Genomic DNA, 57,671 nt, shown 5'->3' on the forward strand with positions numbered 1-57,671 from the left:
GATTGCCCGCGATTTCGATGAGCTTGTGAAGGACTTCAGCGGATTGGTCGCGGATTACGAGTCGCACCTTCAGGCTCAGGCGTTGAAACAAAGCTCCTTGCAACCTCTCGAGGGCTTCCAGCGATACTTGGCACGCAGAGACAGGCTTCGGAGACGCTTTTAGAGTCGCTATGGCGCGTAACCTCTGCGTGCAGCGGACGCGCGTGTGCTCAGAATGTCCTCCTGAATCTCCGGTGCTAGCAGTAGCAGATTGGCCATCTGCGTCGTCCTCGCCCTCGTGATACCGATCAACCGCGCCGCCTCCGCCCAGTCCTTCAGTTCCCCAGAACGAATCAGCCCGTCGATACGGTTGGCAAGGGCAGGCGGCTCATCATAGCCGACCTCGCACCTATTTGCTCCGCTTGACAATTGAGACTGGTAATACTACAATGCAATCTATGGCTTACCTGAGGATATTGCATAAGAGTGGCACTACGTACTACTACATTATCCGCAGCGAACGGAGAGGCAACAAGGTGCGGAGTCGGATCCTCGAGTACCTGGGCCGCGAACCGGACCCGAAGCGGCTCAAAAGGGCCATGGAGTACTGGGGCGTGAAGGAAAAGGTTCGAAAAGGGTGATGGGAAGGAAGCAGATGAAGTATCGGAGCGCGAAAAGCGGTTGGGACTTGAGGTGAGCCGGCAGATTGCCGGAGAAAAGGATGGTATGAAGCATGGCACTTTATCGGCCCGCATGGCGAACACCTGACGGAAAGCAGAGGAAGTCACCGTTCTGGCATTATGACTTCATCTACAACGGTCAGAGACATAAGGGGAGCACAGAGGAGAAGAACAAGCCGAAGGCAAGGGAAGTAGAGAGTCAGAAGCGGCAGGAGGCGAGATCAGGCGGTCTGGAACGGCAAGTCAAGCCCATCGGGTTCTCAGACTTCGCTGACAAGTACCTTGAGCTCCACGGCAACGCGAAGAGGTCTGCAGCCTTTTTCGATTTCACGCTGAGAATCCTAAAGCGTCATTTCGAGCCACGCCCGCTTACCGGGATCACACCCTTGGATTGTGCTGACTTCATGGCGAAACGCCGGACGGCGGTGAAGCCCTCGACCGCGAACGCGAGCCTGACTGTGCTCAAGCACATGTTCCGGATGGCAGAAGAATGGGGCTATCTGGCCGAAGGCGCGAACCCTGCCCGGAAACTGAAGCGGGAAAAGGTCCGGAACTCCCGGGACCGGTACGCCTCGCGCGTCGAGGCGGAAGCTCTCCTGACAAAGTGTTCGGAATGGCTCCGCCCGGTAGTGCTTGCGGCCCTACACACCGGTGGACGTCGGGGCGAGATTCTGGGGCTCTCCTGGAACGCCGTAGACTTCACGACCGGCACGCTCCGATTCCCAGACACCAAGAACGGGGACGCAAGAAAGATCCCAATGAGTTCCGTCCTGGCGGCAGTCCTTCGGTCCATGCCAAACCGGCTCAAGGGAGGACCAGTTTTTCTGTGCGGAGCCCATCCAGTTACCCAGAAAATGGTGCGCACCGCGTTCGAGGCAGCATGCAGGAAGGCGGGACTCTCTGACCCCTGCGAAACATGCGGGGGCTCGGGGAAGCTCAAGGCGGAGACTCGGGAGAAGAACTGCGGCCGATGTAACGGGGCTGGACAGGTTCCGAACTTCCGGTTCCATGACCTCCGGCACACTTGGGCTACTCACCTGGCGATGGACGGGCTACCGCTGCGAACCTTGCAGGAATTGGGGGGATGGCGCCGGCCGGAGATGGTTCAGAGATATGCTGCAGTGAGTCCTGCCAGCAAGGAACAGGCGGCCCAGGCCCTCGATCGAATCTTCCCAGTACCCCCACAAGATCCCCACCAGAAGCAGGGTCAGCAGGAGTCCGGCTCTACGGTGTAAGTTATTGGTGCCGAAGCGGGGACTCGAACCCCGAAGCCCTTGCGGGCACTAGACCCTGAATCTAGCGTGTTTGCCAATTTCACCACTTCGGCCTATCGGTCGCCGGGGCCAGTCAACCTCGGCTTGGCAAAGAGTGGCGAGCTTTTTACCCTAAACGGGCGGCGCGTGCAAGTCAGGCGCCTCCCGACTCAGAGGCGGGCCCGCTGCTCGCACGCTGACCTCCGAGACCAAGCCACGGAGCTGGGTGGCGTTCCTCATCGGATCGAATCGTTTCCCAAGGTGATGCTCAGACGAGATTCTGCATGAAAGGCGCGGGAGCTTCTCACTCGGCCTATCGAACGGCCTCTTGAAGTAGACTTAAAAGAAGAAGATTATCGAGTTGGAGTCGGAGTTCGAACGAGCGAGAACCTTTCAAAGGCATTCCCGAGGATGGCCGCGAGTCGAATCCGGAGTCCTTCTTGTCCAAAACGCGCCGGGTGAATCAGGCCGAGGATGTGCCGCCGAGCCGGCAGGAGTTGCTGGAGGCGATGGGGAAGCCCGATTTCCCGCCGGCCAGCCTGCGCGACATCGCCCGGAGGCTGAAAATCGGCAAGCAGCATCACATGGCGTTCAAGCGCCTCGTCCGGGATCTGATTTCCGAAGGGCGCCTCGAAAAAGTCGGAAAGACGCGCTACGCCGTCTCGCGTCAGGAGGAGACGGTGGAAGGGCGCGTCCAGCGCCATCCCGACGGCTTCGCCTTCGTCGTCCCCGATTCGGGGAAAGGGGATCTCTACATCCATCCGCGCAACCTCGACTCCATCTTCCACGGCGATCGCGTCAAGGCGCGCATCCTTAGAAGGCACGGTGCCGGCCGGGATGAAGGGATCATCGTGCAGGTCGTGGAGCCGGCCCGGCGCCGCGTCATGGGAGTCCTCCGGCGGGGCGCGCACGGCGACAGCGTCGAGGCCTACGATCGCGGCTATCCCGCCGGCATCCTCATCGGACCGGGCGAGCGGGGAGGCGCGCGCGACGGGCAGGTGGTCGGGGTGCAGCTGACCGATCCCCCCTCCTCCCGCCATCCCGCGCAGGGGCGCGTCGTCGAGGTCCTGGGATTTCCGGACGAGCCGGGCATGGACATCCGGACGGTCGTTCGAAAATACGACCTGCGTGAGGATTTTCCCCCGGAGGCCCTCGCCGAGGCGGAAAGCTTTCCCGAGCAGCTCTCCGAAGACGATCTGAGCCGGCGCGAGGACTTCCGCTCCCTGCCCATCGTCACGATCGACGGCGAGACGGCGATGGACTTCGACGATGCCGTCCGGGCCGAGCGCCTCGCCGGAGGGGGATACCGCCTCGAGGTCCACATCGCCGACGTCGCCCATTACGTGCGCCAGGGATCGGCTCTGGATCGGGAAGCGGCCCTGCGGGGGACCAGCGTCTATTTCCCGGGCTCGGCCATCCCGATGCTGCCGCCGCGGCTCTCCAGCGGCCTGTGCTCCCTGAATCCGGGCGTCGACCGCCTCACCTTCTCGGTGCTTCTCGACTTCGATCCGGGCGGCCAGGTCGTCGCGAGCCGCTTCGCGGAAGGGGTCATCCGAAGCGTCGAGCGCATGACCTACACCAGCGTCGCGAAGATCCTGGAGGAGGACGACCCGATCATCGCCCGGAGGTACCGGCCGCTCCTCGAGACCTTCCGCGTCATGCAGGAGCTCGCCGCGGTGCTGAACGCCCGGCGGAGGCGGCGCGGGACGATCGACTTCGACCTCCCCGAGCCGGAGATCCTCCTCGACGTCCAGGGTCAGACCCAGGGGATCGTGCCGCTGCGGCGCAACGTGGCGCACCGCCTGATCGAGGAATTCATGCTGGCGGCCAACGAAGCGGTCGCGGGCCATCTCTTCCGGCTCCGCGTTCCATCGCTCTACCGGGTCCATGAGAGGCCGGATCCCCTCAAGATCGCGCGACTCAACGAGCTGCTCTCGGCGTTCGGCCTGGCGCTGCCGGAGCCGTACGAGGCGCTGCGGCCGTCGCACTTCCAGGAGGTCCTCGAGCGTCTGGAGGGAAAGCCCGAGTTCCGCTTCCTCTCCCGATCGATGCTCCGGGCGATGAAGCTGGCGCGCTATGCCGCCGAGAACGGCATCCACTTCGGGCTCGGCACCTCCACCTACAGCCACTTCACCTCCCCGATTCGGCGTTACCCCGACCTGGTGGTTCACCGGATCCTGCGGGAGGTCCTGGGCCGCGGGCGCCCCGCGGAGGATCGGCTGGCGCGGCTGCGCGCCGAGCTGCCCGGCGTCGCGCTCCATTCCTCGCGGACCGAGAGGACGGCCGACGAGGCGGAATCGGAGGTCGTGGACCGGAAGAAGCTGGCTTACATGGCCGAGCGGCTGGGAGAAGTCTTCGACGGCTTCATCTCCTCCATCACCCCCTTCGGGTTCTTCGTCGAGATCTCGAACCTCTTCGTCGAAGGGCTGGTCCACGTCTCGTCGCTGCCGGAGGATCGCTACCACTTCGTGGAGCGCAAGCAGATCCTCAAAGGAGAGGGGACGGGCCGCACTTTCAAGATCGGAGCGCCCTTCAGGGTGCGGCTGGATCGCGTCGACGAGCCCCAGCGCCGGATCGACTTCTCGCCGGCGGAAGGAGGAGACCCGGCGCGCCGGGGCGGACGGAAGAGACGGCGATGAAGGCGAGGCGCTCGCCGCCGGCCGCCTACGAGATGCTGGACCACACGGCCGATCTGGGGATCGAGGTCCAGGGGGAGAGCCTCTCGGATCTGTTCGCGGCGGCCGGAGCGGCGCTGGCGGATTTGATGTTCGACCCCGCGAAGGTCCGCGAGAGAGGGGCCAGGACGATCCGCCTGGAGGCGCGCTCGAAGGAGGAGCTGATGGTGCGTTGGCTGAACGAGCTCCTCTATGTGCGCGAAGTGGAAGAGTTCCTCTGGCGCAGCCTGGAGGTCGAGGCGGCCGGAGAGACGCGCCTGGAAGCCGAGCTCCTCGGCGAGCCGCACGACCCGGAGGCCCACGTCTTCCGGGAAGGGTTGAAGGCGGCCACGTACCATCAGCTGCGCGTGGCGCGGGACGGTCCGCAGTGGTCGGCCCGCATCATCATCGACGTCTAAGGAGCCATGCCATGGAAGATCCGCAAGCTCTCCCCCTCCGCCGCCTCGACGAATGCCGCGTCCAGGTCGGCCCCGTCCCCGGGATGCGCGTCCCGGGAATCGTCTACGCCGACGAGGCCTTGATGGCGGACATGGTCGACGCCATGAGCCTCCAGCAGGTGGCCAACGTCGCCCACCTTCCCGGAATCGTCCAGGCGTCGCTGGCGATGCCGGACATCCATTGGGGTTACGGCTTTCCGATCGGCGGCGTGGCGGCGTTCGATCCCGACGACGGCGTCGTCTCCCCCGGCGGCGTCGGCTACGACATCAATTGAGGGGTCCGCCTGCTGCGCTCAGGTCTGAGCCGCGAATCCCTCAAGCCGAAAATCAAGGACCTCGTGCTCGAGCTCTTCCGGCGGATCCCGGCGGGAGTCGGCTCCCACCGGCACGATCTCCGCTTGGGCGAGAAGGACCTCCGGCAGGTCCTGGCCCGCGGGGCCGAATGGGCGGCCGGGCGGGGCCTCGGCTCGGCCGCCGATCTGGATCGGATCGAGGAGGGCGGGTGCCTGCCGGGCGCCCGGCCGGAGCTTTTGTCGGAGCGGGCGCTGGAGAGAGGGCGCGGGCAGCTCGGCACGCTGGGCTCGGGCAACCATTTCGTCGAAATCGGCTACGTCGCCGACGTCTACGACGAGGCGGCGGCGCGCATCCTGGGGCTCGAAGCCGATTCGGTCACGGTCATCATTCACACCGGCTCACGGGGATTGGGCTATCAGGTCTGCGATGATTTCATCTCTCTGATGATCCAGGCCTCCGCCAAGTACGGCATCGAGCTTCCCGACCGCCAGCTCTGCTGCGCCCCTCTGAAGTCGCCGGAAGGGGAGCGCTACCTCGCCGCCATGGCGGCCGCCGCGAACTTCGCGTTCGCGAACCGCCAGGTCGTCAGCGCGACGATTCGCGACGTGTTCCAGGAGGTCCTCCAGAAGAGCCCGAGGGAGACGGGACTCTCCGTCGTCTACGACGTCTGCCACAACATCGCGAAGCTCGAGGACCACGAGGTCGGGGGGCGGAAGCGGCGGCTCTGCGTCCACCGGAAGGGCGCGACCCGCGCCTTTCCTCCGGGCCATCCGGAGACCCCCGCCGCCTACCGATCGATCGGCCAGCCGGTCCTCATCCCCGGGGACATGGGCCGCTACTCCTACGTGCTGGTGGGGACCTCGAGGGCGTTCGAGGAGACTTTCGGATCGACCTGCCACGGCGCGGGCCGGATGATGAGCCGCTCCGCCGCCCGCAAAGCGGCGCGCGGCCGGCCCCTCGTCCGCGAGATGGAGGATCGGGGGATCGTGGTCCGCTCGGAGGGGAGGATGACGCTGATGGAGGAGATTCCCGAAGCCTACAAGGACGTCGCGCGGGTGGTCGACGTCTGCCGGCGGGCCGGCATCTCGAAACCGGTGGCGCGCCTGGTGCCGATGGGGGTCATCAAAGGCTAGCGTCGCGCCGGTCGGCCGCCGGATGACGCGGGCGTCAGGCGGGCGATTCGCCGAGACCGCGCACCGAGCGCGTCAGGCGGGACTTGTACCGGGCGGCGGTGTTCTTGTGCAGGACGCCTTTGCGAATCGAACGGTCGATCGCGGAGATCGTCTTGAGCAGCTCTTTCGAGGCCGCCGCGGCGTCCTTCGCTTTGAGCGTGGCTCGCAACTTCTTGATCTGGCTCCGCAGCGCGCTCGAGCGCGCCTTGTTGATGTTCCGGCGGCGCTCGTTCTTGCGGATGTTCTTCGCGGCGCTCTTCGTGTTGGCCAACTTACCTTCTCCTCTTGGATCGGTCGCGCTTCAGGGTTTGACGCCGAGCTTCTCGAGCCGATCCCTTGCCAGGGCCGCCTCTTCGCTCTTGGGATAGGACTGGACGAGGTGCTGCAGCTGGACTACGCCTTCCGGGGTGCGGTTCATCTCGAGCATGCTGAGCGCTTTCTTCAGATAAGCCGCCGGCACGCGGTCTCCCTTGGGATATTTCTGAATGACCCGGTCGTACTCCGTGATGGCCGCGTCGAAATCGCCCTGCGAGAAATAGGATTCGGCGATCCAGAACTGCGCGTTGTCGGAAAGCTCGCTGTTCGGGTAGCGCCGCAGGAAATCCTGGAACCCGGCGATGGCCAGCGGATAATTTCCCTTGGTGAAGTCGGCGTAGGCGGCGCCGAACGTGTCCTCGACCGTCCCCGCCGGCTTGGCGTCCTCCAGGCCGGTCGCCGAGCCTTCCCGCACCGGCGACGGCGCTTCCAAGTCCCCGTCGGGAGGCTGCGACGGGGCGATGCGCGGCGGCTGCGCCCGCAGCGCGAGCTCCCGCGCCGCCTGCAGATCGACGGAAAAGACGTTCATCCGCTCCTGCGCGTCATCGAGGCGCTGGCGCAGCGCCGCGAGCTGGCCTTCCAAGGAGTTGATCCTGGAATCGACGTCCGCCAGGTCGGCCGAGGCCGCTCCGGGCGCCGACCGCTTCTCCTCGAGCGCCTTGACCTCGGCCGCCAGCTGCTGGTTGCTTTTCTGAAGCTGGGCGAACTCGGCCCGCAGCGCGTCCAGATCCTGGCGCAGCTTCGGAGCTCCGGTGGCCATGCAGGCCGCCGCCGAGAGCGCCAGGATCCCCGCCAGGACGATGGGCAGCCGGAGCGCCGCCGCGCCGCCGGGCGGGCGGGCGTCGCGCCGTCGCCCGGCCGGGAAATCGCTAGCGGATGACGACAAAATCGTCCCGCCGGTTCTTCAGCCAGGCCTCTTCATTGTGGCCGGGATCGACCGGATGCTCCTCGCCGTAGCTGATCGTCTCGATGCGAGACCCGTCGATGCCGGCCTTGACCAGATAGCTCTTGGCGGCGGTGGCCCGGCGCTCGCCCAGCGCCAGGTTGTATTCGACCGTGCCGCGATCGTCGCAGTTCCCTTCGATCCGGACGCGGTACTTCGAGTTGGTCTTGAGCCACTGGGCGTTCTTGCGGAGCTGCTCGAGCGCTTCCGAGCTGAGATCCGACTTGTTGAATTCGAAATAGATCGTGCCGAGGACTTTCTGCGCGTTCAGTTTCCTGAGGGCCTCGTCCTGCTCGTCGAGGGAGGAGGGAGTCTCCGCCGTCTCCTGGAACCCGCTCTCGCTCGGAACGTCCGTGGCGGGGGCGGGCTTCTCGCCGACGCCCGGCGCCGTGGTCTGCGCGGGTTCCGGCGGCGGCTTCTTCGGGCAGCCGACCACGAGCACCATGAGGGGGAGGATCAGCAGGCTGACGAGCAGTCTGGATATCCGATTCGGCATCATTTCCCTCCACCAGAACCCATTAGTCAGATGAGCATTCCAGAAGAACCGGGACTCCTCCGGAAAGCCGCTACGGGACCTGCCGACGAATCCGAGCACTTCGAAGGGGCGGAATTATAGCACAGGGAAATCCTCGGACCTGCACCGCCCGCCCGGCGCGCTTCAGCGGGACCAATCCGGGTTGAAGCTGTTCCCGCCCCGCGTGATCCGGCGCTGGTTCTGGCCGTCGGAATCCATCTCGTAGATGTCGTAATTGCCGGCGCGATCCGACGAGAAGACGAGATGCCGGCCGTCGGGGGACCAGCGGGGATCTTCGTTGTTCCCGGGGCCGGAAGTGAGGCGGGTGCTCTTCTGGCTCGCCAGATCTCGGACGAAGATGTCGAAGTGCCCCTCGACCCGGGAGGCGTAGGCGATCCTGTCTCCCTTCGACGACCATGACGGCAGATCGTTCCAGTTCCCCTCGTAGGTCAGGCGCCGGACGTTCGTACCCTCGGCATCCATCAGATAGAGTTGCGGGGAGCCGCTGCGATCCGACACGAACACGATCTCCCGTCCGTTGGGCGACCAGCAGGGGGAGGTGTCCAAGGCGGGGTTGTTCGTCAGGCGGACGAGGCTGCCGCTGGAGACGGTGAGGATGAATATCTCGGCGTTGCCGTTCCGGCTTCCCGAGAAGGCGAGCCGCGTTCCGTCCGGCGACCAGTCGGGAGCCAGGTTCAGCTCCCCTTGTTGCGGGAAAGCCTTGCGCAGATCCCCCTTCGCGGAAAGGATGACGAGTTCGGGCCTGCCCGAGCGGTAGGAGAGAAAGGCGATCTGATTCCCGTCGGGGGACCAGGCGGGATTCAGATTCAAGCTGCCGTTGCCGGTGAGCTTCTTGATCCGATCCCCGTCATAGTCCATGACGAAGATCTCCTTCCCCTTTCCGACCTGCGAGACGAAGACGATCCGGGTATGGAAGACTCCCACCTGCCCCGTGTACTGCTTGACGATCTCGTCGGCGAGACGGTGGGCGATGTTGCTGGCCTGCTCCATATCGCCGCGGAACCGCCGGCCCATCATGAGCTGCTCCTGGCGGTTGTCGTAGAGGCGCCCGTCGACGACGAGCTTGGCGCCCTCGGAGGAGACCTTGCCGAGGACGAGAGACTCCGCGCCGACTCCGAGCCAGTCCTTGTGCATGACGCGCTTTTCCGAATACCCCGAGACGTAGGAAAGGGACTTCTTGTTCACCAGCTCGAAGTAGCCGGAGAATTCGAGATCATCCCAGAGCGTGTCCGAGACGAGCCGCGCCGCCTTTTCCAGCGGCGGCGAGGCATCGGCCCGAAAAGACGGCACGGCGATGGGAATCTTGCGGGCCGCCGATTCGGAGATCTTAATGGTCACATCGTTTTTTTGCGGAACCGCCGGGCCCGACGACGTAAGAAAAACGAAAAGCACGATGGCGCCGATCTGAAATCGTTTCAACCGAAATTCCTCCGCTGAGTGCCGCGCTTCAATCGGGCGTCACTTCGAATACGAAAACCAACCCCAAGTCGTCCTTAGTCCACTGGAACGGGAGCGGGGGCAGGGGATTGGAGGCCTGGACCGCCCGGAGCGCGGTTCGGTCCACGGCAGCATCGCCGCTGGGTTCCACGATTTCGATGTCGGCGAGGGTGCCATCTTTCAGGACGCGGAAATGGATCTTGGTGGCGAGCGTTCGATCCAGGTCGGGTCTCACCGGGCGGGCCCAATTCCGCCTCAGGATCGCGGTCATGTTCGACAGATACCAGCCGTACTGGAAGCTCGGGTCGTCCAGCATTCCCGTGCCCCCCGCCCCCCCCGGCCCCGTCGCGCCGGGAATCCCGGGGCCGCCGCCGGCGGATGCCGAGCCGCCGGTGGGAGCGGTTCCCGCCGACTTCTCATCCCCCGTTCCCTCCCGGGCCGAGCCGGTGGACTTGGCCGGCTTGGCGAGCTCGGGCGCCGTGGCCCGCGGGGTGGGCGCGGGCTTTTCCTTCTTTTCGACTTTCTCGATCTTTGGCTTGGGTGGCTCCTTCTTGGGGGCCGGCTTCGGCTTGGGAAGAGCGGCTTGCGGCTTTTCGGGGATCTTCACGGCCGGCTCCGGCCGCGCGGGGGCCCGGGCGGGGGCCGCGGCCGGGGCGCTGGACCGGGGCCCTTCCGCTGGCGGGCCCGGATCGCCCGCCGGCAGGGACACCAGGTCGACCGTGTAGACCTCGGGGAACTTGATCTTCGGCTGGAAGAACCGCGGGGCGAAAAGGATCGCCGCGAACGTCGCGGCGTGCAGGACCACCGAGAATCCACTCATCGTGATCCAGTGGCCGAGCTCGCTCCGGGGAGCGCGGACCGTCACGCGGATGGCGCTCATTTCCGGCTCCGCGGCGGCGCGGTGCCCTCGGTGACCATGCCGACCTTCTCGATGCCGGCCTTCTTGATCACGTCCATCACCGTCATGACGCGCCCGTAGGGAACCTCACGGTCCGCCCGCAGGAAGACGAAGTCGACTCCGCTCGCCTTGGAGAGCTTCTCGAGGCGCTCGCCGATCAAGTTGAGGTTGACCACCTGGTCGTTCAGGTAGATGCGCTGGTCCCGCGCGACCGTGACGACCAGGCGCTGCTCCTGCGTGTCGGTGGACGATTCGACGCGGGGGAGGCGCACGTCGACCCCGCGCTGCATCATCGGCGCGGTCACCATGAAGATGATCAGCAGGACCAGGATGACGTCGACCAGGGGGGTGACGTTGATTTCGGAAAGCGCCCCAGCGCGGCGCCGCCGGCCTCCCGAGGGGGCGCCGGAAGAAAAAGCCACGCTAGAGCCTCCTCTTGCCCGTTTCGACCGCGCCGGGGGAGGCCGCCCCTTCGAGATGCTGCTCCGCGATGGCGGTGAACCGCATGGTGAAGTCCTCCATGGCCGCGTCGATCTTCCTCAGGCGTCCCAAGAAGTAGTTGTAGCCGATCACCGCGGGAATGGCCGCGGCGAGGCCGGCGGCCGTGGTGATCAGCGCCTCGGAGATGCCGGGAGCGACCGCGCCCAGACTGGCGGAGCCCTGGATGCCGATCTTCTGGAACGCGTTCATGATTCCCCAGACGGTGCCGAAGAGGCCGACGAACGGGGTGACGCTTCCGGTCGTCGCCAGCACGGGCAGCATGGCTTCGAACCGCTCGTTCTCGGCGAGGGCGGCACGATCGAGCACGCGCCGGATCCTCTCCAGCTTCCGCGTCGTCTGAAACTCGCTGATCGGCGGGGGAGATCCGGCGTAACGGCGGTCCTCGGAGCCCAGGACCTGGGCGGTCAGCTCGCGGAACCCCGTCTTGAAAAGGGAAACCAGCGGGCTCGCCTGGTAGCGATCGCATCGATCCCGCAGATCGGCGAGACGGGAAGCCTCCATGGCCTCCAGGAACGACCGGCTCTGGGCCAGAGCCTTTCGATAGACGCGATAGCGCTCGATCATCACCGCCCAGGACAGGAAGGAGAAGCCGAGCAGGACGACGAGGACCGCCTTGGCGACCAGGCCCGAAGCCGCAATCATGTGGAGCATGTCGCCCTGGAAGCCTTGGAGGACGACCGACGCGGGCAACGCGAGGCTCGATGCGATCAAGGGTTCCCTCCGTGAAGGCGCAGGGCGAAGAATGAAGTCTTGCGGGGCGGGCGCCGACCGGGAGGAGCCCGCGCGAGGAATTTCTCGTCGACCTCCGAAAAAGTACCATAGGGGGATCCCCAAGTCAAACTCCGTGTATCTTAACGGGATAGAGGCGGCAAGGCCCTTGACTTTCGCGCCGGCCGGGTGCTACCATTCGCCCGCGATAGCCGATCCCTCCCCTGCCGCCGCGTGATGGATGATCAGATACCTCAGGATTCGTAACCTGGCCATCATCCGCGAAATCTCATTCGAAATCTCTCCGGGCTTCACGGTCATCACCGGCGAGACCGGAGCGGGCAAATCGATTCTCGTCGACTCGCTCGCCCTGCTGATGGGGGAGCGCTGCGGCGCCGATCGCATCCGCGCCGGCGAAGAATCGGCCTCGGCGGAGGCCGTGTTCGACGTTTCCCGGCAGGAAGCGCTCCGCCCCTTCCTGGAGGAGCGCGGCTGGGAGCCGGAGGAGGGGGAGATGATCCTGCGCCGCGAGATTCAATCAGGGGGCAAGAGCCGCTCCTTCGTCGGCTCGCGCCTGGCATCGCTCGCCGATCTGAAGAGTCTCGGCGAGCGCCTCGTCGACCTTCACGGTCAGCACGATCACCAGACGCTGCTCCGGACGGCGGAGCAGCTGCCGCTGCTGGACCGCTTCTGCGATCATGGCGCCGCGCTCGGGGAGATTCGGGCGCCGTGGGAGGAGATCCGACGCCTGCGGGCGCGACTCGAGACCCTCCGGCAGGATCGGCTGGAGCTCGCCCGGCGCGTGGAGATGCTGAGGTTCCAGGCGGAGGAGATCGATCGGGCGGCGGTCGTGCCCGGCGAGATCGAAAGGCTCAAGCGCGAGAGAGGGCTCGTCCGGAACCAGGAAAAGATCCGGCAGCTGGCGCTGACGGCGCTCGACCGGCTCTACGAGGGGGAAGGCGCCGCCCTGCCAGGCCTGGACGGGGCGCTTTCCTCGGCGCGGGAGCTGGCCCGGCTCGATCCGGAGATGGCGGGCGCGCTGGGGCGGGCCGAGGAGGCCCGCCCGGCGCTTGCGGAGCTCGCCCAGGCCCTGCGGGAGGCGGGGCGGGAGCGCGAGTCGGATCCCTCACGGCTGGAAGCGATTGAATCCCGCCTCGCATCGCTCGAGTCCCTCGCCCGCAAGTACGGATCGGACGAAGCCGCGATTCTCGAATTCGGAAAACGCGCCAAGGATGAGCTCGAGGAGCTGCTCTCCCCGGAAGGCTCGGAGGAGGGACTCGAAAGGAAGCTGGCGGAGGCCGCGGCCGATTTCGCGGCCCGCGCCGCCGCCCTCTCGAGCGGCCGGCGGCGCGGCGGGCGCCTCCTGGAAAAGGAGGTGAAGCGCCAGCTTTCCGAGCTGGGGATGGAGGGGACGGAGTTTCGGGTCGACTCGGAGATCACCCCCGATCCCGGCAGCCCGGTGCTGCGGGACGGCGAAGCCGTGAGATTCGATTCCGCCGGCTACGACCGCGTCGATTTCCGGATCAGCACCAACCCCGGCGAGCCGCCGCGGCCGCTGGCGCGCGTCGCCTCGGGCGGGGAGCTCTCGAGGATCATGCTCGCCGTGCATCTGGTGCTGCGCGGCGCCGCGGACGAGACGGTGCGGGTCTTCGACGAGGTGGATGCCGGAATCGGGGGACGCGTCGCCGAGGCGGTGGGGCGCAAGCTCCGGAAGCTGTCGCAGGGCGGGCAGGTCCTGTGCGTCACTCATCTTCCGCAGATTGCCTCCATGGCCGATCATCACCTCGTGGTCAGCAAGAAGGTGATTCAGGGCCGGACCGAGGTGCGTGTGGACGAGCTGGACCGGAAAGGGTCGGTGCGCGAGGTGGCCAGGATGCTCGGGGGGGAGCGCATATCGGATCTGACCCTTCGGCACGCGGAGGAGATGGTCGCCCGCGGCCGATGAAGGCGCGATTCCGGAAGGAGAGAAGGCGTTGAAGATCCTGGCGGTCTATCCCGGCTCCTTCGATCCGCTCACCAACGGCCACCTCGACATCATCATGAGGGGGAGCCGTCTTTTCCACGAGATCGTCGTGGCCATCCTGCGGAACCCGGAGAAGAAAGCGATGTTCAGCCTTCAGGAGCGGCAGCGCGTCCTGTCGCACGCCACCGCCGGCCTCGCCAACGTCAAGGTCGACAGCTTCCAGGGTCTCCTGGTTGATTACGCGCGCCGCCGGGGCGCCCGCGTCATCGTCCGGGGCCTGCGCGCCCTCTCCGATTTCGAATACGAGTATCAGATGGCGCTCATGAACCGGCGGCTCGACTCGGAAATCGAGACGGTCTTCATGATGCCGAACGAAGCCTATTCCTACCTCTCCTCCCGTCTCGTGAAGGAGGTGGTGGGGCTCGGAGGAAGCGTCTCGGGGCTCGTGCCCCCCGACGTCGAGCGCCGGCTGGGGTTAAGATTCGGCAACGGCCCCAGGACCTCCGGGAAGCGGGCGCGGCGGCCGCGGCGGGGAGGAAGACGATGAAGCTGTCCCGGCGGGTGCTCGAGCTGACTTCTTCCGCCACGTTGCAGGCGAAGGCCGATGCGGAGAAGGTGCGCCGCGAGGGAATCGACGTGGTCGACTTCGGGCCGGGCGAGCCCGACTTCCACACGCCCGAGATCATCAAGGAGGCGGCCAAGCGCGCGCTGGACGAGGACTTCACCCACTACACCGAAACCGCCGGGATCGCCGGCCTGCGGGAGGCGCTGGCGGGGCGCTACCGGCGCGACTACGGGACCGACTACCGCGCCGAAGAGGTCTTCGTGGGGTGCGGCGCGAAGAACGTCCTGTATCTGATCGCCCAGGCGGCCTTCAACCCGGGGGACCGCGTCGCCATGTTCGCGCCTCACTGGGTCTCCTTCCCGGACCAGGTCCGTCTCGCCGGGGCCGAGCCGGTGGTCCTCTCCACGCGGGAAGAGGACGACTTCATTCCCCGGTGCGCGGCGCTGGAGGCGGAGTTGAGGAAGGCCCCGATCCGGGCGCTGATTCTGAATTCTCCCTGCAATCCCACCGGGGCGGCGCTTCCCGCCGACGAGCTGGCCCGGTTCGCGGCGCTGGCGGCGCGGCACGACTTCCTCCTGATCTCGGATGAAACGTATGAATTCTTCTATTATGGGGCCGGCCGGTTCGGCTCCTTCGCCGCCCTGGCGTCCGAGGTGCGCGGCCAGCTCGTCCTGGTGAGCTCCTTCTCGAAGAGCTACGCGATGACAGGATGGCGCGTGGGCTACGCGCTCGGCCCGCAGCCGCTGATTGCCGCGATCACCAAAATCCAGTCCCACGACGCGACCCACACCGCCTCTTTCTCCATGAAGGGCGCCCTGGCGGCGCTCGACGCGCCCCGGTCGATTCTCGATTCGATGCGGGAGGAGTATCGGCGCCGGCGGGATCTCATGGTGCGGGGGCTGCGGGAAGTGGAGGGGATTGCCTGCCGGGAGCCGGCGGGGGCGTTCTACGTCTTCCCGAACGTCACCGGATTGATGTCGCGATTCGGATGCCGCGATTCCTCCCGGCTCGCCCGCGGACTGCTGCTGGGCCCCGGGATCGCGACCGTCGCCGGCTCGGCGTTCGGGTGCGACGGTCATCTGAGACTCTCCTACGCCACGTCGCCCGAGCGGATCCGCGAAGGGCTCAGGCGCCTGCGGGAGTGCCGGGAACTGCCGGCGGCGGCGACATCGGAATGAGAGCGACGCGCCGGACATCGCGCCGAGGGCCGGGAAGCGCGCGGCGCTTCGTCCTGGCATGCGCGGTCCTGGGGCTCGCCGCCCTCGGCTTCGCCGCCGCGGCACCGCGCCCCGGCCGGAACCTGGTTCTTTCGCTCGACATCTCCGACGCCATCCAGCCGATCACCGCCCAGTACGTCGTCGAGTCGCTGCGCCAGGGGGAGCGGCAGTCTTGCAGCCTCGTGATCCTGAACCTCGAGACTCCCGGTGGTTACCTCTCCAGCACCGAAGTCATCGTCAAGGCGATCACCTCCTCGAAAGTTCCAGTGGCCGTCTTCGTCTCGGGGAGCCAGGCCGCCTCGGCGGGCTTCTTCATCACGATCGCCTCCGACGTGGCGGCGATGGCGCCCGGGACCCGCTTCGGCGCCTCCCACCCCGTGACCGCCCTCGGCTCCGGCAAGGACAAGGGAAAGGAGGCCGACACGCTGAGCCAGAAGGCCGAGAACGACGCAGCGGCCTGGGTTCGCTCGCTGGCGGAGAACCGCGGACGGAACGTGTCGGCCGCAGAAGACGCCGTGAGGCTCAGCCGCTCCTTCACCGAGAAGGAGGCGCTGAAGAGCGGCCTGATCGATCTGGTGGTTCCCGACGAGGAGGCGCTCCTTCGGGCCCTTGACGGCCGGATCGTGCGCCGGTTCGACGGACGCCGCGAGACGCTCCGTCTCGAGGGCGCGAAGGTCAAGCGTCTCTCGATGTCCGGCAGGGAGAAGTTCCTCTCCTGGATCGCCAATCCCGCCATCCTGTTTTTCCTGCTCGCCCTGGGGGCCGTGGGCCTCTACGTCGAGTTCACCCATCCCGGAATGATCTTCCCCGGCGTCGTGGGGGCGGTGGCGCTCCTGTGTTTCGCCTACGCGACTTCAATCATCCCGATCAATTACGCGGGCCTTCTCCTTATCGTCCTCGGCATCGTCCTGTTCCTCCTCGAGATCAAGGTGACGAGCTACGGGATGCTCACGATCGGCGGGGCCGCCTGTCTCCTCCTCGGGGGGCTCATGCTCTTCCGGACCCGCGGCGCGGAGGGGATCGACCTGCCGCTGTGGACGGTCGGGTCCCTCAGCCTCTCGGCGGCCGTGATCATCGCGTTCCTGACCCATCGGGTGATCTGGGCCCACGGGCAGAAGGTGACCACCGGGGAGGAGGGGCTGGTGGGGGAGGAAGGGGAGGCCCTCACCGACCTCGATCCGGAAGGACGCGTGTTCGTCCACGGAGAATACTGGAGCGCGCGCAGTCGGTCGCCGATCCGCAAAGGATCCCGGGTGAAGGTCTTGGGCGTTCAGGGTATGATGCTCGACGTCGAGGAGCGTCGGGGCTGATCGCCGGCACAATAGGAGGAAGCATGGGGGGGCCGGGTTCGTTTCCGTTTCTCGTGGTGTTCGTGATCATCGCCCTTTACGTGGCGAGCTCCATCAAGATACTCAACGAATACGAGCGGGCCGTGGTGTTCCGGCTGGGGAGGCTCCATCCCACGCCGAAGGGGCCGGGGATCATCCTGGTCTTCACCTTCATCGACAAGATGATGCGCGTCTCGCTCCGGACGATCGTCCACGACGTTCCGCCGCAGGACGTGATCACCCGGGACAACGTCTCGGTCAAGGTGAACGCCGTCATCTACTACCGCGTGATCGATCCGCGGCGAGCGGTCGTGGAGGTGGAGCAATACCACTACGCCACCTCGCAGCTCGCCCAGACCACCTTGCGATCGGTGCTCGGCCAGGTCGAGCTGGACGACCTCCTCAGCCAGCGCGAAAAGCTGAACCACGAGCTGCAGACGATCCTCGACAAGCACACCGATCCCTGGGGCGTCAAGGTCTCCATGGTGGAGGTGAAGCACGTCGATCTTCCCACCGAGATGCAGCGCGCCATCGCCAAGCAGGCGGAGGCCGAGCGCGAGAAGCGCGCCAAGGTGATCCACGCCGACGGCGAGCTGGCGGCTTCCAGAGCCTTGGCGGAGGCGGCTCAGATCATCTCCGAGAATCCGACGACGCTCCAGCTCCGGTATCTGCAGACGCTCACCGAGATCGCCACGGAAAAGAACTCCACCATCGTCTTCCCGATTCCGATCGACACGCTGACCGCCCTGATGAAGCGTTGATGGACGACGCGCGCGCCGGCGAGGACAAGCGGGACCTGGAGCTCCGGCTGCTCAAGGCGGCGCTGGAGGTGAGCCGTTTCGTCGAGCCCGTGCAGACCGCCGGGGCCATCGTCACCGGCGCCATGTCGCTGGTGGGCGGCTCGGGGGGCTTCATCTACATAAGGACGCCGGAGGGAGGGGACTACCGGCTCCTGGGGTGCCACGCCGGGACCGACGACCCGCGCCGCAAGGGGCTTCTCCGCCTGCCGCTCGAAGTGGCGATGGCCGAGGCGGGGTACGCGAACGCCGATCTCGAGACGGGCCCCTGTCCCGAGGCGTTCAGCGGGTTCGATTTCGGGGAGATGATCTCGGCCTACGGAGAGGTCGCCGATTGCCGCTGCCGGCTTCTGGTGGGATGCGCCGACCGGCGCGATCCGGCCGCCCTGCGCCGGGCCTCCCACGAGGTCGCCCTGCTCCTGGGGGAGTGTCTTCCGGCCCTGGCGAACTCGCTGCGGATGGAGCGCGTGCGCGAGCTGGTGATCAAGGACGATCAGACCGACAGCTTCAACCGGCGGTACCTCGACGCCTTCCTGGTGGAAGAGGTGGAGCGCGCCCGCCGTTACGGAACGGCGCTTTCCATCATCTTCCTCGACCTCGACAATCTGAAGGAAGTCAACAGTCTCCACGGCCACGCCGCCGGCAGCCGGGCGCTCCGTCTGCTCTCGCGGCGCGTCATCGAGGCGATCCGGGGAAGCGACAAGCTGTTCCGCTACGGGGGAGACGAGTTCTGCGTCGTCCTCCCCGAGACCGACGCCGTGGGCGCGCTGGAGCTGGCCGAGCGGCTGCGGCAGACGATCGCCTCGCGCCCGTTCGAGGTGGAGGTCCGGACCGAGCTTCCCCTGACCGCGAGCTTCGGCGTCGCCTGCTTTCCGCTGCACGCCGAGTCGGCCGCCGCCCTGCTCGACGTGGCGGATCAGGCCATGGCCCGCGTCAAGATCACCGGCAAGAACTCCATCGGCGTGGGGCGCGATCGGCGCAAGGAGTCGGGAATCGGATAGGTTTTTTCTTCAACCATCGGGAGAAGAAGGACCATGCAGGATCACGAGGAGCGGGACGAGAAGCCGGATCGTGACGACAAGCAGGTGGAGTTCCAGTTGGGAGGGCGGCACCTGACCCTGGCGGTCCTGGGGCTGGCCGTTTTCGGAGCGGTTCTCTTTCTGTTGGGCCGGTGGAGCGAGCGCGTGGGCCGCCCAGCGCCGGCCGAGGCCGGCGGCGGAATCGAGGCTCCCCTCGAACCGGCCGAAGGCGAGCCGGCTCCGCGGGAGCTGACCTTCTACGAAACCCTCGGGAAGAAGGCGAGCCCCGGCTTCCAGGAGGGCGCGCGTCCCGCCGCCGGGGGGGAGCAGCCGGCGGTCCTCCCGGAATCCACCCCCGCCGCGCCGCCCGTCGCGAAGAGCTCCCGGCCGTCGCCGAAACCCGCGGAAGCGGCCCCGCCGGCGCCCGCCGGCGCGAACGAGCGCTTCCGGATCCAGGTCGCCTCGACGCGCGACGCGGCCGCCGCCCGGCAGCTGGTGGATCGGCTTCGCAAGAAGGGCTTCGCGGCGAGCCTGGAATCGGTCCAAGGAGCGGACGGCAAGACCCAGTACAAGGTGCGCATCGGCAACTACTCGGAGCGCGAGCCCGCGGAGGCGATGGCGAGCCGGATCCGGACCGAGGAGAAGGTCGGAGCCTGGATCGTCAGGGTCCAGGGCTGAGGCGCCGTCGTTGGTCGATCGGCGGATGATCGGAGAGCTCCTGGTCGAGGCGGGACTCGTGCGCCGGAGCGATCTCGAAGCCGCGCTGGAAGAGCAGCGGCTGCGCGGCGGCCGGATCTGCTACCACCTGATGCGTCTCGGAAAGGTCACGCCGGGAGCGCTCTTCCTGTTCCTTCAGGAGAACTTCGGGATCATCGCCCCCGATCTCCTGGAGATCCTGCGCAACTCGCCGGAGACCGGCCTCCTGCCGGGGCGCCTGGCCCACTTCTACCAGATGGTGCCGCTCCGCCGCGACGGCGGCGTGCTGCTTCTGGCGATGGCCCACGTGGACAATGCGAACCTCATTCCGGCCGTGGAGGAGCTGACCGGGCTCAAGGTCGAGCCGGTGATCTGTCCGCCCGGCCTCATCCGCGAGAGCCTGGCCCGCTTCTTTGAGTCCGAGGACGAACCTGGAGTCGTGCGCAGCGCGCTGGAGGACAGCGTCCTGGTGCTTTCCGATCCGGCGGACGAGATCGCCCCGGCGCCGCCCGAAACGCTGACGGAGAGCGCCTCGGGAGTGGTGTGGCTCCGGGCCTTGATCGGAGAGGCGATCCGCCGGCGAGCCCGTGAAATCCTCCTCGAGCCGCTCGAGGAGGAGTCGCGCCTCACCTTCCGCCAGCCGGAAGGCGAGGATTCGACGCGGGCCGTCTCGCGCCAGGTCCACCTGGTGCTCGCCATGGCCCTGGAAGATCTCTCCAAGATGTCGGCGCGGGGCAGGATCGTGCCCCGCGAAGGCCGTTTTCGCGTGCGGCATGGAGATCGGCACGTGGCGGTCCTGCTCACCTGGCTGCCCGGCATCCACGGAGATGCCTACCATCTGCGCATGGTCGAGGAGCGCTTGCGCAAGCAGGGTCTCGAAGAGATGCTGGAGGACTATCCGGAGGCGCGCAATGCGCTCGACCGGGCTCTGGCGGAGCGGCGCGGCCTCCTCCTCGTGGCGGCGCCCGAAGGTCATTTCCGCGAGCGCGTCGTCTCGGCCTTGGTCCAATGGATTCGCTGGCAGGCGGGAAGGACGATCTTCCTGGGCGGCCCGGACGGCTCCTCGTTTCCGGGAATCGAAGTCCGGGATCCGGGCGGGCCCGGGGCGGCGCCGCTCGTCGAGACGATCGCCTCCGCGGCGCGCGAAGGTCCCGATTTTCTCGCCGTGCTGCGAATCCAGTCGATCGAGGAAGCCGCGGCCCTGATGGACGCCGCCCGGAGCCGGATGGCGGTGGCGGGCGTGGGAGGACAGGACGCGCTCGACGTCTTCCAATGGCTTCTGCGGGGGGGACTCCTCCCGCAGATCCGCTCGGGCGGGCTTTGCGGCATCCTCGGCATGCGCATGGCCGAGCGGATCTGCGAGCATTGCCGCAGGCGTTACGACCTGCTCGAGGAATTTCCGAACTTGGTCGCGAGTCCGGCCGACGGCGGGTTCTATTTCGCCAACACCGGCTGCCGGGCCTGCCGCGGCGCCGGAGTCCTCGATCTGGAGGCGGCCTTCGAGTTCTTCCCGATGAGCGCCGCGCTCGCCGAGAGGGTCGAGGCGTCGAGTGCTCCGGAGGCGATGCGGAGGGAATGGGCCAGATCGGGGATGAAGAGTCTGTACAGATCCCTGCTGGCGCGCGCCGCGGCGGGCGAGATCGACGTTCGGGAACCGCTGAGGCTACTGATGGTCGAGGGCCGAGGCGCCGCCTGATGAGGCGGTTGTCCTGCATCCTGCTGGCCGCCGCCTCGGGAATCGTCTTCGGCCTCGCCTATCCGAAAACCGGTCTCTGGCCCCTGGCTTTCGTCGGACTCCTGCCGTTGCTCGCGGCCATGTCCCGGCCCGCGCCGCTGCCGGCCTGGGCGGCCGGGCTCGCCTGGGGCTCCGGGTTCTTCGGGTTCCTGCTTCGCTGGCTCTACGGATTCTTTCGACAATACGGACAGCTCGATCCATGGCTGAGCGTCGCGACGCTGGCGCTGCTCGTCTCCTATCTGGCTCTCTTTCCGGCGCTCTTCGCCACGCTCGGAGCTCTCCTTCTGAGGCGCCAAGGGAACTCGGCCCTGGCTCTCCTTCCGGCGCTCTGGGTGGCGCTCGAGTGGGTTCGAGGCCACGCCCTGAGCGGCTTTCCCTGGGGACTCGCGGGCTACGCCCTCGTGCCCGCTCTGCCGCTCGTTCAGATCAGCGCGCTGACGGGAGTGTACGGCCTCTCCTTCCTGGTGGTGCTGGTCAACGCGTCGATCGCCGCGTGGCTCGGACCCGCGCCGAAGCACGACGGCGCCGGCCGGCTCGCCGCCGCGACCCTGCTGATCCTGGCGGGGGTAGGGGCGTTCGGGGCGCGCGCCATGAGACTTCCGGCGGACAGCGGTCCTGAAGTGAGGGTCGGCCTGATTCAGGCCAACATCCCGCAGGATCAGAAATGGAGCTCCGGGCAGGCCGAGACGATTCTGGAGAAGCACGAGCGGCTCACCGAGGCAGCGGCCGCGCAAGGCGCCCGAATCATCCTATGGCCGGAGTCCTCCTCGCCGTTTCCTCTTTCCCGGCCGGTTTCCGAGCAGTCCGGGGTGAAGGCGGACGAGGGATACCGCCGGCGCCTCGAGTCGCTGGCGCGCCGGACCGGCGCATCGATCCTCTTCGGAACCGTCGACTACCGCGTGATCGGGGGCGAGACGAGGGCCCTGAACGCGGCGGCGCTGGTGCGGCCGGACGCGACCTGGAGCGAGACTTACGCGAAGATGCACCTCGTCCCTTTCGGGGAATACGTTCCGCTGGCGCCCGTCCTGTCCTTCGTCAACCGGCTCGCGCAGGGGGCCATCGGCGAGTTCGCGCCCGGCTCGAAGCCGGTGGTGACGCCCGCCGGCGCCCTTTCCATCGGCACCCTCATCTGCTACGAGATGATCTTTCCGGAGCTGGTTCGCCGGTTCCCGCGGCGCGGCGCGGATCTCCTGGCCAATCTCACCAACGACGCCTGGTTCGGGAAATCCTCCGGGCCCCCTCAACACCTCCAGATGAGCATCCTGCGGGCCGTGGAAAACCGGCGCTATCTCATCCGCGCCGCCAATACGGGGATCAGCGCCATCGTCGATCCCCGCGGCAAGGTGATCGCCCGCAGCCGCCTCCAGGAAACGCGGGTGATTCTCGGCGCCGTCCGCGCCGTCCGCGGCCAGACTCTCTACACCCGGGTCGGGGATCTCTTTGCGTACCTGTGTGTTATACTCGCGAGCGCCGCGCTGGTCGCGGCTTTCGCGGCAGGACGGCGGGCCCGCAAGGAGGGAAGGCTTGGCGATTGACGAGATGGTGCTCGAGGAACAGGCGCGGCGCGTCGAGGAGTTGGGCGCGCGCATGGCGGACCTTCGGAGGCATCTTTGAGCTGGAGCGCAAAGCCGGCGAGCTGAAGAAGCTGGAGGAGGAGTCGGGCTCCGCCGATTTCTGGAAGGATCAAGCGGCCGCGCAATCGGCGCTGCAGCGGCGGACGCGCCTTCAAGAGGAGATCGAGGAGGGGAAAAAGCTGATCGGCCGGATGGAGGACGCGCAGGTCCTGCTCGACCTGGCCCGCGAAGGGGAGGAGGTGGAGCAGGAGCTCCGGAGGTCGGTGGCCGATCTGGAAACGGAGATCCAGCGATCCGAAATCTCCATGATGCTCTCGGGGGAGAACGACGTCCGCAACGCCATCCTGACGATCCATCCCGGCGCGGGAGGCACCGAGTCCCAGGATTGGGCCGAGATGCTCTACCGGATGTACCTCCGGTGGGCCGAGCGCCGCGGATACCGGCTCAGGACCTTGGAATATCAGGAGGGGGAGGAGGCCGGAATCAAATCGGCCACCCTTTTCATCGAGGGGACCAACGCCTACGGCTACCTCAAGGCGGAAAGCGGCGTCCATCGCCTGGTCCGCATCTCCCCTTTCGACGCCGCCGCCCGGCGGCACACCTCCTTCGCCTCCGTCTATGTCAGCCCGGAGATCGATGACCGGATCGAGATCAAGGTGGAGGACAAGGATCTGCGCGTCGACACCTACCGCTCGAGCGGGGCGGGCGGCCAGCACGTCAACGTGACCGACTCCGCCGTGCGTCTCACCCATCTGCCCACCGGCATCGTCGTCTCCTGCCAGAACGAGCGATCCCAGCATCGCAACCGCGACGTGGCCATGAAGATCCTGCGTTCCCGGCTGTACGAGATGGAGGAGCGGGCGCGCGAGGAGAAGCGGGCGGCGGTGGAAGGCGCCAAGAAGGACATCGCCTGGGGAAGCCAAATCCGGTCCTACGTTCTCCAGCCGTACCGTCTGATCAAGGATCATCGGACCAACATCGAGATCGGCAACGTCGACCGGGTTCTCGACGGCGATCTCGACGAGCTGATCCGCGGCTACCTCTTGAAGAAAAGGGATGCCAAGGCCCCCGAGGCTTCCGCGCCGGGGACCCGCTAAGGCTGGAGCGGCGCGCCGCGCCCGCGGGCAAGGGAGTTTCAGTGCCGGAAACGGAGCTGGACCGGAGGGATCGGGAGATCCTCCGGGAGATCATCCGGAACTTCATCGAGACCGGAGAGCCGGTGGGCTCCCGGACGATCGCCAAGGTCCATCCGGAAGGTCTCTCCCCCGCCTCGATCCGGAACATCATGGCCGATCTGGAGGAGGCCGGTTACTTGATGCAGCCCCACACTTCCGCCGGCAGGGTGCCCACCGATCGGGGCTATCGGTATTACGTCGACAGCCTCCTCACCGGTATCGAGCTTCCGAGATCGGACCGCGAGAAGATCGCGGAGGTGATCCGCAAGCCGGGCAGCCTGCCCGAGGCCCTCGAGGAGATTTCCCGCCTGATTTCGCGGCTCACCCATCAGGTGGGCTTCGTCGTGTCGCCCGATCATACCCGCGCGATCCTGCGCCACCTGGAGTTCGTCTCGCTCGGACCGCACCGGATCCTGGCCATCCTCGTCGACCGGGCCGGCGTGATCCACAACCGGATCGCCCGGACTTCGGAGGACTTTTCCCAGGAAGATCTCGATCGGATCGGCCGCTATCTGGTCGCCGAATATCAGGGGAAGACCCTTCCCGAGATCCGGGAGGCTCTGCTGGCCAAGATGAAGGAGGAAAAGGCCGCGTTCGACACGCTGCTGGCCCAGGCGATCAGCCTGGGCACCCAAATCATGGAGCCCACGGACGAGGCCGGCAAACAGGTGTACATGAAGGGGACCTCCAACATCCTCAACGAGGGGAACTTTACCGATATCGACGAGATGCGGAAGATCTTCGAGACCTTCGAGGCCCGGGGCAAGATGGTCAAGATTCTCGACGAAGTCACCGATTCCGAAGGCCTTCGCATCGTCATCGGATCGGAGCATCCCGATCCCAGCCTGGCCCATCTCTCCCTCGTCGCCTCGCCTTACAAGATGGGCGATCGCCCCGCCGGCGTGCTCGGGGTTCTGGGCCCGACCCGCATGGAGTACGCCCGCGCCATCGCGCTGGTCGACTATATCTCCAAACTGCTGAGCAAAATATTGACCGCCCCTCCCTCCTGACCTATATTACGCGCGGGTTAAACGATGACTGAAAAAAGAGCGAAACGGGAGGCCAAAAACATCCCGCCGCCGCCGAACGACGACCTCCCGACGGATGAGGACGACTCCATCGAGATCCTCGAAGTCGTCGGCATGGACGAGGGGAAGGCGGAAGCGCCACCCCGCGAGGAACCGGATCCTTCCGACTCCATCCCGTACACGCGGCAGCAGCTCTACGACATGCTTCTCCGGAAGCAGGCGGAGTTCGAGAACGCGCGGAAGCGCGCCGAGCGCGACAAAGAGGAGTCCCAGCGGTGGATCTGGAAGGACCTCTTGACGCGTCTTCTCCCTATCCTCGACAATTTCCAGCGCGCGCTGGCCGAGCCGGCGGCTGACCCTCGGGACCCGTTCCGCCAGGGCGTCTCCCTCACGTTTCAGCAGATGATGGACATCCTGGGCCGCGAAGGGCTCGAGGAGATCCGCTCGGTGGGTGAGCCCTTCGACCCGCACGTCCACGAGGCGGTGGAGACCAGAGCGGTGCAAGGATTCGAGGAAGGGATCGTGCTGGAGGAGCTGCGCAAGGGGTACCGGTTCCGGGGTCAACTTCTCCGGCCCGCTCTCGTCAAAGTCTCGTCCAAGGTCGGTGGTTCGGAGGGGGGATAGCCCGGAAGAGGAGGCCGCTGAAAACCATGGGAAAAACGATCGGCATCGACCTGGGCACGACGAACTGCTGCGTGGCGGTCATGGAGGGGGGGACTCCGCAGGTCGTCCCGAACAAGGACGGCGGCCGCACCACTCCTTCGATCGTGGGATTCACCGAAAAAGGGGAGCGCCTGGTCGGTCAGATCGCCAAACGGCAGTCGATGACCAATCCGCGCAATACGATCTACGCCGTCAAGCGGCTCATCGGCAGGAAGTTCAACGCCCCGGAAGTCCAGCAGGCCCTCCGTTTCCTGCCCTACGAGATGACCGAAGCGCCGAACGGGGACGTGCGGCTGCGGGTCCGCGACCGGGACTATTCCCCGCCCGAGATCTCCGCGATGGTTCTCGCCAAGCTCAAGGATATGGCCGAAGAGTACCTCCAGGACGACATCTCCGAGGCGATCATCACCGTCCCGGCCTACTTCGACGACAGTCAGCGCCAGGCGACCAAGGATGCCGGGCGGATCGCGGGCCTGAAGGTGTCCCGCATCATCAACGAGCCCACGGCGGCCTCGCTCGCCTACCGGCTGAACGAGCAGTCCGAGAAAAAGATCGCCGTCTACGACCTCGGAGGAGGGACGTTCGACGTGTCGATCCTGCAGCTCGGAGACGGAGTCTTCGAGGTGAAGGCCACGAGCGGCGACACGTTTCTGGGCGGCGAGGACTTCGATCAGCGCATCGTTGACTGGCTGCTTTCCGAGTTCCAGAAGAAGGAGGACATCGATCTCCGCGCCGATCGTCTCGCCCTCCAGCGCCTCAAGGAGGCCGCCGAGAAGAGCAAGTGCGAGCTGTCGGTGGAGACGCGCTCCGAGATCAGCCTCCCGTTCATCGCCGCGGACGCGAAGGGCCCCAAACACCTCAATGCGGTCCTCACGCGCGAGCAATTCGAGGAGATCGTCGCCGATCTGGTGGAGCGGACCCGGAAACCCTGCCTGGAGGCGCTGAACTTGGCGGGGCTGAAGCCGGAGAACATCGACGAAGTGCTTCTCGTCGGCGGCCAGACGAGAACCCCGAAGGTGATGGAGGTGGTCCGGTCGATCTTCGGCAGGGAGCCGAGCCGCGACCGGAACCCCGAGGAGGTCGTGGGGATCGGGGCGGCCATCCAGGCCGGCATCCTCCAGGGGGAAGTGAAGGACATGGTGCTCCTGGACGTCACCCCCCTGTCGCTGGGGATCGAGACCCGCGGGGGGATGTTCACGAAGCTGATCGATCGGAACACCACCATCCCGACGAAGAAGACGAAGATCTTCACGACGGTGGTCGACAACCAGGCGAAGGTGGAGGTGAATGTCCTGCAAGGAGAGCGTGAAATCGCCTCCTACAACAAATCGCTCGGCCGGTTCGAGCTCGTCGGCATCCCTCCGGCTCCGAAGGGAGTTCCACAGGTCGAAGTGACTTTCGACATCGACTCGAACGGCATCGTGCACGTCTCGGCCCGGGACCAGGCGACGGCGCGGGAGCAGAAGATCGTCGTGACTCCCTCCGGCGGGCTTTCGGAGAAGGAGATCAGCGACATCATCGAGGACGCGAAGAAGCACTCCGAATCGGACCGGCGGAAAGCCGAGCTGAACCGCATCCAGGCACGGCTCGAGGGCCTGCTGGAATCCAATTTGAAGAGCTTCACGGAATTCGGCAGCCTGCTTGACGCCGAGAAGCAGGGGACGGTGAAGCGCATCCTGGAGAACGCCAAGAAGGCGCTCCACGGATCCTCCATCTCCGAGAGCACCAAGTGCCTGGAGAAGCTCGGGGAGGCGTCCGCGATCCTCACCGAAGTCATTCTCTACAGCCCGCCCTCGGGCGCCGCGGCGGCGGGCGGCGGAGAAAGCGAATCCGGAGGTCCGCAGCAAGGTTCTTGAAATCGGTTCACCGCCCTCCGATCCGGACGAAGCGATCGGCGGGCGAGGCATCGCAAGGCCCGGTCGCGGGGGCGGCCGGGGGGTCGGGTCGTTGGGGAGCTGCCTTCCTTGAGCAAGCGTGATTACTACGAGGTTCTCGGTGTGTCCCGGAGCGCCGGAGTCGCCGAGATCAAGAAAGCCTATCGCCAGCTGGCGATGCGCTACCATCCCGACAAGAACCCCGGGAACAAGGAAGCCGAGGACAAGTTCAAGGAGGCCGCGGAAGCCTACTCCGTCCTCTCCGATCCCGAGAAGCGCCAGAGCTACGATCGGTTCGGGCATCGGGGCGTCGCCGCCGGGGGGTTCAGCGGGTTCGACCCGGAGATCTTCGCCGATTTCGGGGACATCCTCGGGGACATGTTCGGCCTCGGCGACCTGTTCGGCGCCGGGCGCCGCGGAGGGGGCGGCTCCCGCCGCGGCGCGAATCTTCGCTACGACGCCGAGATCAGCCTGGAGGAGGCCAACCAGGGATCCGAGCAGACGATCGAGGTGCCGCGGCTGGAAACCTGCGCGGCCTGCCGGGGAAGCGGCGCGGCCGATCCGTCGTCGCTCGCGGTCTGCGATCTCTGCGGCGGCCGCGGAACGATTCATCTTCAACAAGGCTTTTTCAGCATTTCTCGGACCTGCGATCGCTGCCGCGGCGCGGGACGGATCATCGCCAAGCCCTGCGCGTCCTGCCAGGGGGCGGGAAGGCTCCGGAAGGAAAGGACGATTCGCTTCCGAATCCCGCCGGGAGTGGAGGACGGCACGCAGATGCGCATCGCCGGAGAAGGCGAGGCGGGGACGCGCGGCGCTCCAGCGGGCGACCTCTTCGTGGTCATCCACGTCGCGCCGCATCCCGTCTTCAAGCGGGACGGAAGGGATCTCTATTGCGAGCTGCCGATCACCTTCTCCCGGGCTTTTCTCGGAGGCGAGGCGAAGGTGCAAACGCTGGACGGGCCCGAGAGGATCCGCATCCCCGAGGGGGCGCAGACGGGCGCCTCGCTGCGGATGAAGGGGAAAGGGATGCGTTCCGTCAACGGCTCCGGGCGCGGGGATCTCTACGCCGTCCTCCGGGTGGTCACGCCGAAGCCTTCCCGGTCCAACAAGAAGCTGGCGGAAGTCTTCCGGCAGCTCGCGGAGATGGAGGGAGAGGAGCCCGACCTGGAGGACCGTGATTTCATGGATCGGGTCAAGGACTTCTTCGCCTAGACCCTCGGGATCGTTCACTTCCTTGCCGGTTTTCCATCATGCCATTCCGGTTCTTCGTCCCGGAAGCACGCGAAACGGGACAGATGGTCGCGGTGCGCGGGGAGGAATTCCATCATCTCCGGAAGGTCCTTCGCCTGCAGCCGGGAGACACGCTGTCGCTGTTCGACGGGCAAGGACGCGGCTTCGAGGGGCGGCTCGTCGAGATTCTGCGCGGCGAAGCGCGCGTTCGGATCGGCCGCGAGGAATCCTCTCCGGAATCGCCGCTGCCGCTGACGTTGATGGCGGCGCTGGCGAAAGGAGAGAAGTTCGACCTGGTCGTCCAGAAGGCGACCGAGCTCGGCGTGCACGCCATCCAGCCTTTCTATTCGAAGCACGCCGACGTCCGGCCGGCGGCCGATCGGGACTCCCGAAAGCCGGAGCGCTGGAGGCGGATCGCGTTGTCGGCCTGCAAGCAATCGGGCCGGACCCGGCTTCCTCTCCTGGAAGATCCGAGAGCTCTGGGGGAGATCCTCGCCCGGACCTGCCGGGGAATCGGCGTCGCCATGGACCCGGAGTCTTCGGAAGGCCTGGGACCCGAGGCTCGGGCGGCGCTCTCGGGGGCGAGCGCGGTGACCGTGGCGGTGGGGCCCGAAGGGGGATGGAGCGACGAAGAGCGGGAAGAGTTCCGCCAGGCAGGATTTCTCCGGCTTCGCCTCGGCCCGAGGACTCTTCGCACCGAGACGGCCGCCATCGTTTCGACCGCCATCCTGCAATTCGTCGCGGGGGATCTGGCGGAGGCCGCCGGCGGCGACCCTCCCGGCCGGACGGATAAAACGCTCAAAACAAAGGTGTAACTGATTGACTTCCCCGCTCGGGGGCCCTAGATTCTCCGACGCGGCCAGGGCCTCTCGGAGGAGTGGAATGGAAATCAACGATCTGCTCAAAATCGCTACAGAACGAAAGGCGTCGGACCTCCATCTGAAAGTCGGCAGCCATCCGGTGATTCGCGTGAACGGCAGGCTCATGCCCCTGGCCGAGCTGGCCCGCATGACTCAGGAAGACACGATCGCCATGGCCTTTTCCATCATGAGCGGCCGTCAGAAGCAGAAGTTCAAGGATCATTTCGAGATCGACATCGCCTATTCGGTGCCCGGCCTGGGGCGCTTCCGGGTGAACATCTTCCAGCAGCGCGGCACCGTCGGGCTGGTGCTCCGGGTCATTCCCGCCAAGATTCTGACGTTCAAAGAGCTCCTTCTGCCGCCGGTCATCGAGACGATCTCCAATGAATCGCGCGGCCTGATCCTGGTCACCGGCACGACCGGTTCCGGAAAATCGACCTGCCTGGCCGCGATGATCGACTACATCAACAGCACGCGGACCGAGCACATCATGACGGTGGAGGATCCCATCGAGTTCCTGCACCGCGACAAGAAGAGCCTCGTCAACCAGCGGGAGGTGGAGGTCGACACCAAGAGCTTCTCCGGCGCGCTGCGCTCGGCGCTGCGCCAGGACCCGGACGTGATTCTCGTGGGTGAGATGCGCGATTACGAGACGATCGAGACGGCGCTGACCGCCGCGGAGACCGGGCACCTGGTGCTCAGCACCCTGCACACCCTGGACGCCACGGAGACGGTGAACCGGATCATCTCGGTGTTCCCGCCCCATCAGCAGAAACAGATCCGCCTGCAGCTGGGGGTCGTGCTCAAGTCGGTCATCTCGATGCGGCTGCTTCCCCGCGCCGACGACCGCGGGCGCGTGCCGGCGGTGGAGGTTCTGAGGACCACCGGCTACATTCGCGACTGCATCGAGAACAAGGAGAAGACGAAGCTCATCCGGGACGCCATCGCGGCGGGCACCTCGCAGTATGGGATGCAGACGTTCGACCAATCGATCTACACTCTATACAAGCGCGAGCTGATCACCATGGAGGAAGCGCTGCGCCGGTGCACGAACCCCGAGGAGTTCAAGCTCAAGCTCCAGGGGATCGAGTCGACCGCCGACGCCGCCCGTGGGGAGATGGAGGGGACGCTCCGGAGCGCCGAGGACCGGCCCCGGGCCAATCCCGCCTTCGAGCTCTCGCGAGCCAAGTTCGGCAAGAGCTGAGTCCATCGTCCGGCGATTCCGCCTCTCCTTCCCGAAGCGGCCTGGGAAGGGGGGCGCATTTCCACGTTCAGCGATCGGAGAAGGATTCGAGATGACGGGACGCCAGGAACCCTGGAAGGGACGCGACATCCGGCAGGGATTCCTGCGCTTTTTCGAGGAGCGCGGGCACCAGGTCGTTCCCAGCTCTTCGCTCGTCCCTGCGAACGATCCGAGCCTTTTGTTCACCAACGCCGGCATGAACCAGTTCAAGGAGGTGTTCCTGGGCCGGGAGAAGCGCCCGTACCGCCGCGCCTGCTCCTCCCAGAAGTGCCTGCGCGTCTCCGGAAAGCACAACGACCTCGAGCAGGTCGGCCGCACGCCGCGTCATCACACCTTCTTCGAGATGCTGGGGAATTTCTCCTTCGGCGATTATTTCAAGTCCGAGGCCATCCCGATGGCCTGGGAGCTGATGACGAAGGTCTACGGAGTCGACCCCGCGTTCCTGTGGATCACCGTCTTTCGCGAGGACGACGAAGCCTACGGCATCTGGACCCGCGACGTGGGGCTGGCGCCGGCGCGCGTGCTTCGGATGGACGAGGCCGACAACTTCTGGTCGATGGGCGAAACGGGGCCTTGCGGGCCCTGTTCGGAGATTCACATCGACCGCGGGGAGAAGCACGGCTGCGGCCGGGCCGACTGCGGCGTCGGATGCTCGTGCGATCGCTTCATGGAGCTCTGGAATCTGGTGTTCATGGAGTTCGACCGGCAGAAGGACGGCTCCCTGCGGCCGCTGGCGGAGCGGGGCGTCGACACCGGCATGGGTCTGGAGCGCATCGCCGCGACGCTCCAGGACGTGGACTCGAACTACGACACCGATCTCCTGCGGGAGATTCTGGAGGAAGGCGCCCGTCTTCTGGGGGTGGCCCCGGGGGCGGCGCCGGGCTCCGACGTCTCCCTGCGCGTCATCGCCGACCACGTCCGGGCCGTGACGTTTTTGATTGCGGACGGCGTCGTGCCGGCCAACGACGGCCGCGGTTACGTTCTGCGGCGCATCCTGCGCCGCGCCATCCGGCACGGGCGGATGCTGGAGCGCCGCGAGCCCTTCCTGCACCGCCTGACGCAGAAGGTGGTGGATCTGAACGCCGCCGCCTATCCGGCTCTGGTGGAATCGCGCGAGTTCGTGGCGCAAGTCTGCCTGAGGGAGGAGGAGCGGTTCGCCTCGACGCTCAGCGTCGCCCTCAACCTTTTCGACGAGCTGGCGGCGAAGTTCCGGCAGAAAGGGGAGAAGCAGGTGCCCGGCGCCGAGGTGTTCCGGCTCTACGACACCTTCGGGCTTCCCCTCGATCTCATGGTGGACGAAGCCGAGAGCCTCGGCTTGAGCCTCGACCAGGCCGGCTTTGACGAGGAGATGGAGCGCCAGAAGACGCGCGCCCGGAAATCCTGGAAGGGAGGGGAGGCGGCTCCCCGGGCCTTCCGCGAGGATCTCGTTGGACTCGCTCCGACGCGGTTCGTGGGGTACGCGCAGCTGTCGGCGGACGGGTGCCGGGTTCTGGCCTTGCGCCGCGAAGGAGAGACCGTCGACGCGCTGCGGGAGCGGGAGACGGGCGAGGTGCTGCTCGACGTGTCCCCCTTCTACGCCGAGGCGGGCGGCCAGGTCGGCGACATCGGCTGGCTGACCGGGCCGGAGGGCAGGGCGGAAGTCCTCGATTGCAAGCTGGCGGCCCCCGGGGTGAGGCTCCACAGCGTGCGCCTCGAAGCCGGCGCGCTGCGAACCGGGGACCTCCTCTCGGCCCAAGTCGACGCTTTGAGAAGGGCCGAAGTCGCGCGCCATCACACGGCGACCCACCTGCTCCACGCCTCGCTTCGGGACGTGCTCGGAACGCACGTCAAGCAGGCCGGCTCCCTGGTCGCTCCCGATCACCTCCGGTTCGACTTCAGCCATTTCGCGCCGGTGGCTCCTCCTTTGGTGACGCAGGTGGAGGATCTCGTCAATGAGGTGATCCTCTCCGACCTTCCGGTCACGGCGGAGGAGATGCCCCTCGAGGAAGCGCTCGCCACGGGGGCCATGGCCCTGTTCGGAGAGAAATACGGCGATCGGGTCCGGGTGATCCGGATCGGGGATTTCTCGACGGAGCTCTGTGGAGGGACCCATACGGGGACCACGGGAGAGCTGGGACTCTTCAAGGTGACGGGGGAGCGGGGGATCTCCTCCGGCGTGCGGCGCGTGGAGGCGCTGAGCGGCGAGGCTTCGCTCCGGCGGTTCCGGGAGGACGCCGCGATCCTGGCCGACCTTCAGCAAAAATTCAACGTCGATCGCGCCGCGCTCCCCGAGGGGGTGGAGCGGCTCCTCCAGCAAAACCGCACCCTCGCGAAGGAGCTCGAGAAAGTGAAGCTGCAGCTGGCGACCTCGGGAGGGACCGGCGAGGAGAGCCTGGTCCGGGAGGTCCGGGACGTCAAGGTCCTTCCGATGTACGTCGAGGGACTCGACAAGAAGGCGCTTCGGGAGCTCGCCGATCGCCGCCGCGGGCAGATGGGGAGCGGCGTCGTGGTGCTGGGAACCAATCCGGAGCCGGATCGCGGCATGATCCTCGTCGCGGTCAGCCGGGATCTGATGGGAATTCTGGATGCGCGCGCCATCGCCGGGGAGCTGGCGCGCGGCTTCGACGGGCGGGGCGGAGGAAGGGCGGACCTGGCGGAGGCCGGCGGCCGCTCCACCTCGGAAGGGATCCGCCAGGCCCTGTCGAGGACTCCGGACGTCGTCCTCCGGCAGATGGAGGCCGAGAAATGATTCGCCGGGCGGTGCGGAAAGCCGTGGCGATCGTCTTGATGGTCCCGATCGGGGCTGCCGCGGCCTTCGCCGACTCCATCTACTATCAGAAGGAGAAGGACGGCACGATCCGTCTGACCAACGCCCCCGAAGGGAGCGGTTATCACACCTATCTCACGACGGGCCATTATTCGCCGTCCGCCGAAGTGAGCGGCGAATACTCGAATCACATCCGCAGCGCGGCCAGCGAATCCGGCGTGGATCCCAACCTCGTGAAGGCGGTCATCTCCGCGGAGTCGAACTTCGATCCGCGCGCCATCTCGCCGAAAGGCGCCCGCGGGCTCATGCAGCTGATGCCTTCCACCGCCTCGCGCTTCGGGGTCAAGGATATCTTCGATCCGGCGCAGAACATCTCCGGCGGCGCGCGCTATCTCCGGTATCTCCTGGACCTCTTCGGCGGCGACCTGGTGCTCGCCCTGGCCGCCTACAACGCCGGGGAGAAGATCGTCCAGAACAATCGGGGAGTTCCGAACTACCGCGAAACGCGCGATTACGTCGACCGGGTCCTGACGCGGTACGGGCGCCCCGCGCTGGGCGCGCGGACCCGCTCTTCGAAGCAGTCGGGAAAGGCTCCCGCGGCGCGCAAGAGTCCGATTTATCGGACCGTCTCCGGCGACGGCGCTCTGGTTTTCAGCGACAGTCCGATCCCAAAGCCCGTCCAGGACTGACGGCCCCCCGCGCTTCCTCGAAGAAGACTCTGCCTCCCTCCGCGGAACCGCCGCGAGGATGTCGCCATGTCCCCCAGCATGTCGCCGAAGATGATGAGGCGCCTGGAACGGCTGCCGCGCGTGGAGCTCCACCTGCACCTGGAAGGAAGCGTGACGCTGCGGCGCCTGCGCCGGCTGTGGCCCGGCCGCCGGCGGGAGAGAGGCCTTCCCGGGGACCCCGCGCAAGCGTACCGGCACCGCAGCTTTACCGATTTTCTGCGGCATTTCGCGATGGTGACCCACGCCCTCCGGAAACCGACCCACCTGGCCCAGGTGACCGCCGATCTGAGCCGCTTCCTCGGACGCCAGCGGATCGTGGCGGCGGAAGTCTTCCTTTCTGCCGTGATTTTCACCCGCCGGGGAGTTCCGTTCCTCGAAATCCTGGATGCCGTCGAGGAGGCGGCGCGCGACGGGGCGCGGCGGGGAGGGCCTTCGATTCGCTGGATCCTGGACGGGGTCCGGCAGTGGGGCGTGCGCGCCCTGGAGGAGACCCTGGAATGCGCCCTCTCCTCGCGGGGGAGAGTCCTGGGCATCGGGCTCGGCGGCGACGAGCGGTCGGTGCCGGCCCGCGAGTTCGCGGCCCTGTTCGCCGAGGCCCGGCGCTCGGGCCTCCGGACGGTCGCCCACGCGGGGGAGTTCGACGGAGCGCGCTCGCTGCGCGACGCCGTGGAATGGCTCGGCGCCGAGCGCATCGGTCACGGCATCCGGGCTCTGGAGGATCCCGGCGTGACCCGGCTGCTGAAGCGCGAGGGCGTTCCGCTGGACGTCTGCCCCTCCAGCAACCTCGGGACCGGGGTCGTGGCGCGCTGGCGGGACCATCCGCTGCCGCGCCTCGTGCGATCCGGAATGCGCGTCTCCCTGAACAGCGACGATCCCGCCCTCTTCCGGACGAGTCTGGCGGAGGAGTACCGGCGGGCGCACCGCCTTCTCGGGTTCTCTCCGTCGGCCCTTTATCGAATCCACCGGCAGTCGCTGCGGGCGTCGTTCCTGCCGGAGCGGGAGAAGAGGCGCCTGCTGGCGGAATCGCGCCGGATCTGGGGAGGAGGAGCCGCCGGGCCCGAGGCCCGGGAGCGCGCGAGCGGCCGGGAGGAGAAAGCTATTGGTCGACGCACCGCTTCAGGTCGCGCCTGAAGTTCTTCGGGGAGGCGTTCTGGTAGCGGACGAAATTGCGGTGGAAATCGCGGTAATTCTGGTAGCCGACGAGCGCGGCCACCTTGGAGAGAGCCGGGGGACCGCTGTGCATCAACTCCTGCGCCCGCCGCAGCCGGACGCGGTGCAGGTATTCCGTCAGCGTGATGCCGCACTCGCGGCGGAAGAGCGTCGAGAGATAGGTCCGCGAAAGCCCGAGGTGGGCCGCCACCTCCCGCAAGGAGATCTTGCGCTGGTAGCTCTCGTGGATGAAGGCCTTGGCGCGGCACACCGCGGGGTGCTGTCCCTCGGATCCGCCGCGGAAGGGGGCGACGATGCGCCAGTAGCGCTCCTCGAAGGACGACCGGAGCTCGGCGGCCGAAGCGAGGCGCGAGAAGACCTCGATCAGGATCGCGCGATTCTCCAGACGGCGTCCTTCCTCGGCGGCGCCGCGCCAGACGAGACGGTTGACGTTGCACAGGAGCTCGAAGGCGTACAGGGAAGCGATCTTCAACTCGGACGGCTGCACGTTTCCCAGGGACCGCGCGATCTCCTCGAACGGGAGCCGCGCGCCTTCCAGATCGAACGACGTCAGCCGCTCGAGAAAGGCCCGCTCGCTGGGCGCGGGAAATCGAAATCCCGCGGCGTCCGCGAGCGTGACGGGGGGAAGCGGAGGGAATGGACGGAAGCCGAATTCCAAGCGAGCTGCCTCGTTCCGAAGGTTTCCATCCGCGCGCGGATGGAAGACTCTGGGGCACAGGATGGCCGAATCTTAGCGCCCAGTGCGGATTGTGTCAATGGTCGATCCGCGGCCGGGAGGAATTCCGGCGCCCCGGCGCGCCGGGAACCGCCCCGCGATGAGATAGAATCCGGCCTCATGGCGCCGGCCGCCCCGGGCGGCCGCGGCGCCGAGAGGAGCCGATGCCGCGACCTGCGTCCCGCCCCGCCGCCGCGCTGAAAGTCCTGCAGATCGCCCTCTTCTTCCTCGGGGGGCTCGCGGTGCTCGCGCTTCTCTGGCCGCGTGGAGGCCTGCGCGCCGTCTACTCGGTGGAGACCGAGTCGGGGCAGCTCGTGCCGGTTCACGTCCGGATCGATCCGGAGGTCGATTTCCCGACCTCGCACCTTCTCCTGCAGCCCTTCTACCAGCACTGGAACCTCGAGACGCTGGGAGCGCCCGCGACGATGCCTCCCTTCCAGATCCGCTGGACGGGAATCATCCTGGCCTCGCGCGCGGGATCCTACCGCTTCCACGTGGAGGCCTCGGGACAGGTCCGCCTGATCGTGGATGGAACGGTCCTTCGTCCCGAGGAGGGGGGAGCGGGCGCGGCGGCGGACCTCACGGCCGGCTGGCATTCGATCGATCTCACCTACCGCCGCGGCGAGGAGGAGCCGCAAGTGCGCCTGCTCTGGGAGGCGCCGGGATCGGCCGTCAGCGAGCCCGTTCCGCGGAGCTCCTTGTCGGCGTCGCGGGCGGTCCGGGAGATGGGCTTCCTGGTGGCGGTGGCGGGATGGATTCTGCTGGCGGCGTGGCTCGGCGCCGTCATCTGGATCTGGAGAGGCCGCGGCCGCCCCGGCTCACTGGGCGCGTTCGTGCAGCGGCATCGCCACGGCACCGCGCTCGCGGCCTTGCTCCTCCTGGGCCTGGGCCTGCGGCTTCACCAATACGATCTGATCCCTTTCCATCACGAGACCGCCGACGAGTATCAGCACGGCTGGGAAGGATGGACTCTCCTCCACGAAGGAGTCCCCCGGGCCTGGAGCTTCTACCCCCGCATCTACCCGAAGGAGGACTTCGTTCCCTTCTTCTGGTTCGGCCATCCCTATAACCTGTCTCGCCCCTATTTCGACCATCCGCCCGCGTTCTCACTCCTGGTGGGCGGCCTCTCCACGCTCCTGGGCGCCGAGCAGCTTCTGGACTGCACGCTGTGGAGGATGCGTCTGGTCCCCATCTTCCTGAGCCTCCTGACCCTCTTTCTCGTCGCGCGGACGGGATGGGAGACGCTCGGCGACGCCCGGGCCGGGACGCTGGCGGCGCTCCTGTACGCGACGCTCCCCACCGTCGTGCTGGGGAACCGCCTGGTGAAGGCCGAGAACATGATCGCGCCGCTGCTCCTGGCGCAGTCGCTGTGGCTCGAGCGCTACCTCCGGGATGGGGGACAGGGCCGGCTCCTGCGGATCGCCGCCTCCGGCTTCCTCTCCATCTGGACGAAGGCCACCGGCGTGGTGGTTCCGATGGCGGCGCTTCTGGTGATGGGCCGGGCCCGGCGCTGGAAGGGAACGGCGATCGTGGGGGGGTTCGCGATCGCCGCCGTGCTCGCCTATCTGGCCTACGGAGCGTTCTACGGATGGGATACCTTCACGACGGTGATGAGCCTTCAAGCGTCCAAGCGCGTGGCCGTCCGGACGCTCCTGGACCTCTCCTCGATCTCACGGATCGTGGAGCTGCAGTTCGGCACGGGATGGTACCTTTGGCTGGTGGTGGCCGCGGGATGGATGGCCCTGGGCCCGCAGCGCGGAATCCTCGCTCCGGCGGCGCTTTATTTTCTGGTCCTCAGCGTGACCGCCGACACGCGCGGAGTCTATGGCTGGTATCGCATCCCGCTCTACCCCTTTCTCTGCCTGGCGGGGGGGAAGTACCTTTCCGACTGGCTGAGGGAGAAGGATCTCTCCCGGGGGTTCCTGTTCGCCGTGACCGCGCTGGCCGCCACCTTTTATTACGCGCTGCCCGCCGGGATGGAGCGCACCAGGTGGGCGGTCTGGATCGTCTTCGCCCTGGGCTGCGCCGCGCCGCTGGGAGGCCTGCTCTTCCCGTCGCTGTTCGGCGAGCGCCTGCGCGCCTGGGCGGCTTCCCTCGCGCTGGCCGCGTTCGTCGCGGGCAACCTCCTCGTGGTCAGCCGGCAGCTGCCCATCTATCTGCAGGAAGCTTCGAGGGGGAAGACACCGCTGACCGCGGCTCCGGCGTCCGACATCTTGGGGCGCGACGATTAAGGGACGCGCGCCGTCGGGACGGGCTCGGATCAGCGCTTGAGCAACCGGAGGGCGTGGCTCAGGGCGGCCGCGACGGCGGCCCGGGTGGGCGCTTCGCAGTAGAGCCGCAGGATCGGCTCGGTGCCGGAAGGGCGGAAGAGCAGCCAGCCGTCCTCGCCGAACACGAGCTTCACGCCGTCGAGACGGTCGACGCTCGTGACCTTCATGCCCGCGACGCGCTTCGGAGGGGAGTCCGAGAGCTTGGCCACCAGCCGGCGCCCCGCCTCCGGCGTGCAGCTTAGATCGGTCCGATCGAAGAAGTATTTCCCGTACTCTTTCTCCATGCCGGCCACGAGTCCCGAGAGCGGCAGATCCGAAAAGACCAACGCCTCCAGAAGCAGGAGCGAGGAGAGGATTCCGTCCCGCTCCGGGATGAACCCGCGGAATCCGAAGCCGCCGCTCTCCTCGCCTCCCAGAAGGATCTCGTCCTTTCGAAGAAGCCGGGCGATGTGCTTGAAGCCCACCGGCAGCTCGTGGAACGCGAGGCCGTAGCTCCGGGCGATGCGCTCCATGCGCAGGGATCCGGCGAAGGTCTTGGCGATCCCGCCCCGCTCCCCTCGGTTCCGGATGAAATGAAGCGCCAGCACCGGCAGGAGCGTCAGCGGCGACAGGAACCGGCCTCGATCGTCGCAGGCGCCGATGCGGTCGGCGTCCCCGTCGGTGGCGAACCCGGCGGCGGCCCGCTCGGAGACGACGGCCCGCCGCAACGGCTGCAGATGGGGCGCGATCGGCTCGGGATTCGTTCCCCCGAAAAGAGGATCGGGATCGGAGCGCAGCGTGCGGACCCGGAGCTTGCCGCCGGAGGCGGCCTGCTCCAGCAGGGTCCCCCCCATGCCGTGCATCGAATCGGCGAGGATCTTCAGGCGGGCCGAGCGGATCTCGCGGATCGCCACCCGCTGCTTGACGGCGCGCAGATAGGAAGGAAGGAACGAGGGATGCCGCGGCAGATCGGGCGCGCCCGCAGAGCCGGGATCGCCGGCGGGAATGCTGCGGACGATGCTCTCCGTCGATTCCGGATCCATCGTCCCTCCGTCGGAGTCCTTCAGCTTCAGGCCGCCGTATTCCGGAGGGTTGTGGCTCGCGGTGATCATGATTCCCAGGGAGGCGCGTCCCGTGACGACTCGCAGCGACAGGGCCGGGGTGGGAAGCGGCTCGGGGCTGAGAAGAGGGACGAACCCTTCCCGGGCCATGACCGCCGCGACCTCCGCCGCGAACCGTTCGGAAAGGAACCGGCCGTCGTAGCCGATGGCGATCGGCGAGCCCGCCTTGCCGGCGGAAAGGAGATGGGCGGCGGCGCCGGCGGCGCACCTCCGCATGCCCGCCAGAGTGATCTCCTCGGCAATCCGCCCGCGCCATCCGTCGGTCCCGAAACGGATCGGAGGGAACTGGCCCTGAAGCGCGGCCCGCCCGTCGATCGCGTTGATTGACCCTCGGATCTGCATTGTGTTATTTTTCAGCTCGCCTGGCGCGCCGCCCCGCCGTGGTCCCTGAAGCGCGGCGCATTCTACCCCGAGGCTGCCATCCCTTCAAACGGTCCCGTGCTCAACCTCCCCAACTGGCTCACGGTCACCCGCATCTTCCTGGTCCCGTTCGTGGTGGTCATCATCCTGACGAAGCCCCAGTTCAGCATCGGAGAGACGGCGATCGACAACGAGACGCTCGGGGTGGTGGTTTTCCTCCTCGCCGCCCTGACCGATTTCCTGGACGGTTATCTGGCGCGCAAGCGCGACGAGGAGACGACGCTCGGCAAGCTGCTCGATCCGATCGCCGACAAGCTCCTCATCTCCGCCGCGTTCATCTCGCTCGTCGAGGTCGGGGTGGCGCCGGCCTGGATGGTGGTGATCGTGGTCGGGCGGGAGTTCGCCGTGACGGGGTTGCGGAGCGTGGCGATCAGCCAGGGGATCGCCGTCGGAGCCTCGGTCTGGGGCAAATACAAGACCGCCAGCCAGGTGATCGCCGTGGTCCTCCTCATCTTCGGAAGGAAATACCTCGGGGCCTACGCGTTCCTGGGCCAGCTGGCCCTTTGGGCCGTCGTGATCCTGGCGGTGCTCTCGGCCGCTGACTATTTCCTGAAGTTCTCGAGGAAGCTCGGCGTTCTGGGCGAGGCCCCGCTCCGACGGGAATGATGGCGGCGCGCCGCCGCGCGCGCGAGGACGCATGTTCTACGGCTACGTCAAGCTGTTCTTCCGGCTTCCCACGCGAATCTATCTCGGGCTGAAGGCGGAGGGATGCGAGCGGGTTCCCCGGCACGGTCCGGCGCTCATCGCCGCCAACCACGCCTCGTTCCTGGATCCCATCGTGCTGGGCTCGGCCTGCCCGCGCAAGATCCATTTCGTCGTGCTGCAGTCGATGTACGAATGGAAGCGGCTGCGCTGGTTCTATTGGGGCATGCAGACCATCCCGGTGCGAGCCGAGGAGTCGGATCCCCGCGCCGTGAAGCAGGCGCTGACGCGGCTTCGGCGCGGCGATCTCGTGGGGATCTTTCCCGAGGGCGGGCGCAGCGCCGACGGATTCCTGCAGCCGGCGAAGCCGGGGGCGGCCCTCCTCGCCGCGATCTCGGGGGCGCCGGTAATTCCGGCCCACATCGCCGGCGCCTGGTCGGCTTGGAAGCCGAATACTCTCTTCCCGGTGCCCGGCCGCGTGCGGGTTCGTTTCGGAGAGCCGATCCGCATCGGCGCCCCCGGCGCCAAGCCGCGCGGCCGCGAGGAAGTGGACGCCTTCTCCCGGCGCATCATGCAGGCGATCGCCGCGCTCGCCTCGGAGGGCTCCCGTGAAAGCGACGATCCTGGCGGTGGGAACCGAGCTGCTGCGACCCGGTCGGCCGGAAACCCATAGCGAGCGCCTCACCGCTCTGCTTCGGACGGTCGGGCTCGACGTCGAGTCCCGCCGCATCGTTCCGGATCGGCGCGAGGCCATCGCCGAAGCGGTGCGGGATGCCCGGCGCCGCCCCGGGGTGATCCTGGTGACGGGAGGGATCGGTCCGACCCGCGACGATCGAACCCGCGAAGCGGTGTCCGAAGCGCTGGGCCGGCCCCTGGTCACGGATCGCGCGGCGGAGCGGGCGCTCCGCGCCTGGTGCCGCAGGCATCGCATTCCCTTCACGCGGGATCAGGCGCGGCAGGCGCGGATACCGCGGGGGGCGCGCCGGGTGGCAAACCGCGTCGGCAGCGCGGCGGGCTTCCGGTATGCCGACCGCGGCGGCGTCGTTCTCGTCCTGCCGGGAGTGCTCGGAGAGCTGCGGCTGATGCTCGAGCGCCAGCTGCCCCGCCTGCGCCGGCTGGCGGGGGGGCGCTTGGTCACCGTCTCCCTGCGGACGGCGGGACGGGGGGAATCGCGGATCGATCGAGCCATCGCGCGCCTCGTCCGGCGCTTCCCCGAGGTCGAAGTCACGACGCTGGCGGCGCCCGGAGAGGTCGTCATCCAGCTCAGCGCCCAGGGAGCAGGGGCCGCCGGCAACGTGGCGGCGTGCCGGAGGGCAATCGTCCAAAAACTGCGCGAGGATCTGGTGTCGGCCGCGGGAGAGAGCCTCGAAAGCGTTGTGCTCCGACATCTCCGGAAGCGCCGGATGCGGATCGCGGTGGCCGAGTCCTGCACCGCGGGGCTGGTCTGCGCGCGCCTCGCCTCCGTTCCCGGGGCGTCGCACGCCTTGGCGGCGGGAGCCGTGTGCTACAATAACCACGCGAAGCAGCGAATCCTCTCGATTCCGGGTCGAGCGCTGCGAAAGCACGGCGCCGTCAGCCGGTGGACCGCGCTCGCCATGGCCCGCGGCGTGGCGGCGCTGGCGGAATCGGCGATCGGCGTGGCGGTCACCGGGATCGCCGGTCCGTCGGGAGGCACTCCCCGCGCCCCGGTCGGCACGGTGCACTGGGCCGTGGTGGGGCCGAACGGCTTTTCGGCGGGGCATCGTCTCCTCCCGGGGGATCGCGAAAAGGTCCGTGTTCATTCCGCTTCCATCGCCCTGGATCAGGTGCGGAGATTCCTGATCTCCACGGGCGAGGCCGCGCGACGAAAGCGGCGCTGAATGCGGATCTTCCTCGCCGCGGAGCTGCCCGAGGGCCTGCGCGCGAAAGTCGCCGTCGTCCAGCAGACCCTCGCTCGGGAGGGCGTCCGGAGAATCCGGTGGGTCGATCCTTCCGGGATTCATTTGACCCTTCGCTTCTGCGGCCAGCTTTCGCGGGACAGCCTCGATCGCCTCGCCGCCGGTCTCGCTCCGGGACCCCCTTTTCCCCGGTTCGCCGTCCGCGCCGGCGGACTCGGCCGGTTCCCGCCGCGGGGAGCGCCGCGCGTTCTCTTCCTGAAAGTGGGGCCCGACGCGCGACTCGAATCTCTGGCTTCGTGGCTCGAGGATCGGGTCACGGCGTCGGGTATCGCGCCGGCGGACCGGCCGTATCACGCGCATCTCACTCTCGGACGGTTCCTGCCGGGCGCCGCGTCTCCGCCCCTTTTCTCGACGCCCGTCGCGGAGGACGTCGGGGAGCTCCCGGTGGAGCGCGTCGTGGTCTTCCAGAGTCATCTCGGATCCGGCGGCGCGCGCTATGAAGCGATGCACGCTTTTCCTCTCAGGGATCCCTGACGATGAGTTCCGTGCATCCGGCGATCGGCCCGGCCCTGGTTCTCGCCGCCTACCTTCTGGGAGCCATACCCTTCGGATGGATCCTGGGGAAGACGGCGGGGGGCCGGGACGTCCGGCGCGAGGGGAGCGGGAACATCGGCGCCACGAACGTGGCGCGCTCGCTCGGCTGGGGCGCCGGGATTCTCACCTTGATGCTCGACGTGGGGAAAGGCGCGGTGGCGGTCTGGGCGGCGTCGCGCGTCACCGGGCAGGAGGCCTTCGCCCTGGCCGTCGCGATCGCGGTCGTGGTGGGCCATGTTTTTCCGGTCTATCTCGGGTTCAAAGGGGGGAAGGGAGTGGCGACCGGTCTCGGAGCCTTCCTGGTCCTCGATCCGGCAGCCGCGGCGCTCGCGGGCGTCGTCTTCGCGGGAACGGTCTGGGCCAGCCGGAGGGTCTCGGCGGGATCCATCGCGGCGGCCGGCGCGCTCCCGGTGATTCTCCTGGGGCTCGGCCGAAGCCCGGCGACGTGGGCGACGGCGCTTTTCTGCTCCCTGGTGATCATCGTCCGCCACTGGGAGAACATCCGGAGACTGCGCTCCGGGACGGAGCCGAAGCTGGGAGCCGACCCATGAGCGCCTCACCGGCGGGCGCCGCCGTCGTGGGAGGTGGGAGCTGGGGCACCGCCCTCGCCGTGCACCTGGCGCGCGCCGGGTCTCAGGTCTCTCTCTGGGTCCATGACGAGTCGCTCGCCGCGACGATGCGGGCGAAGCGGGAGAATCCGACCTACCTTCCCGGAATCGCGCTTCCGGAGGCGATCCGCCCCTCGGGAGATCTCCGGGAGGTCCTCGCGGGGCGAAGCCTCGTCCTCTGGGTCGTCCCGGCGAGGTACTTTCGCGAGGTGCTGCGCTCCGCGGCTCCGTTCCTGGGTCCGGAGACCCGCTTGGTCATCGGCACGAAAGGAATGGAGCCCGACACCGGAATGCGCATGACGGAGGTGGCGCGACAATGCCTCGGGCGCGAATTGGGCTGCCTCGCCGTCCTGGCGGGTCCCAGCTTCGCCAGAGAGGTGGCGCGCGGCGATCCCACGGCGGGCGTGCTGGCGTGCGATCTCGCCCGGGAAGCCGACGATCTGCAGGGACGGCTGAGCGGCGGTTTCTTCCGCTTTTACACGAACAGCGACGTCGTCGGCGTGGAAATCGGCGGAGCGCTGAAAAACGTGATCGCGATCGCCGCCGGGGTCGCCGAAGGCCTGGGGTTCGGCTCCAACACGGCGGCCGCCTTGATCACTCGCGGCCTCGCGGAGATCGCCCGGCTCGGTGTGGCCTGCGGCGGATCGGCCGCCACCTTCGCCGGCCTCGCCGGAGTGGGCGATCTGGTCCTCACCTGCACGGGGGCTCTGAGCCGCAACCGCTGGGTCGGAGCGGAGCTGGGACGCGGGAGATCGCTTTCCGAGATCCTCTCGCAGATGAAGATGGTGGCGGAGGGAATCCCGACGACGTCGGCCGCCCTGCTTCTGGCGGCGCGGCACGGCGTGGAGATGCCCATCACCGCCGGGGTGGAGTCGATTCTGCGGGGCGCGGCTTCTCCGCGGGACGCGGTGGTCTCCCTGCTTCGCCGGCCGCTGAAGGAAGAGGGCTCCTGGGAATGAGACGATGATGGTGGACCTGCACTGCCACGTTCTCCCGGCCATCGACGACGGCGCCGAGAGTCTCGAGCAAGCCCTCGAGTTCTGCCGCGTGGCGCTCGCCGACGGCGTCACCACCCTGGTGGCCACGCCCCACCAGAAGCCGGGCCAGTACGATAACAGCCCGGAGGTGATCCGGGAAAAAGTCGCCGAGCTCCGCATCGCCCTCCGCGAAGCGGCCGTCGGGGTCGAGATCGTCGAGGGAGCGGAAGTGTACCTGACGGCCGATCTCCCCGCCCGGCTCAAAGCGGGGAAAGTGAGCACCGTCGGGAACACGGGCCGGTATCTCCTGCTCGAGCTGCCGTACCAGCAGTTTCCTCTCCGGGTCGAGGAGACGGTGTTCCAACTGAAGCTCGCCGGGGTCACTTCGGTGCTCGCGCATCCGGAGCGGATCGCCTACTTCACCGCCGACCTGGATCGCGTGGAGAAGATGGTGCGCCTGGGATGCCTGACGCAGGTCACGGCCGCGGCCCTTCTCGGAGGATTCGGGGACAAGGCGCGCGACTTCTCGAACCGGATGCTGGAGAAAGACCTCGTCCACGTGATCGCCTCCGACGCTCATGACACCGTTTACCGCCCGCCCGTTCTGGCGCGCGCCCGCGACGCCGCGGCGGCGATCGTCGGGGCGGAGCGCGCCTCCCAGATGGTCGGCGAGATCCCGCGCGCCGTGTGCCGCGGCGCCGAGTGGGAGCCCTGGGATCTCCCCCCCGAGTCGCCGGCCCCCGGGCCGGGTCTCATGGGACGCCTGCGCGGACTGCTCCGCGGCCGGGGCTGAGATCTCCGGCCGTTTTGACAAAGTGAAGCGTCGTTTCTAGAATGGCTTCCGCTAGAATATCCTGATGGACAAGCGTTTCGAGTCGTCCGCCTCGCCGCCCTTCTTCCGGAGAATCCCTATGATCGGACGGAATGCCCGAGCTCTTTCGGCATCGCTCGTCGTCTGGATCGTCCTCGCCGCGTGCGCTTCCGCCCCGCAGCATAAGAAGACGGTCAATCGCCAGGCGGAGCAGTATTTCCGGCTGGGACAGGTGAATTTCACCGAAGGGAAGAACCAGGAAGCGATCGCCAACCTGAAAAAATCGATCCAGCTCGATCCAGGCGCCGCGGACGCCCACAGCTACCTCGGGACGGTCTATTTCCTCCTGAGCGACTATGCGAACGCCGAGAAGGAGCTGCTGGAGGCCATCAAGCTGAATCCGTACGACACCGACGCCAAGAACTCTCTCGGAGCGGTCTACACCAAGACGCGCCGGCCGGAGAAGGCGCTCGCGATCTTCGAGGAAGCGCTGAAAGACCGGACCTATCCGAGCCCGGAGAAGATCCTCTACAACCTCGGGACGCTGCACCTCGAGGCGAAGCGCTACCCGCAGGCGGAAGACGCCTTCCGGCGGGCCGTGGCCGCGAACGCGGCCTACGCCAAGGGATACTACGGTCTGGGCCTGGCCTTCGCCGACACCGGGAGAATCGAGGACGCCAGGGCCAGCTTTCGAAAGGTGATCTCCCTCGATCCGAAGAGTCCCGAAGCAATCCGAGCCCAGGAGTACCTGGCCCGCCAGGCGGCTCCCCGGAAGGGTTGATTCGCATGACACTCGCGCCGAGCCGCGTTCCATGAGCCCCGACTCCGGAGCCCCGGGAGGAGCCGTGCGCAAGCTCCTTCGCGGGCTTGGCAAGACGCGCGACGGCGTGCTGGGACGGCTGAAGGATCTCGTGCGCGCTCCCGCGCGTCTCGACGCCGATCTCCTCGAGGAGCTGGAGACGCTCTTGATCCTGTCCGATGTCGGCCCCTCGCTCACGGGGGAAGTCGTTCAATCCTTGAAAAGGACGGGGGCCGGCCTGGAGGTGAAGGACTGGAGTGTTCTGGCGGACCTGGTGAAGCAGGAGATGAAGCGGATTCTCCTCTCCGGAAGGGCGCCTCTTCCCCCCAGGGTCGAGGAAGGGCCCGAGGTGGTCCTGCTCGTCGGGGTCAACGGGGGCGGCAAGACGACGACCGCGGGGAAGCTCGCGGCGCGCTGGGCGGGGGAGGGACGGCGCGGGCTTCTCTGCGCCGCCGACACGTTTCGCGCCGCCGCCGTCGAGCAGATCGCGATCTGGGGAAAACGGGCGGGCGTCGATCTGATCCGTCACCAGTCCGGCGCCGATCCCTCGGCGGTGGTCTATGACTCGGTGGAGGCCGCCCTGGCCCGGCGGTGCGACTTCCTGATCGTCGACACGGCGGGCCGGCTGCACACGCGCGAGCCGCTGATGCAGGAGCTCGAGAAAGTCGTCCGGGTCGTGCGCAAGCGAATCGCCTCGGCGCCGCATCAGGTCCTTCTGGTCCTGGACGCCACGACCGGCCAGAACGGCGTGGCCCAAGCGCGCCGATTCCTGGAAGTCTCCGGCGTGACGGGCCTCGTCCTGACCAAGCTCGACGGCACGGCCAAGGGAGGCGTCGCCCTCGGCATCGCGCGGGACCTTGGCATCCCGCTGCGCTGGATCGGAGTGGGCGAGGGAGCCGAGGATCTCGTCGAGTTCGACGCGGACGCCTATCTGGATGGAATCTTCGCCGAAAAGATTCCGGCCGCGGCGGGCTGAGATCGTGGAAGCCGGAGGAGGCGAAGAGCAGGATCGCAAGTGCCTCTCGGCGTGCTTCGATCTCGCGCTGCTCGGCGAAGGCGAGACGAGTCCGAATCCGATGGTCGGCGCGTTGCTGGTCAAGGAGGGGCGGATCCTGGGCCAGGGGTATCACCGCCGCGCCGGGGATCCCCACGCCGAAGTGGAGGCGCTGGCCTCGGCCGGCGACGGAGCCCGCGGCGGCACGCTGTACGTCAACCTCGAGCCCTGCGTCCATCACGGCCGCACGCCGCCCTGCGCCGACGCTCTCATCCGGGCCGGGGTGAGCGAAGTTGTCGCGTGCATGACCGATCCCGATCCCCGCGTGAACGGTGGCGGGTTCCGGAAGTTGCGGGAGGCCGGAGTCCGCGTCCGGACGGGAATTCTCGAGCGGGAGGCCCGCCGCTTCAACGAGAGGTTCATCAAGTTCGTGACGCGGGGCGTGCCGTTCGTGATTCTCAAGGCGGCCATGACTCTCGACGGCCGGATCGCCGCCGCCTCCGGCGAGTCGCGGTGGATCACTTCTTCGGAGTCGCGGCAGGAGGCGCAGCGCCTGCGCTATCAGAGCGACGCCATCCTCGTCGGGATCAATACGGCCGTCGCGGACGATCCGTTGCTCACGGCGCGTCATCAAAGCGGCAAGGCGCTGGTCCGCGTGGTCCTCGACTCGCGCCTTCGCCTGCCGCCCTCGGCGAGGCTGCTGGCGAACGCCGACGGAGGGAAGACGATCGTCTATGCGCTCGCCGGGGCGCCGGCTGCCCCGCGGCAGCGTCTGGAGCGGCTCCCAGGGGTCGAGGTCGTCGAGGTGGACGGCACGCCGGGCGCGCTCGGCTGGAGCGCGATTCTGAAGGACCTGGCGCGCCGTCAAGTGGGTAGCGTCCTTGTGGAAGGGGGAGGGCGCGTCCTGGGCAGCGCGCTCGCCGGCCGGGCCGGCGATCGGATCGCTCTGTTCATCGCGCCGCGGATTCTGGGGGAAGGCGGCACGCCGGTGGCGAACGGCCTGCGGGTCGGAAAGCTGGAGGAAGCGCTGCCGATTCACGAATGGAGCTGGCGGGCGGTCGGCCCCGATCTTCTCGTCGAGGGCTATCTGAAGCCGCCGGAGGAGATCGTCGGCTGATGTTCACGGGCTTGGTGGAGCGCGTCGGGGCGGTGGCCAGCCGGCGCGGCGGGAAAGACGGCGCGCGGCTGCGCATCGAATGCGGCGCGATGGCCGGCGGCCTGGGCGCGGGGGAGAGCGTCGCGGTGGACGGCGTCTGCCTCACCGTGATCCGGACCGGCGACCGCTGGTTCGAGACCGAGATCCATCCGGAGACTCTCCGCTGCACCGTCCTGGGAGAGCGGGCGGAGGGAAGCCGCGTCAATCTGGAGCGGGCCGTGCGGGCCGAGGACCGTCTCGGCGGCCATCTCGTCCAGGGCCACGTCGATGGAGTCGGCACGCTGCTGGAGATCGGGCCGGAGGGAGAGGGGCGCCGGGCCCGAGTGGCCGCGCCGCCCGGGCTGCGCCGCTATCTGGCTGTCAAGGGATCGGTCGCCTTGGACGGCGTGAGCCTCACGATCGCTTCTCTCGGCGCGGAGGACTTCGAAGTGGCGTTGATTCCGCATACTCTGGCGCATACGACTCTGGGGGATTGGTCCGTTCCGAGGCGAATCAACGTGGAAGTCGACCTGATCGCCAAATACGTGGAGCGACTTCTGGAGAGCTGGAAGTCGGACGCGGCCTCCGCAGGGGCGAGAGGATGAGGAGAGAGGCATGAAAGCCGGAGCGTCGCGCAAGAAGGGGAAGGGCCGGCTCGCCGGCTCGCCGCCGCGGAGAAGCGTTCCGGCCCGCACCGGCTTCGCCACCGTGGAGGAAGCCGTCCGAGACATCGCCGCGGGGCGCATGGTCGTGGTCGTCGACGACGAGGAACGGGAGAACGAGGGGGATCTGACGCTGGCGGCCGAGAAAGTCACGCCGGACGCCATCAATTTCATGGCTCGCTACGGGAGAGGGCTCATCTGCCTCCCCATGACGCGCCAGCGCCTCCAGGAGCTGGAGATTCCGTTGATGGTGGAACAGAACACGTCCACGTACCAGACGGCGTTCTGCGTGAGCGTCGAGGCCAAGAAGAAGGTCTCCACCGGAATCTCCGCGGCGGATCGCGCCGAGACGGTCCGTGCCGCCATCGATCCGTCGACCCGCGCGCAGGATCTGGCTCGTCCCGGCCACATGTTTCCCTTGATGGCGATGGACGGCGGCGTTCTCAAGCGCGCCGGGCAGACGGAAGCGGCCGTGGATCTCGCGCGTCTCGCCGGATTGCGCCCGGCCGGCGTCATCTGCGAGATCCTGAAGGAGGACGGGACGATGGCGCGCATCCCGGATCTGCTGAAGTTCTCGCAGAAGCACCGGATTCGCATCCTGACGATCGCCGATCTCATCCGCTACCGCGTGCGTCACGAGCGTTTGGTCCGCCGCGTCGCCCAGCCCAAGCTTCCGACCCGCTACGGCGACTTCCGGATCATCGTCTACGAGAGCGATATCGAGCCCAAGAACCACCTTGCCCTGGTGATGGGGGAGATCTCGCCGGAGGAGCCGGTGCTGGTCCGGGTCCATTCCGAGTGTCTGACGGGAGACGTGTTCGGGTCGACCCGCTGCGACTGCGGGCCTCAGCTCCAGAAGGCGCTCGAGATCATCGCCCGCGAGGGCAAGGGGATCATCGTTTACCTCCGGCAGGAGGGAAGGGGCATCGGACTGGTGAACAAGCTCCGGGCCTACGAGCTCCAGGACAAAGGCGAGGATACGGTTCAGGCGAACCACAGCCTGGGATTCAAGGCCGACTACCGCGACTATGGAATCGGAGCCCAAATCCTCCGGGATCTGGGGGCCCGCCGCCTGCGCGTGCTCACCAACAATCCCGTGAAGTTCATCGGCCTGAAAGGCTACGGACTCGAAATCGTCGAGAGGGTCCCCCTCGAGATCCCACCCTCCGGAGAGACGCTGCGCTACCTCAAGACGAAGAAAGAGAAGTTGGGCCACATCCTCTCTCTCGTGTAGATCCGCCGGCTGAATCAGGATCTCGTTGACAGCTTTCTTCTAACCACTATAAAATCAGCAGTTTTTAATCACCAACCGAAGCGGAACGAAGCGGAGACGCGATGTTCGATCAGCTCAGCGGCAGGATCCAGGAGGCGCTGCGCCGGCTGCGCAGCCAGGGCCACCTGACCGAAGCCTCGGTCGGCGAAGGAATCCGCGAGATTCGCCGGGCCCTCCTCGAAGCCGACGTGAACCTGCAGGTCGTTCAGGATTTTCTCGCCAAGGTGAAGGAGCGCGCCGTAGGGGCCGAGGTCCTGGCGAGTCTCTCGCCGGGCCAGCAGCTCGTGGGAATCGTCCATGAAGAGCTGGAGGCGCTTCTGACCGGTCCCGGCCAGAAGCTCCAAACGGCGTCGATGCCGCCGACGGTGGTGGTGCTGTGCGGTCTGCAGGGCTCGGGCAAAACCACCACGGCCGGGAAGCTGGGATTGTACTTGAGGAGCCGGAGCCATCTTCCGATGCTCGTGTCGGTCGACACGCACCGTCCCGCCGCCCGCGAGCAGCTGGCGACGGTGGCCCAGTCCGTCCAGGTGCGCTGGTCGAAAGTGACCGGGGAGGACCCGGTCGACCTCGCCGCGCGCGCCTTGTACGAGGCCCGCCAGTCGGGCAGCGATTATCTTCTCGTCGACACCGCGGGGCGCCTGCAGATCGATCAAAAGCTCATGGACGAGCTCGCCGCGGTGGTGCGCCGGGTGGTGCCGACGGAGATCCTGTACGTCGCCGACGCGATGTCGGGGCAGGACGCCGTGCGCAGCGCCGCCGAGTTCCACCGTCGCGTCCAGCTCACCGGCATCATCCTCACGAAGCTCGACGGGGACGCGCGCGGCGGCGCCGCCCTCTCGGTGCGCAGCGTGACGGGCGTTCCGATCAAGTTCGTGGGGACCGGAGAGAAGCCGGGGGATCTGGAGGCGTTTCATCCCGATCGGATGGCCTCGCGGATTCTCGGCATGGGCGACGTCCTGAGCCTCGTGGAGAAGGCGCAGACTGCCTTCGATCAAAAGGAAGCCGAGGCGATCGAGAAGAAGCTCCGGAAGCAGGAGTTCACCTTGCAGGATTTCCTCGATCAGATGGGCAAGATCCGCCGGATGGGCTCGCTCCAGGACATCCTCGGGATGATCCCGGGTCTCCCGGCGATGGCCGGCGCGGAGGTGGACGAGAAGAAGATGGTCCGCACCGAGGCCATCATCCGCTCCATGACGGCGGTGGAAAGGCGCCGGCCGGAGATCCTCGACGGCAGCCGCCGGCGGCGGATCGCGCGCGGCTCCGGCACCTCGGTGCAGGAAGTCAACGCGTTGCTCAGGCAGTTCAAACAGGCGCGCAAGATGATGCGCGTCTTTTCCGGGAGCGGGCCCCGCCCCTCCCTGCGATCCCTCGCGAAGGGATTCCGAAAGTGAAGGCGCGCGCGCGCCTCGCCATCCATAGGGAGGAGAAGCCATGCTGAAGATCCGTCTGAGAAGGGCCGGGACGCGAAGCAAGCCCTTCTACCGAATCGTGATTTCGGAATCGACGAACCGGCCCGAAGGGGAGTTCGTGGAGAACCTGGGCCATTACGATCCCAAGACCGAGCCGATTACCTTGAAAGTCGACGTCGCCCGCGCCGAGGCCTGGATCAAGAAAGGCGCCACCGCTTCCGACACCGTCCGCAAGCTGTTGGAGCGGGCGCGCGTGGCGCAAACCTAAAGCGCGCCGCGGAGAGCCATCGATGAACCCGGGGGAGAGAAAGATCCAGACCATGGTCGAGACGCTGGTGCGAGCCTTCGTCGATCGCCCGGAAGACGTCGTCGTGAGCCCGGCCCAAAGGCCCGACGCCGGCGTTCTGGAGCTGACGGTCGCCCCTTCGGACATGGGAAAAGTGATCGGCCGGCAGGGGAGGACGGCCCGGGCGCTGCGCACCTTGGTATCCCTGGCGGCCGAGAAGCTGAATCGCCGCTTCCACCTGCAGATTCTGGACTAGATCTTGACAGGGGGCGGACCTGAGGCCGAGGGGGAGCGCTGGGTACAGGTGGCGCGGAAGGCCACCTTGCGAGGTCCCAAGGGTCTTTTGACAGCCCGCCTCGTCGGCAAGGGCAATCCTTTTCGGTCCGGGCAGCGCGTGGCGTTGCGACGCGGCGGCGACCATCGAGAGTATTCCCTTCAAAGCGCCGAAGTGTACCGCGACCGAGTGGTGCTAAAGCTTGCCGGGCTGACCACCGCCCAGGACGCGGCCGTGCTGGAAGGCTCGGATATCTTGCTCCAAAGCAAGGATTTGGTTGACCTTCCAGAGGGCACTTATTATATTTTCCGCCTCGTAGGCCTGAGGGTGATCGGGCCGGAGAAGCGCTGCTTGGGGAGAGTTTTCGAAGTCATCTCAACCGGCGGGACCGATCTGCTCGTGGTCCATGATGAGGCGGGGGAAGAGCGCTTGATCCCCTTTGCCCGCGCCATTTGCAAGCGCATCGACCCGGAAGAGGGGATTATCGAGATCGACCCCCCGGAAGGGCTGCTGGAAATCGAATGAACTTCGATGTCTTGACCATTTTTCCGGGGATGTTCGAGGGCCCGCTGACGGAGAGCATCCTGAAGCGCGGACAGGAGAGAGGTCTTCTCTCCATCCGCCTTCACGATCTTCGCCATTACGCCCACGACCGCCATCGTCAAGTGGATGACACTCCTTACGGCGGAGGGGGGGGCATGATCCTGATGCCTGGCCCGATTTTCGAGGCGGTGGAAGCGATTCGGAAGGAGTTTCCGGCGGGCCGGGATCGCGTCATCCTGCTCAGCCCCCAAGGGCCGCGCTTCAATCAGGAAAAGGCCCGGGAGCTCTGCCGGGACTGGGATCGCCTCCTGCTGATCTGCGGGCGGTACGAAGGGGTCGACGAAAGGGTGCGGGAATTCCTGGTCGACGAGGAAATTTCCGTCGGGGATTACGTCCTCACCGGAGGGGAGATTGCCGCCATGGTGCTCATCGACGCGGTGTCCCGGCTGAAACCCGGCGTCCTGGGCGGCGAGCGCAGCGCCGAAGAGGATTCCTTCATGGAGGGGCTGCTGGAATACCCGCAATACACGCGCCCGGCGGTTTTCCGCGGCCATCCGGTGCCGGAAGTCCTTTTGTCCGGCAATCACGCCGAAATCCAACGCTTTCGGCGCGAGATGGCCTTGAAGAACACGAGAATCAAGCGGCCCGATCTGATTCCGGCCTCCGATGTCGGCAAGCGCTGAAGCCCGACGGAGGGGCCGGTCAACACGCAAGCAGGGAGAGGCATCATGGACTGGGTGAAGATGGTTGAGGCGCGGGAGTTGCGGGAAAAGGCGCCGGTTTTCTCGGTCGGCGACACGGTGAAGGTCCACGTGAAGGTGAAGGAAGGGGAGAAGGAGCGCGTGCAGATTTTCGAGGGGATGGTGATCTCCCGCCGGGGCGGAGGGGTGAGCGCCTCGTTCACCGTCCGGAAGATATCGGACGGAGTCGGGGTGGAGAGGATTTTCCCGCTGCACTCGCCGATCCTCGAGAAGGTCGAAGTGACCCGGCAGGGCCGCGTCCGCCGCGCCAAGCTCTACTACCTCCGCGAAAGGCGCGGCAAGTCGGCGAGGATCCAGGAAAAGAAGTACGTGTGAATCGGAAGCTGTCGGCGTGAGGTGGATTCACGAAGACACGCTCCGGCGGGAAGGTTTCCGCCGCATCGCCGGCCTCGACGAGGTCGGCCGGGGCTCGCTGGCCGGACCCGTGGTGGCGGCCGTGGTGATCCTGGATCGATCGGCCCGCCTCCCCGGAGTGCGCGATTCCAAGCTTCTTTCCGAGGACCAGCGCCGGTCGCAATTCGGCAGGATCGCGCTCTCGGCGATGGCGTACGGCTTCGGAGTCGTGGAGGCCGAGACGGTGGACCGGATCAACGTGCTGGAGGCCTCGCGCCAGGCCATGGTCGCGGCGATCGGCTCGCTCGCCGAGCCGCCCGACGCGCTGCTCATCGACGCCGTGAGGCTTCCCGACGTCGATCTCCCGCAGCGCAGCCTCGTTCACGGCGATCGCCGGTGTCTTTCGATCGCGGCGGCCTCCATCCTCGCGAAAGTCTTCCGGGATGAGATCATGAAAGAGCTCGACGGCGTGTTTCCCGGCTATCGCTTCCGCTTCAACAAGGGCTACGGCACCGAAGAGCACCTGCGCGCGCTCACTTTCCTGGGCCCCACCCCACTGCACCGCCTGAGCTTCTCCGGCGTTCAGCCGCCTCTGTTTCCCGAGGAGGATTGATGGCCGTCAACCGGGCCAAGCTCCTGGAATCGGCGGACAAGCTGGTCCGCCAGGGGAAGCTGGAAGAAGCGATCCGCCAGTACATGGCCCTTTCCGAGGACAATCCGCGCGACGTCAACACGATCAACCGCATCGGCGACCTCTACGTGCGGCTCCGCAAGAACAAGGAGGCGATCCGCCAGTTCATGCGCATCGCCGATTTCTACGCCGGGGACGGGTTCCATCTCAAGGCGATCGCGATGTACAAGAAGATCACCAAGCTGGATCCGTCGAACGTCGACGCCAACGAGAGGCTCGCCGACCTCTATGCGAAGCAGGGGCTGGTGATCGAGGCGCGCACTCAATTCCTGAGCCTGGCCGAACAATGCCTCCGATCCGGGCAAAAGCCGAAGGCGATTGAGATCTACCAGAGGATCCAGTCGATGGAGCCGGACAACCTCAAGGCCCGGGTCATCCTCGCCGACTTGATCGGGAAAGAAGGAGATCCGCGCAAGGCCGCGGACGGTTTCGTCGCCGCGGCGGAGGATTTGCTGGAGCGCGGGCTTCACGACGAGGCCCTCAAGGTCCTCGTCAAGGCGGCCCGGACGCAGCCCGGGCGAGCCGACATTCACGACCGGATCGCCGCCGTCCTGCGGGCCGGAGACAAGAGGCCGCAGGAGCTGGTCGGCACTCTCGAGGGGATGCATCTCGCCAGCCCGGGCACCGCCGGATACGTGGAGATGCTGGCCGAGGCGTACCTCAAGATGGGCCGGGTCTCCGATTTCCAGAAGCTCGTGAAGTCGGCCAAATCGGGGGAGGCTCGGGTCGCCCTCGCCCTCGCCGAGGCGCGCTTCCACGTGTCGCAAGGCGACTCCGAGAAGGCAGTCACCCGGCTGGCCGCAGCCGCCGGAGAAGCGATCCGCGACCCGGGTCCGGAGCAGGGGGCGGTGCTTCTCGAAGAGGCCCTGAAAATAAAGCCTGAATCCGTCGAGATGCTGGAGAAGCTGCTGGACCTCTGGACCACCGCCTCGGAGCCGAAGGGGATCGCCTCGGCCGCGGAAAGGCTGGCCCGGCTCTACTGCGGCGGAGACGACTGGGAGCGCGCCTCGGGAATGTTGGATCGAATCCGTGAAGTCGCCCCGGACCATCCCGCGCTGGAGGCGCTTCGCGAGAAGGTCAACGCCGGTCTCGGGATCGGGGCCTCCGGAGGGCCGGACGAGATGGCCGGCTCGGTTCCCACCCTGGACGAGCTGGAGAAGGTGGTCGAGCTGGAATCCGACTCGGAGGCGGACGCCGGAGAGGAGCAATTCGCCGAGCTCGACGCGGAGCTCGCCTCGGGAGCCGACGAGCCTGAAATCGGCGATGAAAGCCAGGACGCGGCCTATTCGGGAAAGAGCGTCATCCAGGAGATGCGCGGCGAGCCTCCCGGCAAGGAAGTCGACGAGGATTTCCTCAGCGAGCATCTCACCGAGGCCGAAGTCTTTCTGAAGTATGGCCTCGCGGAAAAGGCCCGGGAGCAGCTCCAAGCCATCCTCGATCGGTATCCCGAGCATGTCCCCTCCTTGAAGAAGATGAAGAACATCTACGCGGAGGACGGAAGAAAATCGGATGCCGCCGGGATCTGCCGGAGAATCGCGGAAGTCCATCGAGCGCGTGGCGAAGAGGAAGCGGCGCGTGAGGCGGAGGAGCAGGCGCGGGAGCTCGATCCGGCGGGCGCCGCCCCGGGGCGCGCGGCGCCGGCTCCGGCTCCGGCGAAGGCGGCCGCTCCCTCCCCGGCCCCGGAGCGCGGGATGGATATGGATCTGGAGCTGCCGGATCCGGAAGCGGGCATTCCGCGGGCGACGGGGACGATCCCGGCCGCCAGGAAGGCAGGAGCCCCGGCGCTTCAAGTCAGCGAACCCGACGAACTCTCGATCGAGCTGGACGACGAACCCGCCGAGGAGCCGGAGGAGCGGCCCTTCGGCCTCGATCCGGAGAAGGCGAGCCAGTTCGACTTCTACCTCGAGCAGAATCTCGTGGAAGAGGCCGAAGAGGTTCTAAGGGCGATGGAGCGGACCGCGCCCGGAGATCCGGAGCTGATTCGCCGCCGGGCGCTTCTTGAGGACCGCCGGCCGGCGCCCGCTCCACCCCTCACCGCAAGCGGGGCGTCGGGGAATCTCGACCTGGACGTCGAGCGAGCCTTCGGCGGAACCCCCACGATTCCAGAGGACGCCTCCGAATCGGCAACCGACGGCACCGAGGAAGGCTTCTTCGATCTCGCGGCCGAGCTGAAGAGCCACATTCAAGGCCAGCCCGGCGACCTGGGCGGGGGCGAGAATCCGCCGCCTCTTCGCGAGGAAGCCAGCATCGACGAGATCTTCAAGGCGTTTCGCAAGAAGGTGGATCAGCAAGTCGAGGAGGAGGATTACGAGACGCGCTACAACCTGGGAATCGCCTACAAGGAGATGGGCCTCCTCGACGAGGCGATCGGGGAGTTCCAATACGCCTCCCGGGATCCCAAGCTCTTTCTCGAGTGCTGCAGCATCCTGGGAATCTGCTTCAAGGAAAAAGGAATGACCGACCTGGCCATCAAGTGGTACCGCAAGGCCTTGGAGAGCACCGGCCACTCCGAGGACAAGTATCAGGGTCTCCGCTACGATCTCGGCGAGCTTTACGCCGAGAAGGGAGACTATTCCCACGCCCTCTCGTTCTTCTCCGAAGTGTACGGAATCAACTCCAATTACCGGGACGTCGCCCTGCGGATCCGGGAGCTGAGGAAAAGAGTCGGCTGACGCGATCCGGAGGCGCCCCGTGCCGCGCGAAACGATCCCCCGCCGGGTAGTCGGTCTGCGAATCGTCCGGCGCCTTCCGCCTTCGGGACCGGGCTTCCTGTCGCTTTTCCGGGCGGTTCTGCGCAACGAATACGAAAGCGGCGAATCCTCGGCGGCCTATCGTTACGAGATGGTCGAGAGACGGGGAATCGACAGCGTCGCGATCATGCCGTTCTTCAGGGGCGCGAGCCCGGTGCGGGTCCTCGTCAAGGCGGGATTCCGCCCGGCCCTTTTTCTGCGCGGATCGCGTCCGGCGCCCGGAGAGCCGGCTCGGAAGCGGTCCTGGACGGTGGAGGCGGTGGCGGGAAGCCTGGAGCCGGGGGAGACGAGCGTCGCCCAGATCCGGCG

53 protein-coding genes, 1 tRNA gene and 1 pseudogene (1 of these 55 running past the window's edge) are annotated in these 57,671 nt (G+C 67.1%); 45 read left to right on the top strand and 10 right to left on the bottom strand.

Translation table 11 applies throughout. The features are described 5' to 3' along the window. Positions 1–712: 712 nt before the first annotated feature. A complete protein-coding gene (locus VGR67_12655) occupies positions 713–1,894 on the top strand; it encodes a site-specific integrase (protein ID HEV8337261.1) in 1,182 nt (393 codons plus the stop codon). Positions 1,895–1,899: 5 nt separating this feature from the next. On the opposite strand, the gene VGR67_12660 is transcribed toward VGR67_12655, so the two are convergent. Further along, positions 1,900–1,986: transfer RNA gene (locus VGR67_12660), tRNA-Leu, on the bottom strand. Positions 1,987–2,352: 366 nt separating this feature from the next. Here VGR67_12660 and rnr point away from each other — a divergent pair. The 3 genes and pseudogenes from rnr (at position 2,353) to VGR67_12675 (ending at position 6,451) form a co-directional block, all read left to right on the top strand. Then, positions 2,353–4,551, top strand: a complete 2,199-nt coding sequence (rnr, locus tag VGR67_12665; GenBank protein ID HEV8337262.1) for a ribonuclease R — start codon at positions 2,353–2,355, stop codon at positions 4,549–4,551. Then, a complete protein-coding gene (locus VGR67_12670) occupies positions 4,548–4,985 on the top strand; it encodes an archease (GenBank protein HEV8337263.1) in 438 nt (145 codons plus the stop codon). The genes rnr and VGR67_12670 overlap by 4 nt, the downstream gene beginning before the upstream one ends. Before the next feature lie 11 nt (positions 4,986–4,996). Further along, a pseudogene (locus VGR67_12675) lies at positions 4,997–6,451 on the top strand (RtcB family protein). 34 nt (positions 6,452–6,485) lie between these two features. On the opposite strand, the gene rpsT reads toward VGR67_12675, so the two are convergent. The 7 genes from rpsT to VGR67_12710 all read right to left on the bottom strand — a co-directional run bounded on the left by rpsT (position 6,486) and on the right by VGR67_12710 (position 11,830). After that, positions 6,486–6,761, bottom strand: coding sequence for a 30S ribosomal protein S20 (rpsT, locus tag VGR67_12680; GenBank protein ID HEV8337264.1), 276 nt, complete (start codon positions 6,759–6,761; stop codon positions 6,486–6,488). A gap of 30 nt (positions 6,762–6,791) precedes the next feature. Further along, complete coding sequence (gene ybgF, locus VGR67_12685; GenBank protein ID HEV8337265.1) at positions 6,792–7,691, bottom strand: tol-pal system protein YbgF; 900 nt, start codon at positions 7,689–7,691, stop codon at positions 6,792–6,794. Then, positions 7,675–8,244 (bottom strand): peptidoglycan-associated lipoprotein Pal, encoded by a 570-nt coding sequence (gene pal / locus VGR67_12690; protein HEV8337266.1) that lies wholly within the window; start codon positions 8,242–8,244, stop codon positions 7,675–7,677. Before pal ends, ybgF begins: the two co-directional genes overlap by 17 nt. 162 nt (positions 8,245–8,406) lie before the next feature. After that, complete coding sequence (gene tolB, locus VGR67_12695; GenBank protein HEV8337267.1) at positions 8,407–9,702, bottom strand: Tol-Pal system beta propeller repeat protein TolB; 1,296 nt, start codon at positions 9,700–9,702, stop codon at positions 8,407–8,409. A 28-nt stretch (positions 9,703–9,730) separates the two neighbouring features. Continuing rightward, a complete protein-coding gene (locus tag VGR67_12700) occupies positions 9,731–10,600 on the bottom strand; it encodes an energy transducer TonB (protein HEV8337268.1) in 870 nt (289 codons plus the stop codon). Beyond that, entirely contained in the window at positions 10,597–11,040 is a 444-nt protein-coding gene (locus VGR67_12705) for an ExbD/TolR family protein (protein HEV8337269.1), read from the bottom strand. The genes VGR67_12700 and VGR67_12705 overlap by 4 nt, the downstream gene beginning before the upstream one ends. Before the next feature lies 1 nt (position 11,041). Then, positions 11,042–11,830, bottom strand: coding sequence for a MotA/TolQ/ExbB proton channel family protein (locus VGR67_12710; GenBank protein ID HEV8337270.1), 789 nt, complete (start codon positions 11,828–11,830; stop codon positions 11,042–11,044). Positions 11,831–12,068: 238 nt separating this feature from the next. Here VGR67_12710 and recN point away from each other — a divergent pair, with 238 nt between their 5' ends. The 19 genes from recN (at position 12,069) to add (ending at position 35,399) form a co-directional block, all read left to right on the top strand. Continuing rightward, positions 12,069–13,772 (top strand): DNA repair protein RecN, encoded by a 1,704-nt coding sequence (recN, locus tag VGR67_12715; protein ID HEV8337271.1) that lies wholly within the window; start codon positions 12,069–12,071, stop codon positions 13,770–13,772. Between the two features lie 28 nt (positions 13,773–13,800). After that, the gene (coaD, locus tag VGR67_12720) at positions 13,801–14,337 is read left to right on the top strand and encodes a pantetheine-phosphate adenylyltransferase (GenBank protein ID HEV8337272.1); all 537 of its coding nucleotides are present in this window, start codon (positions 13,801–13,803) and stop codon (positions 14,335–14,337) included. After that, the gene (locus tag VGR67_12725) at positions 14,334–15,533 is read left to right on the top strand and encodes a pyridoxal phosphate-dependent aminotransferase (protein ID HEV8337273.1); all 1,200 of its coding nucleotides are present in this window, start codon (positions 14,334–14,336) and stop codon (positions 15,531–15,533) included. Before coaD ends, VGR67_12725 begins: the two co-directional genes overlap by 4 nt. Next, a complete protein-coding gene (locus VGR67_12730; protein ID HEV8337274.1) occupies positions 15,530–16,882 on the top strand; it encodes a nodulation protein NfeD in 1,353 nt (450 codons plus the stop codon). Before VGR67_12725 ends, VGR67_12730 begins: the two co-directional genes overlap by 4 nt. Before the next feature lie 23 nt (positions 16,883–16,905). Further along, a complete protein-coding gene (locus VGR67_12735; protein HEV8337275.1) occupies positions 16,906–17,661 on the top strand; it encodes a slipin family protein in 756 nt (251 codons plus the stop codon). After that, positions 17,661–18,698: a GGDEF domain-containing protein gene (locus VGR67_12740; protein HEV8337276.1), complete on the top strand. Its 1,038-nt coding sequence runs from the start codon at positions 17,661–17,663 to the stop codon at positions 18,696–18,698. Before VGR67_12735 ends, VGR67_12740 begins: the two co-directional genes overlap by 1 nt. A gap of 33 nt (positions 18,699–18,731) precedes the next feature. Beyond that, entirely contained in the window at positions 18,732–19,394 is a 663-nt protein-coding gene (locus VGR67_12745) for an SPOR domain-containing protein (protein ID HEV8337277.1), read from the top strand. Positions 19,395–19,404: 10 nt separating this feature from the next. Beyond that, entirely contained in the window at positions 19,405–21,108 is a 1,704-nt protein-coding gene (locus VGR67_12750) for an ATPase, T2SS/T4P/T4SS family (protein ID HEV8337278.1), read from the top strand. Beyond that, positions 21,108–22,682 (top strand): apolipoprotein N-acyltransferase, encoded by a 1,575-nt coding sequence (gene lnt / locus VGR67_12755; protein HEV8337279.1) that lies wholly within the window; start codon positions 21,108–21,110, stop codon positions 22,680–22,682. The genes VGR67_12750 and lnt overlap by 1 nt, the downstream gene beginning before the upstream one ends. A 4-nt stretch (positions 22,683–22,686) precedes the next feature. Continuing rightward, positions 22,687–23,818, top strand: a protein-coding gene (gene prfB / locus VGR67_12760) for a peptide chain release factor 2 (protein ID HEV8337280.1) whose coding sequence is annotated in 2 segments (ribosomal slippage) — positions 22,687–22,749 and positions 22,751–23,818 — 1,131 coding nt in all. Because the reading frame shifts where the segments join, the coding sequence is not laid out codon by codon here. Positions 23,819–23,859: 41 nt separating this feature from the next. Further along, entirely contained in the window at positions 23,860–24,906 is a 1,047-nt protein-coding gene (gene hrcA, locus VGR67_12765; protein HEV8337281.1) for a heat-inducible transcriptional repressor HrcA, read from the top strand. Positions 24,907–24,930: 24 nt separating this feature from the next. Continuing rightward, positions 24,931–25,548, top strand: coding sequence for a nucleotide exchange factor GrpE (locus VGR67_12770; GenBank protein HEV8337282.1), 618 nt, complete (start codon positions 24,931–24,933; stop codon positions 25,546–25,548). 26 nt (positions 25,549–25,574) lie between these two features. Then, complete coding sequence (gene dnaK, locus VGR67_12775; GenBank protein ID HEV8337283.1) at positions 25,575–27,443, top strand: molecular chaperone DnaK; 1,869 nt, start codon at positions 25,575–25,577, stop codon at positions 27,441–27,443. A 108-nt stretch (positions 27,444–27,551) separates the two neighbouring features. After that, entirely contained in the window at positions 27,552–28,673 is a 1,122-nt protein-coding gene (gene dnaJ, locus VGR67_12780) for a molecular chaperone DnaJ (protein HEV8337284.1), read from the top strand. 38 nt (positions 28,674–28,711) lie between these two features. Further along, positions 28,712–29,506, top strand: a complete 795-nt coding sequence (locus tag VGR67_12785) for a 16S rRNA (uracil(1498)-N(3))-methyltransferase (protein HEV8337285.1) — start codon at positions 28,712–28,714, stop codon at positions 29,504–29,506. 67 nt (positions 29,507–29,573) lie between these two features. Next, positions 29,574–30,755 (top strand): type IV pilus twitching motility protein PilT, encoded by a 1,182-nt coding sequence (locus VGR67_12790; GenBank protein HEV8337286.1) that lies wholly within the window; start codon positions 29,574–29,576, stop codon positions 30,753–30,755. Positions 30,756–30,846: 91 nt separating this feature from the next. Next, a complete protein-coding gene (gene alaS, locus VGR67_12795; protein ID HEV8337287.1) occupies positions 30,847–33,522 on the top strand; it encodes an alanine--tRNA ligase in 2,676 nt (891 codons plus the stop codon). Further along, entirely contained in the window at positions 33,519–34,229 is a 711-nt protein-coding gene (locus VGR67_12800; protein HEV8337288.1) for a lytic transglycosylase domain-containing protein, read from the top strand. Before alaS ends, VGR67_12800 begins: the two co-directional genes overlap by 4 nt. Positions 34,230–34,295: 66 nt before the next feature. Next, positions 34,296–35,399 carry an adenosine deaminase gene (gene add, locus VGR67_12805; protein ID HEV8337289.1) on the top strand — a complete coding sequence of 368 codons (1,104 nt, stop codon included), beginning with the start codon at positions 34,296–34,298 and terminating at the stop codon, positions 35,397–35,399. Here the strand turns inward: add and VGR67_12810 are convergent. Continuing rightward, positions 35,365–36,096 carry an AraC family transcriptional regulator gene (locus tag VGR67_12810; GenBank protein ID HEV8337290.1) on the bottom strand — a complete coding sequence of 244 codons (732 nt, stop codon included), beginning with the start codon at positions 36,094–36,096 and terminating at the stop codon, positions 35,365–35,367. The two genes, add and VGR67_12810, sit on opposite strands and share 35 nt — an antisense overlap. A gap of 221 nt (positions 36,097–36,317) precedes the next feature. On the opposite strand from VGR67_12810, the gene VGR67_12815 reads away from it, so the two are divergent. After that, the gene (locus tag VGR67_12815) at positions 36,318–38,384 is read left to right on the top strand and encodes a glycosyltransferase family 39 protein (protein HEV8337291.1); all 2,067 of its coding nucleotides are present in this window, start codon (positions 36,318–36,320) and stop codon (positions 38,382–38,384) included. Positions 38,385–38,413: 29 nt separating this feature from the next. Here the strand turns inward: VGR67_12815 and VGR67_12820 are convergent, their stop codons facing one another. Beyond that, positions 38,414–39,865 (bottom strand): phosphoglucomutase/phosphomannomutase family protein, encoded by a 1,452-nt coding sequence (locus VGR67_12820; protein ID HEV8337292.1) that lies wholly within the window; start codon positions 39,863–39,865, stop codon positions 38,414–38,416. 96 nt (positions 39,866–39,961) lie between these two features. Here VGR67_12820 and pgsA point away from each other — a divergent pair, with 96 nt between their 5' ends. From pgsA to VGR67_12925, 21 genes are all read left to right on the top strand, one after another. Next, on the top strand, positions 39,962–40,549 hold the full coding sequence (gene pgsA / locus VGR67_12825; GenBank protein ID HEV8337293.1) for a CDP-diacylglycerol--glycerol-3-phosphate 3-phosphatidyltransferase: 588 nt from the start codon (positions 39,962–39,964) through the stop codon (positions 40,547–40,549). Positions 40,550–40,580: 31 nt separating this feature from the next. Then, a complete protein-coding gene (locus tag VGR67_12830; protein HEV8337294.1) occupies positions 40,581–41,258 on the top strand; it encodes a lysophospholipid acyltransferase family protein in 678 nt (225 codons plus the stop codon). Beyond that, on the top strand, positions 41,194–42,444 hold the full coding sequence (locus VGR67_12835) for a nicotinamide-nucleotide amidohydrolase family protein (GenBank protein HEV8337295.1): 1,251 nt from the start codon (positions 41,194–41,196) through the stop codon (positions 42,442–42,444). The genes VGR67_12830 and VGR67_12835 overlap by 65 nt, the downstream gene beginning before the upstream one ends. Further along, positions 42,445–42,996, top strand: a complete 552-nt coding sequence (thpR, locus tag VGR67_12840; GenBank protein HEV8337296.1) for an RNA 2',3'-cyclic phosphodiesterase — start codon at positions 42,445–42,447, stop codon at positions 42,994–42,996. 2 nt (positions 42,997–42,998) lie between these two features. Beyond that, complete coding sequence (plsY, locus tag VGR67_12845; GenBank protein HEV8337297.1) at positions 42,999–43,607, top strand: glycerol-3-phosphate 1-O-acyltransferase PlsY; 609 nt, start codon at positions 42,999–43,001, stop codon at positions 43,605–43,607. Further along, positions 43,604–44,623, top strand: a complete 1,020-nt coding sequence (locus VGR67_12850) for an NAD(P)H-dependent glycerol-3-phosphate dehydrogenase (GenBank protein ID HEV8337298.1) — start codon at positions 43,604–43,606, stop codon at positions 44,621–44,623. The genes plsY and VGR67_12850 overlap by 4 nt, the downstream gene beginning before the upstream one ends. 4 nt (positions 44,624–44,627) lie before the next feature. Then, the gene (locus tag VGR67_12855) at positions 44,628–45,434 is read left to right on the top strand and encodes a CpsB/CapC family capsule biosynthesis tyrosine phosphatase (protein HEV8337299.1); all 807 of its coding nucleotides are present in this window, start codon (positions 44,628–44,630) and stop codon (positions 45,432–45,434) included. A 118-nt stretch (positions 45,435–45,552) separates the two neighbouring features. After that, entirely contained in the window at positions 45,553–46,233 is a 681-nt protein-coding gene (locus tag VGR67_12860) for a tetratricopeptide repeat protein (protein ID HEV8337300.1), read from the top strand. A gap of 64 nt (positions 46,234–46,297) precedes the next feature. Beyond that, the gene (gene ftsY / locus VGR67_12865; GenBank protein HEV8337301.1) at positions 46,298–47,227 is read left to right on the top strand and encodes a signal recognition particle-docking protein FtsY; all 930 of its coding nucleotides are present in this window, start codon (positions 46,298–46,300) and stop codon (positions 47,225–47,227) included. A gap of 4 nt (positions 47,228–47,231) precedes the next feature. Further along, the gene (gene ribD, locus VGR67_12870) at positions 47,232–48,362 is read left to right on the top strand and encodes a bifunctional diaminohydroxyphosphoribosylaminopyrimidine deaminase/5-amino-6-(5-phosphoribosylamino)uracil reductase RibD (GenBank protein HEV8337302.1); all 1,131 of its coding nucleotides are present in this window, start codon (positions 47,232–47,234) and stop codon (positions 48,360–48,362) included. After that, positions 48,362–48,985: a riboflavin synthase gene (locus VGR67_12875; GenBank protein ID HEV8337303.1), complete on the top strand. Its 624-nt coding sequence runs from the start codon at positions 48,362–48,364 to the stop codon at positions 48,983–48,985. The genes ribD and VGR67_12875 overlap by 1 nt, the downstream gene beginning before the upstream one ends. 139 nt (positions 48,986–49,124) lie before the next feature. Continuing rightward, on the top strand, positions 49,125–50,276 hold the full coding sequence (locus VGR67_12880) for a bifunctional 3,4-dihydroxy-2-butanone-4-phosphate synthase/GTP cyclohydrolase II (protein HEV8337304.1): 1,152 nt from the start codon (positions 49,125–49,127) through the stop codon (positions 50,274–50,276). 101 nt (positions 50,277–50,377) lie between these two features. Then, positions 50,378–51,706 (top strand): signal recognition particle protein, encoded by a 1,329-nt coding sequence (ffh, locus tag VGR67_12885; GenBank protein ID HEV8337305.1) that lies wholly within the window; start codon positions 50,378–50,380, stop codon positions 51,704–51,706. Positions 51,707–51,746: 40 nt separating this feature from the next. Continuing rightward, positions 51,747–51,992, top strand: a complete 246-nt coding sequence (gene rpsP, locus VGR67_12890; GenBank protein HEV8337306.1) for a 30S ribosomal protein S16 — start codon at positions 51,747–51,749, stop codon at positions 51,990–51,992. Between the two features lie 22 nt (positions 51,993–52,014). Then, entirely contained in the window at positions 52,015–52,266 is a 252-nt protein-coding gene (locus tag VGR67_12895; protein HEV8337307.1) for a KH domain-containing protein, read from the top strand. Between the two features lie 48 nt (positions 52,267–52,314). After that, the gene (rimM, locus tag VGR67_12900) at positions 52,315–52,809 is read left to right on the top strand and encodes a ribosome maturation factor RimM (protein ID HEV8337308.1); all 495 of its coding nucleotides are present in this window, start codon (positions 52,315–52,317) and stop codon (positions 52,807–52,809) included. Beyond that, a complete protein-coding gene (trmD, locus tag VGR67_12905) occupies positions 52,806–53,510 on the top strand; it encodes a tRNA (guanosine(37)-N1)-methyltransferase TrmD (GenBank protein ID HEV8337309.1) in 705 nt (234 codons plus the stop codon). The genes rimM and trmD overlap by 4 nt, the downstream gene beginning before the upstream one ends. Before the next feature lie 45 nt (positions 53,511–53,555). After that, entirely contained in the window at positions 53,556–53,903 is a 348-nt protein-coding gene (gene rplS / locus VGR67_12910; protein ID HEV8337310.1) for a 50S ribosomal protein L19, read from the top strand. Between the two features lie 16 nt (positions 53,904–53,919). Beyond that, entirely contained in the window at positions 53,920–54,534 is a 615-nt protein-coding gene (locus VGR67_12915) for a ribonuclease HII (protein ID HEV8337311.1), read from the top strand. Next, positions 54,534–57,284 (top strand): tetratricopeptide repeat protein, encoded by a 2,751-nt coding sequence (locus VGR67_12920; protein ID HEV8337312.1) that lies wholly within the window; start codon positions 54,534–54,536, stop codon positions 57,282–57,284. Before VGR67_12915 ends, VGR67_12920 begins: the two co-directional genes overlap by 1 nt. Before the next feature lie 19 nt (positions 57,285–57,303). Continuing rightward, on the top strand, positions 57,304–57,671 hold the 5' portion of the coding sequence (locus VGR67_12925; GenBank protein HEV8337313.1) for an NUDIX domain-containing protein. 325 nt of this gene lie beyond the right edge of the window; 368 of the gene's 693 nt are visible here — the first part of the coding sequence; its start codon is at positions 57,304–57,306; its stop codon lies beyond the right edge, outside the window.

The organism is Candidatus Polarisedimenticolia bacterium, from assembly GCA_036004685.1.
Lineage (GTDB): Bacteria > Acidobacteriota > Polarisedimenticolia > Gp22-AA2 > AA152 > DASYRE01.

Excerpts from the sequence above, each read along its gene's own strand:
- VGR67_12655 (HEV8337261.1), top strand. The coding sequence starts at position 713 with ATGGCACTTTATCGGCCCGCATGGCGAACACCTGACGGAAAGCAGAGG.
- VGR67_12670 (HEV8337263.1), top strand. The coding sequence starts at position 4,548 with ATGAAGGCGAGGCGCTCGCCGCCGGCCGCCTACGAGATGCTGGACCAC.
- pal (HEV8337266.1), bottom strand. The coding sequence starts at position 8,244 with ATGCCGAATCGGATATCCAGACTGCTCGTCAGCCTGCTGATCCTCCCC.
- VGR67_12700 (HEV8337268.1), bottom strand. The coding sequence starts at position 10,600 with ATGAGCGCCATCCGCGTGACGGTCCGCGCTCCCCGGAGCGAGCTCGGC.
- recN (HEV8337271.1), top strand. The coding sequence starts at position 12,069 with ATGATCAGATACCTCAGGATTCGTAACCTGGCCATCATCCGCGAAATC.
- VGR67_12725 (HEV8337273.1), top strand. The coding sequence starts at position 14,334 with ATGAAGCTGTCCCGGCGGGTGCTCGAGCTGACTTCTTCCGCCACGTTG.
- VGR67_12730 (HEV8337274.1), top strand. The coding sequence starts at position 15,530 with ATGAGAGCGACGCGCCGGACATCGCGCCGAGGGCCGGGAAGCGCGCGG.
- VGR67_12735 (HEV8337275.1), top strand. The coding sequence starts at position 16,906 with ATGGGGGGGCCGGGTTCGTTTCCGTTTCTCGTGGTGTTCGTGATCATC.
- VGR67_12740 (HEV8337276.1), top strand. The coding sequence starts at position 17,661 with ATGGACGACGCGCGCGCCGGCGAGGACAAGCGGGACCTGGAGCTCCGG.
- VGR67_12745 (HEV8337277.1), top strand. The coding sequence starts at position 18,732 with ATGCAGGATCACGAGGAGCGGGACGAGAAGCCGGATCGTGACGACAAG.
- lnt (HEV8337279.1), top strand. The coding sequence starts at position 21,108 with ATGAGGCGGTTGTCCTGCATCCTGCTGGCCGCCGCCTCGGGAATCGTC.
- VGR67_12770 (HEV8337282.1), top strand. The coding sequence starts at position 24,931 with ATGACTGAAAAAAGAGCGAAACGGGAGGCCAAAAACATCCCGCCGCCG.
- dnaK (HEV8337283.1), top strand. The coding sequence starts at position 25,575 with ATGGGAAAAACGATCGGCATCGACCTGGGCACGACGAACTGCTGCGTG.
- VGR67_12785 (HEV8337285.1), top strand. The coding sequence starts at position 28,712 with ATGCCATTCCGGTTCTTCGTCCCGGAAGCACGCGAAACGGGACAGATG.
- VGR67_12790 (HEV8337286.1), top strand. The coding sequence starts at position 29,574 with ATGGAAATCAACGATCTGCTCAAAATCGCTACAGAACGAAAGGCGTCG.
- alaS (HEV8337287.1), top strand. The coding sequence starts at position 30,847 with ATGACGGGACGCCAGGAACCCTGGAAGGGACGCGACATCCGGCAGGGA.
- VGR67_12800 (HEV8337288.1), top strand. The coding sequence starts at position 33,519 with ATGATTCGCCGGGCGGTGCGGAAAGCCGTGGCGATCGTCTTGATGGTC.
- add (HEV8337289.1), top strand. The coding sequence starts at position 34,296 with ATGTCCCCCAGCATGTCGCCGAAGATGATGAGGCGCCTGGAACGGCTG.
- VGR67_12815 (HEV8337291.1), top strand. The coding sequence starts at position 36,318 with ATGCCGCGACCTGCGTCCCGCCCCGCCGCCGCGCTGAAAGTCCTGCAG.
- VGR67_12820 (HEV8337292.1), bottom strand. The coding sequence starts at position 39,865 with ATGCAGATCCGAGGGTCAATCAACGCGATCGACGGGCGGGCCGCGCTT.
- VGR67_12830 (HEV8337294.1), top strand. The coding sequence starts at position 40,581 with ATGTTCTACGGCTACGTCAAGCTGTTCTTCCGGCTTCCCACGCGAATC.
- thpR (HEV8337296.1), top strand. The coding sequence starts at position 42,445 with ATGCGGATCTTCCTCGCCGCGGAGCTGCCCGAGGGCCTGCGCGCGAAA.
- plsY (HEV8337297.1), top strand. The coding sequence starts at position 42,999 with ATGAGTTCCGTGCATCCGGCGATCGGCCCGGCCCTGGTTCTCGCCGCC.
- VGR67_12850 (HEV8337298.1), top strand. The coding sequence starts at position 43,604 with ATGAGCGCCTCACCGGCGGGCGCCGCCGTCGTGGGAGGTGGGAGCTGG.
- VGR67_12855 (HEV8337299.1), top strand. The coding sequence starts at position 44,628 with ATGATGGTGGACCTGCACTGCCACGTTCTCCCGGCCATCGACGACGGC.
- VGR67_12860 (HEV8337300.1), top strand. The coding sequence starts at position 45,553 with ATGATCGGACGGAATGCCCGAGCTCTTTCGGCATCGCTCGTCGTCTGG.
- VGR67_12875 (HEV8337303.1), top strand. The coding sequence starts at position 48,362 with ATGTTCACGGGCTTGGTGGAGCGCGTCGGGGCGGTGGCCAGCCGGCGC.
- VGR67_12880 (HEV8337304.1), top strand. The coding sequence starts at position 49,125 with ATGGTCGTGGTCGTCGACGACGAGGAACGGGAGAACGAGGGGGATCTG.
- ffh (HEV8337305.1), top strand. The coding sequence starts at position 50,378 with ATGTTCGATCAGCTCAGCGGCAGGATCCAGGAGGCGCTGCGCCGGCTG.
- rpsP (HEV8337306.1), top strand. The coding sequence starts at position 51,747 with ATGCTGAAGATCCGTCTGAGAAGGGCCGGGACGCGAAGCAAGCCCTTC.
- VGR67_12895 (HEV8337307.1), top strand. The coding sequence starts at position 52,015 with ATGAACCCGGGGGAGAGAAAGATCCAGACCATGGTCGAGACGCTGGTG.
- trmD (HEV8337309.1), top strand. The coding sequence starts at position 52,806 with ATGAACTTCGATGTCTTGACCATTTTTCCGGGGATGTTCGAGGGCCCG.
- rplS (HEV8337310.1), top strand. The coding sequence starts at position 53,556 with ATGGACTGGGTGAAGATGGTTGAGGCGCGGGAGTTGCGGGAAAAGGCG.
- VGR67_12920 (HEV8337312.1), top strand. The coding sequence starts at position 54,534 with ATGGCCGTCAACCGGGCCAAGCTCCTGGAATCGGCGGACAAGCTGGTC.